55 protein-coding genes (2 of these 55 cut by a window edge) are annotated in these 55,771 nt (G+C 61.8%); 33 read left to right on the forward strand and 22 right to left on the reverse strand.

Going from position 1 to position 55,771, the window contains the following annotated elements; translation table 11 throughout:
• Positions 1-470: the 3' portion of a YbaY family lipoprotein gene (locus tag ACR0IR_RS01935; RefSeq protein ID WP_170364660.1), read on the forward strand. 268 nt of this gene lie to the left of the window's left edge; only the last 470 of its 738 coding nucleotides appear in the window; its start codon lies off the left edge, out of view; its stop codon occupies positions 468-470.
• Between the two features lie 13 nt (positions 471-483).
• Here ACR0IR_RS01935 and ACR0IR_RS01940 read toward each other — a convergent pair whose 3' ends face one another.
• The 4 genes from ACR0IR_RS01940 to ACR0IR_RS01955 all read right to left on the reverse strand — a co-directional run bounded on the left by ACR0IR_RS01940 (position 484) and on the right by ACR0IR_RS01955 (position 5,634).
• Positions 484-2,145 (reverse strand): FAD-binding dehydrogenase, encoded by a 1,662-nt coding sequence (locus ACR0IR_RS01940; protein ID WP_170364658.1) that lies wholly within the window; start codon positions 2,143-2,145, stop codon positions 484-486.
• 11 nt (positions 2,146-2,156) lie between these two features.
• Positions 2,157-3,014, reverse strand: coding sequence for a bile acid:sodium symporter family protein (locus ACR0IR_RS01945; protein WP_170340175.1), 858 nt, complete (start codon positions 3,012-3,014; stop codon positions 2,157-2,159).
• A 72-nt stretch (positions 3,015-3,086) separates the two neighbouring features.
• On the reverse strand, positions 3,087-3,821 hold the full coding sequence (locus ACR0IR_RS01950) for a glutamine amidotransferase (protein ID WP_170364657.1): 735 nt from the start codon (positions 3,819-3,821) through the stop codon (positions 3,087-3,089).
• Between the two features lie 40 nt (positions 3,822-3,861).
• Positions 3,862-5,634, reverse strand: a complete 1,773-nt coding sequence (locus tag ACR0IR_RS01955; protein ID WP_170365637.1) for an SLC13 family permease — start codon at positions 5,632-5,634, stop codon at positions 3,862-3,864.
• A gap of 110 nt (positions 5,635-5,744) precedes the next feature.
• Here ACR0IR_RS01955 and ACR0IR_RS01960 point away from each other — a divergent pair, with 110 nt between their 5' ends.
• Both ACR0IR_RS01960 and ACR0IR_RS01965 read left to right on the forward strand, forming a co-directional pair.
• Positions 5,745-6,485 carry a YebC/PmpR family DNA-binding transcriptional regulator gene (locus tag ACR0IR_RS01960; RefSeq protein WP_170364653.1) on the forward strand — a complete coding sequence of 247 codons (741 nt, stop codon included), beginning with the start codon at positions 5,745-5,747 and terminating at the stop codon, positions 6,483-6,485.
• A 178-nt stretch (positions 6,486-6,663) separates the two neighbouring features.
• Positions 6,664-7,929 (forward strand): permease, encoded by a 1,266-nt coding sequence (locus tag ACR0IR_RS01965; RefSeq protein WP_170364652.1) that lies wholly within the window; start codon positions 6,664-6,666, stop codon positions 7,927-7,929.
• A 21-nt stretch (positions 7,930-7,950) separates the two neighbouring features.
• Here ACR0IR_RS01965 and ACR0IR_RS01970 read toward each other — a convergent pair whose 3' ends face one another.
• A complete protein-coding gene (locus ACR0IR_RS01970; protein WP_170364650.1) occupies positions 7,951-8,835 on the reverse strand; it encodes a LysR family transcriptional regulator ArgP in 885 nt (294 codons plus the stop codon).
• An 84-nt stretch (positions 8,836-8,919) separates the two neighbouring features.
• Between ACR0IR_RS01970 and ACR0IR_RS01975 the strand changes: the two genes are divergently transcribed.
• The 6 genes from ACR0IR_RS01975 (at position 8,920) to ACR0IR_RS02000 (ending at position 14,752) form a co-directional block, all read left to right on the forward strand.
• Positions 8,920-9,519 (forward strand): LysE/ArgO family amino acid transporter, encoded by a 600-nt coding sequence (locus ACR0IR_RS01975; protein ID WP_170364648.1) that lies wholly within the window; start codon positions 8,920-8,922, stop codon positions 9,517-9,519.
• Positions 9,520-9,559: 40 nt separating this feature from the next.
• The gene (locus tag ACR0IR_RS01980; protein ID WP_170364646.1) at positions 9,560-10,468 is read left to right on the forward strand and encodes a DMT family transporter; all 909 of its coding nucleotides are present in this window, start codon (positions 9,560-9,562) and stop codon (positions 10,466-10,468) included.
• Positions 10,469-10,562: 94 nt separating this feature from the next.
• Positions 10,563-11,135, forward strand: coding sequence for a choline-binding transcriptional repressor BetI (betI, locus tag ACR0IR_RS01985; RefSeq protein WP_170364644.1), 573 nt, complete (start codon positions 10,563-10,565; stop codon positions 11,133-11,135).
• Positions 11,132-12,640 carry a choline-sulfatase gene (gene betC, locus ACR0IR_RS01990; RefSeq protein WP_170364642.1) on the forward strand — a complete coding sequence of 503 codons (1,509 nt, stop codon included), beginning with the start codon at positions 11,132-11,134 and terminating at the stop codon, positions 12,638-12,640. The genes betI and betC overlap by 4 nt, the downstream gene beginning before the upstream one ends.
• 86 nt (positions 12,641-12,726) lie before the next feature.
• Entirely contained in the window at positions 12,727-14,385 is a 1,659-nt protein-coding gene (gene betA / locus ACR0IR_RS01995) for a choline dehydrogenase (RefSeq protein WP_170364640.1), read from the forward strand.
• A gap of 127 nt (positions 14,386-14,512) precedes the next feature.
• On the forward strand, positions 14,513-14,752 hold the full coding sequence (locus tag ACR0IR_RS02000; protein ID WP_093964776.1) for an HP1242/YdcH family protein: 240 nt from the start codon (positions 14,513-14,515) through the stop codon (positions 14,750-14,752).
• 46 nt (positions 14,753-14,798) lie between these two features.
• On the opposite strand, the gene ACR0IR_RS02005 is transcribed toward ACR0IR_RS02000, so the two are convergent.
• Both ACR0IR_RS02005 and ACR0IR_RS02010 read right to left on the reverse strand, forming a co-directional pair.
• Positions 14,799-16,199 carry a helix-turn-helix domain-containing protein gene (locus ACR0IR_RS02005; protein ID WP_170364638.1) on the reverse strand — a complete coding sequence of 467 codons (1,401 nt, stop codon included), beginning with the start codon at positions 16,197-16,199 and terminating at the stop codon, positions 14,799-14,801.
• A gap of 65 nt (positions 16,200-16,264) precedes the next feature.
• Positions 16,265-17,470 (reverse strand): multidrug effflux MFS transporter, encoded by a 1,206-nt coding sequence (locus tag ACR0IR_RS02010; protein ID WP_170364637.1) that lies wholly within the window; start codon positions 17,468-17,470, stop codon positions 16,265-16,267.
• Positions 17,471-17,642: 172 nt separating this feature from the next.
• On the opposite strand from ACR0IR_RS02010, the gene ACR0IR_RS02015 reads away from it, so the two are divergent.
• From ACR0IR_RS02015 to ACR0IR_RS02035, 5 genes are all read left to right on the forward strand, one after another.
• Complete coding sequence (locus tag ACR0IR_RS02015) at positions 17,643-19,175, forward strand: acyl-CoA carboxylase subunit beta (RefSeq protein WP_170340194.1); 1,533 nt, start codon at positions 17,643-17,645, stop codon at positions 19,173-19,175.
• 70 nt (positions 19,176-19,245) lie between these two features.
• Positions 19,246-19,731 carry a DUF6497 family protein gene (locus tag ACR0IR_RS02020; protein WP_170364635.1) on the forward strand — a complete coding sequence of 162 codons (486 nt, stop codon included), beginning with the start codon at positions 19,246-19,248 and terminating at the stop codon, positions 19,729-19,731.
• A gap of 127 nt (positions 19,732-19,858) precedes the next feature.
• On the forward strand, positions 19,859-20,212 hold the full coding sequence (locus tag ACR0IR_RS02025) for a hypothetical protein (protein ID WP_170340793.1): 354 nt from the start codon (positions 19,859-19,861) through the stop codon (positions 20,210-20,212).
• Between the two features lie 485 nt (positions 20,213-20,697).
• Entirely contained in the window at positions 20,698-20,901 is a 204-nt protein-coding gene (locus ACR0IR_RS02030) for a hypothetical protein (protein ID WP_093964781.1), read from the forward strand.
• Positions 20,902-21,018: 117 nt separating this feature from the next.
• Positions 21,019-23,064, forward strand: a complete 2,046-nt coding sequence (locus tag ACR0IR_RS02035) for an acetyl-CoA carboxylase biotin carboxylase subunit (RefSeq protein WP_170340795.1) — start codon at positions 21,019-21,021, stop codon at positions 23,062-23,064.
• A gap of 115 nt (positions 23,065-23,179) precedes the next feature.
• Here ACR0IR_RS02035 and ACR0IR_RS02040 read toward each other — a convergent pair whose 3' ends face one another.
• On the reverse strand, positions 23,180-23,626 hold the full coding sequence (locus ACR0IR_RS02040) for a DUF4174 domain-containing protein (RefSeq protein WP_170340796.1): 447 nt from the start codon (positions 23,624-23,626) through the stop codon (positions 23,180-23,182).
• A gap of 144 nt (positions 23,627-23,770) precedes the next feature.
• On the opposite strand from ACR0IR_RS02040, the gene scpA reads away from it, so the two are divergent.
• From scpA to ACR0IR_RS02070, 6 genes are all read left to right on the forward strand, one after another.
• Positions 23,771-25,936 (forward strand): methylmalonyl-CoA mutase, encoded by a 2,166-nt coding sequence (gene scpA, locus ACR0IR_RS02045; protein WP_367647688.1) that lies wholly within the window; start codon positions 23,771-23,773, stop codon positions 25,934-25,936.
• Positions 25,937-26,093: 157 nt separating this feature from the next.
• Complete coding sequence (locus ACR0IR_RS02050) at positions 26,094-26,696, forward strand: VOC family protein (RefSeq protein ID WP_170364631.1); 603 nt, start codon at positions 26,094-26,096, stop codon at positions 26,694-26,696.
• Positions 26,693-27,181 carry a GNAT family N-acetyltransferase gene (locus tag ACR0IR_RS02055; RefSeq protein ID WP_170364628.1) on the forward strand — a complete coding sequence of 163 codons (489 nt, stop codon included), beginning with the start codon at positions 26,693-26,695 and terminating at the stop codon, positions 27,179-27,181. The genes ACR0IR_RS02050 and ACR0IR_RS02055 overlap by 4 nt, the downstream gene beginning before the upstream one ends.
• A 45-nt stretch (positions 27,182-27,226) precedes the next feature.
• On the forward strand, positions 27,227-27,907 hold the full coding sequence (locus tag ACR0IR_RS02060) for a molecular chaperone DjiA (protein WP_170340209.1): 681 nt from the start codon (positions 27,227-27,229) through the stop codon (positions 27,905-27,907).
• 4 nt (positions 27,908-27,911) lie between these two features.
• Positions 27,912-28,925: an endonuclease/exonuclease/phosphatase family protein gene (locus tag ACR0IR_RS02065; RefSeq protein WP_170364626.1), complete on the forward strand. Its 1,014-nt coding sequence runs from the start codon at positions 27,912-27,914 to the stop codon at positions 28,923-28,925.
• A gap of 51 nt (positions 28,926-28,976) precedes the next feature.
• Positions 28,977-29,336: a hypothetical protein gene (locus tag ACR0IR_RS02070; RefSeq protein ID WP_437342614.1), complete on the forward strand. Its 360-nt coding sequence runs from the start codon at positions 28,977-28,979 to the stop codon at positions 29,334-29,336.
• A 9-nt stretch (positions 29,337-29,345) separates the two neighbouring features.
• On the opposite strand, the gene ACR0IR_RS02075 is transcribed toward ACR0IR_RS02070, so the two are convergent.
• From ACR0IR_RS02075 to ACR0IR_RS02095, 5 genes are all read right to left on the reverse strand, one after another.
• Positions 29,346-30,887 (reverse strand): Ppx/GppA family phosphatase, encoded by a 1,542-nt coding sequence (locus ACR0IR_RS02075; RefSeq protein WP_170364623.1) that lies wholly within the window; start codon positions 30,885-30,887, stop codon positions 29,346-29,348.
• 49 nt (positions 30,888-30,936) lie between these two features.
• Positions 30,937-31,626, reverse strand: coding sequence for an HdaA/DnaA family protein (locus ACR0IR_RS02080; RefSeq protein WP_170364620.1), 690 nt, complete (start codon positions 31,624-31,626; stop codon positions 30,937-30,939).
• Entirely contained in the window at positions 31,627-32,700 is a 1,074-nt protein-coding gene (locus ACR0IR_RS02085; RefSeq protein ID WP_170340814.1) for an AI-2E family transporter, read from the reverse strand.
• An 87-nt stretch (positions 32,701-32,787) separates the two neighbouring features.
• Entirely contained in the window at positions 32,788-33,762 is a 975-nt protein-coding gene (locus ACR0IR_RS02090) for an isopenicillin N synthase family dioxygenase (RefSeq protein ID WP_170364618.1), read from the reverse strand.
• Complete coding sequence (locus ACR0IR_RS02095; protein WP_170364617.1) at positions 33,762-35,126, reverse strand: FAD-dependent oxidoreductase; 1,365 nt, start codon at positions 35,124-35,126, stop codon at positions 33,762-33,764. Before ACR0IR_RS02095 ends, ACR0IR_RS02090 begins: the two co-directional genes overlap by 1 nt.
• A 165-nt stretch (positions 35,127-35,291) precedes the next feature.
• Here ACR0IR_RS02095 and proS point away from each other — a divergent pair, with 165 nt between their 5' ends.
• Genes proS through ACR0IR_RS02110 form a run of 3 tightly spaced genes read left to right on the forward strand, consistent with a single transcriptional unit; the run spans position 35,292 to position 38,463 of the window.
• Positions 35,292-36,632, forward strand: coding sequence for a proline--tRNA ligase (proS, locus tag ACR0IR_RS02100; protein WP_170340821.1), 1,341 nt, complete (start codon positions 35,292-35,294; stop codon positions 36,630-36,632).
• The gene (locus ACR0IR_RS02105) at positions 36,616-37,524 is read left to right on the forward strand and encodes a glycosyltransferase family 2 protein (RefSeq protein ID WP_170364615.1); all 909 of its coding nucleotides are present in this window, start codon (positions 36,616-36,618) and stop codon (positions 37,522-37,524) included. Before proS ends, ACR0IR_RS02105 begins: the two co-directional genes overlap by 17 nt.
• Before the next feature lie 24 nt (positions 37,525-37,548).
• Positions 37,549-38,463 carry an O-fucosyltransferase family protein gene (locus ACR0IR_RS02110; RefSeq protein ID WP_170364613.1) on the forward strand — a complete coding sequence of 305 codons (915 nt, stop codon included), beginning with the start codon at positions 37,549-37,551 and terminating at the stop codon, positions 38,461-38,463.
• A 50-nt stretch (positions 38,464-38,513) separates the two neighbouring features.
• Here the strand turns inward: ACR0IR_RS02110 and ACR0IR_RS02115 are convergent, their stop codons facing one another.
• Complete coding sequence (locus tag ACR0IR_RS02115; RefSeq protein ID WP_170364611.1) at positions 38,514-38,879, reverse strand: hypothetical protein; 366 nt, start codon at positions 38,877-38,879, stop codon at positions 38,514-38,516.
• 367 nt (positions 38,880-39,246) lie between these two features.
• Here ACR0IR_RS02115 and ACR0IR_RS02120 point away from each other — a divergent pair, with 367 nt between their 5' ends.
• Together ACR0IR_RS02120 and ACR0IR_RS02125 are read left to right on the forward strand one after the other, a co-directional pair.
• Positions 39,247-40,533 (forward strand): lipoprotein-releasing ABC transporter permease subunit, encoded by a 1,287-nt coding sequence (locus tag ACR0IR_RS02120; RefSeq protein WP_170364609.1) that lies wholly within the window; start codon positions 39,247-39,249, stop codon positions 40,531-40,533.
• Positions 40,526-41,212, forward strand: coding sequence for an ABC transporter ATP-binding protein (locus tag ACR0IR_RS02125; protein WP_170340830.1), 687 nt, complete (start codon positions 40,526-40,528; stop codon positions 41,210-41,212). Before ACR0IR_RS02120 ends, ACR0IR_RS02125 begins: the two co-directional genes overlap by 8 nt.
• On the opposite strand, the gene ACR0IR_RS02130 is transcribed toward ACR0IR_RS02125, so the two are convergent.
• Positions 41,196-41,633, reverse strand: coding sequence for a DMT family transporter (locus ACR0IR_RS02130; RefSeq protein WP_170340233.1), 438 nt, complete (start codon positions 41,631-41,633; stop codon positions 41,196-41,198). The genes ACR0IR_RS02125 and ACR0IR_RS02130 overlap by 17 nt on opposite strands.
• Positions 41,634-41,728: 95 nt before the next feature.
• On the opposite strand from ACR0IR_RS02130, the gene ACR0IR_RS02135 reads away from it, so the two are divergent.
• On the forward strand, positions 41,729-42,133 hold the full coding sequence (locus ACR0IR_RS02135) for a c-type cytochrome (RefSeq protein ID WP_170340833.1): 405 nt from the start codon (positions 41,729-41,731) through the stop codon (positions 42,131-42,133).
• Positions 42,134-42,136: 3 nt separating this feature from the next.
• Here the strand turns inward: ACR0IR_RS02135 and ACR0IR_RS02140 are convergent, their stop codons facing one another.
• Together ACR0IR_RS02140 and ACR0IR_RS02145 are read right to left on the reverse strand one after the other, a co-directional pair.
• Positions 42,137-42,823 carry a hypothetical protein gene (locus tag ACR0IR_RS02140; protein WP_170364602.1) on the reverse strand — a complete coding sequence of 229 codons (687 nt, stop codon included), beginning with the start codon at positions 42,821-42,823 and terminating at the stop codon, positions 42,137-42,139.
• A 40-nt stretch (positions 42,824-42,863) separates the two neighbouring features.
• The gene (locus ACR0IR_RS02145) at positions 42,864-43,526 is read right to left on the reverse strand and encodes a DNA-3-methyladenine glycosylase I (protein ID WP_170340838.1); all 663 of its coding nucleotides are present in this window, start codon (positions 43,524-43,526) and stop codon (positions 42,864-42,866) included.
• 397 nt (positions 43,527-43,923) lie between these two features.
• On the opposite strand from ACR0IR_RS02145, the gene ACR0IR_RS02150 reads away from it, so the two are divergent.
• The 7 genes from ACR0IR_RS02150 (at position 43,924) to ACR0IR_RS02180 (ending at position 51,819) form a co-directional block, all read left to right on the forward strand.
• A complete protein-coding gene (locus tag ACR0IR_RS02150) occupies positions 43,924-44,874 on the forward strand; it encodes an ABC transporter substrate-binding protein (RefSeq protein WP_170340840.1) in 951 nt (316 codons plus the stop codon).
• Positions 44,875-44,883: 9 nt separating this feature from the next.
• Entirely contained in the window at positions 44,884-45,936 is a 1,053-nt protein-coding gene (locus ACR0IR_RS02155; protein ID WP_093964806.1) for a quaternary amine ABC transporter ATP-binding protein, read from the forward strand.
• Positions 45,933-47,999 (forward strand): ABC transporter permease, encoded by a 2,067-nt coding sequence (locus tag ACR0IR_RS02160; protein WP_254441570.1) that lies wholly within the window; start codon positions 45,933-45,935, stop codon positions 47,997-47,999. Before ACR0IR_RS02155 ends, ACR0IR_RS02160 begins: the two co-directional genes overlap by 4 nt.
• Before the next feature lie 105 nt (positions 48,000-48,104).
• Positions 48,105-48,770, forward strand: a complete 666-nt coding sequence (locus tag ACR0IR_RS02165) for an NnrU family protein (RefSeq protein WP_170364600.1) — start codon at positions 48,105-48,107, stop codon at positions 48,768-48,770.
• A gap of 71 nt (positions 48,771-48,841) precedes the next feature.
• Entirely contained in the window at positions 48,842-49,363 is a 522-nt protein-coding gene (locus ACR0IR_RS02170) for a DUF2478 domain-containing protein (protein ID WP_170365197.1), read from the forward strand.
• A 90-nt stretch (positions 49,364-49,453) separates the two neighbouring features.
• On the forward strand, positions 49,454-50,701 hold the full coding sequence (locus ACR0IR_RS02175; protein WP_170364598.1) for a D-arabinono-1,4-lactone oxidase: 1,248 nt from the start codon (positions 49,454-49,456) through the stop codon (positions 50,699-50,701).
• Positions 50,698-51,819 (forward strand): alanine racemase, encoded by a 1,122-nt coding sequence (locus ACR0IR_RS02180; RefSeq protein ID WP_170364596.1) that lies wholly within the window; start codon positions 50,698-50,700, stop codon positions 51,817-51,819. The genes ACR0IR_RS02175 and ACR0IR_RS02180 overlap by 4 nt, the downstream gene beginning before the upstream one ends.
• 6 nt (positions 51,820-51,825) lie before the next feature.
• Here ACR0IR_RS02180 and ACR0IR_RS02185 read toward each other — a convergent pair whose 3' ends face one another.
• From ACR0IR_RS02185 to ACR0IR_RS02205, 5 genes are all read right to left on the reverse strand, one after another.
• Positions 51,826-52,581: an ABC transporter ATP-binding protein gene (locus tag ACR0IR_RS02185; RefSeq protein ID WP_170364595.1), complete on the reverse strand. Its 756-nt coding sequence runs from the start codon at positions 52,579-52,581 to the stop codon at positions 51,826-51,828.
• Positions 52,582-52,590: 9 nt separating this feature from the next.
• A complete protein-coding gene (locus ACR0IR_RS02190; RefSeq protein WP_093964812.1) occupies positions 52,591-53,346 on the reverse strand; it encodes an ABC transporter ATP-binding protein in 756 nt (251 codons plus the stop codon).
• A gap of 12 nt (positions 53,347-53,358) precedes the next feature.
• Positions 53,359-54,564: a branched-chain amino acid ABC transporter permease gene (locus ACR0IR_RS02195; protein ID WP_093964813.1), complete on the reverse strand. Its 1,206-nt coding sequence runs from the start codon at positions 54,562-54,564 to the stop codon at positions 53,359-53,361.
• A gap of 3 nt (positions 54,565-54,567) precedes the next feature.
• On the reverse strand, positions 54,568-55,599 hold the full coding sequence (locus ACR0IR_RS02200; protein WP_170364592.1) for a branched-chain amino acid ABC transporter permease: 1,032 nt from the start codon (positions 55,597-55,599) through the stop codon (positions 54,568-54,570).
• Between the two features lie 104 nt (positions 55,600-55,703).
• Positions 55,704-55,771 carry the end of a substrate-binding protein gene (locus ACR0IR_RS02205; RefSeq protein ID WP_093964815.1) on the reverse strand. Its footprint extends 1,279 nt past the window's final position, so the window shows 68 of its 1,347 coding nt (coding positions 1,280-1,347); its start codon lies off the right edge, out of view — the gene reads right to left on this strand; it ends in the stop codon at positions 55,704-55,706.

Below are 55,771 nucleotides of genomic sequence, written 5' to 3' on the forward strand. Positions count from 1 at the left end.
ATGTGGTGCGAGCCTCGGTGCATCAGGACGGCAAGCTGCTGTTCACCACCGATACCGCTTACCCGGTTCTGACCAACGACGCCGGAAACTCGGTCGATCTGGTCATGGTCAAGGTGCAGGAACGGGGTGCGGCGATGCTTGAGAACACGCAATGGACCGCAACCGAGGTGAACGGCGTTGCGCTGGACACCGAGAAACGCCCGCAGATTACCTTTGCCGAGGGCGGAGCCTTTGGGGGAACAGGCGGTTGCAACCGGTTCAGCGGACAGGCCGAGATAACGGGCAAGTCGATGTCCTTCCCCGACAACATGGCCGCCACCTTGATGGCCTGCCCGCCGCCGCTGGACGAGGTCGAGCGGGAATTCCTGGCTGCTCTGCCAAAGGTTGCAAGCTTTGTTCAGCGCGGGGACACGCTGGTTCTGCTTGATGCGGATGGAGAGCCGGTGCTGCAGTTCCGCCGCGACCAATAGCGCGCAAGGGCCGTCAGGCGACGGCCCTCGACCGCCCGGCATTGCGGCCCGAGAAGATGCATCCGCCCAAGAACGTGCCCTCAAGCGCGTTGTAGCCGTGATAGCCTCCGCCGCCGAACCCCGCGACTTCGCCGGCCGCGAACAGGCCGGGCACCACCTGACCATCGGCCCCGATCATCTGACTGTCCAGATTGGTCTGCAAACCGCCCAGCGTCTTGCGGGTCAGCACATGTAGCTTGACCGCAATCAGCGGACCGTTTTTCGGATCGAGGAACTTGTGCGGTTTGGCGGTGCGGATCAGCTTGTCACCGCGATAGTTCCGCGCCGCCAGTATCGCCATCATCTGAGCATCTTTCGAGAACGGATTGTCCACCTGTGAATCGCGGGCTTCGATCTGGGCGCGCAGATGCGCCTCGTCGATCAGGCCGCCGCCCAGATGGTTCATCCCGTTCACCAATTCGGTCAGCGTGTTGGCGACGACGAAATCCTCGCCCTTTTCCTTGAACGCTTCGACCGGCCCGGTGGCCTTCGACCCCGAAAGGACCCGCTGACGGATGACCTCCTTCCAACTGCCCGAGGTGAAATCGGGGTTCTGTTCCGACCCGGACAGCGCGAATTCCTTCTTGATGACCTTCTGGGTCAGAACGAACCAGCTGTATTCATAGCCGGTTTTCAGGATCTCGCGCAGGGTGCCCAGCGTGTCGAACCCGGGCAGGCAGGGGGGCTGCAGCCGGTTGCCGCGCGCATCGAACCACATGGAGCTGGGGCCGGGCAGGATGCGGATACCATGCGCGGGCCAGATCGGGTTCCAGTTGCGCACGCCTTCGGTGTAGTGCCACATTCGGTCGCCGTTGATCACGTGGCCGCCGGCCTTTTCACTGATCGCGATCATCCGACCATCCACATGGAAGGGCACACCCGCCACCATGTCCTTGGGCGGTTCGCCCAAGCGGTCGCGGGGCCAACTCTGGCGCACCATCTCGAAATTGCCGCCGATCCCGCCCGAGGTGACGATGACCGATGGGGCGTAGACCTCGAACTCGCCCACTTCGTCGCGGTTGGTCTTGCCGCCGCGCTGGGCCGCGTCATCGGCCAGAACCTCACCCGAGACGCCCTTGGCCTCGCCGTTCTGCATGATGATGTGGCTGACCTGATGGCGGAACTTCAACTGGATCAGGCCGGCGCTGACATGCTCGCGGACCCGGCGGATGAAATGCTCCAGCACACCCGGGCCGGTGCCCCAGGTGATATGGAACCGCGGGACCGAGTTGCCGTGACCGTCGGCATAGGACCCGCCGCGTTCCGCCCAGCCGACCACGGGAAACCAGCGCAGGCCCATCTGGTGCAGCCAGGGGCGCATCTCGCCGGCGGCAAATTCGACATAGGCCTCGGCCCATTTGCGGGGCCAGGCGTCCTCGTCCCGGTCGAACTGGGCGCTGCCCATCCAGTCGCGCAGGGCCAGGTCGCGGCTGTCGCGGATACCCATACGGCGCTGCTCGGGCGTGTCGACCATGAACAGGCCGCCAAGGCTCCAGAATGCCTGACCGCCCAGGAAATGCTCGGGTTCCTGGTCCAGCACGATCACCTTCTTGCCGCGGTCACCCAGTTCGGCTGCCGCGGCCAGGCCGGCCAGCCCGCCGCCCACGACGATCGCATCAGCAGTGTTTTCGGTCATGCTCTGTCCTTTCAGCGGTTGCGGTACCAGGCGATGAAGGGGATCGCGACGGCGTACATGGTGATCCCGTAGACGGCCGAGGGCAGGGCCAGCGGGCTGAAGCCGCTTTCGGTTCCGGTGATCAGGGCCGCCAGCGTGATGCCCAGGGTCGAGTTCTGGATGCCGGTTTCGATCGAGATGGTCTTGGCCTCATTCCACGACAGTTTCGCCGCCCGCGCCAGCCCCAATCCGATCAGCAGCAGCGCGAGGTTCAGCGAGATCAGCCCGGCGCCCATGATGCCCAGATTGTCGACGAACAGCTGCCAGTTTCCAGCCAGCGCGGCGATCACGATCAACACGAACAGGATGGTGGCCAGTTTGGAAAGGGGGCCGTCGATCCGGTTGGCAAAAGCGGTTGCAAAGTGGCGCAGGCCAACGCCGATGGCGACGGGCAGGGTGGTGATCAAGAACATCGCCAGCGCAAGACCGCTGATCGACACTTCAGGTGCGTCCTCGCCCATGAAGTGGTCAATCGACCAGGCCGCCAGAACCGGCACCGTGACGATCGACAGCAGGCTGATCACCGCCGTCAGGCTGACCGACAGCGCCACATCGGCCTTCGCCAGTTTCGACAGGATGTTGCTGGTGACGCCGCCCGGGCAAAAGCTGAGCAGCATGAACCCGACCGCAATCGCCGGCGGCAGCGCGAACAGCTTGACCGTGACGAAAGCCGCGACCGGCAGCAGAACGACCTGGCAGACCGCGCCGATCGCAAACGGATAACGCCGACTGATCACGCGCCGGAAATCCGCCGCCTCAAGCCCGATGCCCAAAGACAGCATGATGATGGCCAGCGAAACCGGCAGGCCCACGTTTATCAGAAGATCCAAAACAACCCCTCCCAAAGTCGTTTCGGTCCAACCTAAGCGCGCGGTCCCCGGTCAGGCAACCGCGCCGTTGGGTCACCCGTAGCGCTGGGCGAAACGGCGCAGGATTTCGCCGGGCTGCGTGACCTCGGCCGCGTGGCAGCGTTCGATCAGCGGCTGGGCGTCCTCGGGACGGAAATAGCCGTGGTCCTTGTAGATGTGGATGCGCTGCTCAAAGTCCTTGGCGTCGGCTTCGGGGTGGAACTGCGTGGCATAGACATTCTGGCCCCAGCGGATCATCTGGAACGGGCAGGGGTCTGACGCGACCAGATGCACGCAGCCCGCGGGCAGGGCCTGCACCGCCTCTTTGTGACCGACGAAGGCATCGAAGTCGGGCTCGAGCCCGGCGGTCAGCGGGTCGCGGGCGCCATCCTCGGTCAGGTGGCAGCGCGACGGGCCGACCGGCTCGCCATAGCGGTCCTTGCTGACCGGCGCGCCCAGATGCGCGGCCAGAATGCCCAGGCCATAGCAGCAGCCCATGAAAGGATGATCGTGCGCCGTGATCTGCGGCATCAGCCCCATGATCGCGCCCTCGATCCGGGCATCCATCTGAGATTTGCTGGCCGGGTCGTCGCTGACGCAGCCCGGCCCGCCGCCCACGATCACGCCAGCATAGTCGGTCACGTCAAGACCTTCGGGCAGGGCCTCGCAATCCAGACGGATGCGGTGGGTACGCTCGGGTGTCAGCCAGGACCGGTTCAGGATCGAGGCATATTCGGCGTCCGAGGCATCGGTCTCGGGGCGCAGCTGCAGGATCAGAAAGCGTTTCATGCGCTGCCCTTAGCGCGCGGTCCGGCAGTCACGCAAGCCCTCACAGCGGCCAGAACACGAGGATCGCCGGGACCGAAACCGCCACGATCAGAATTTCCAGGGGCAGGCCCATACGCCAATAGTCGCCAAAACGATAGCCGCCGGGTCCCAGCACCAGCGTATTGTTTTTGTGCCCGATCGGGGTGAGGAACGCCGCCGAGGCGGCCACCGCCACCGTCATCAGGAACGGGTCGGGTGAAACCTCGAGCGTGCGCGCCATCTGGATGCCCACCGGCGCGGCCACGATGGCGGTTGCTGTGTTGTTCAGCACGTCCGACAGCGTCATGGTCACGACCATCAGAACCGTCAGTATGGCCCAGGCCGGCAGGCCGTCGGTCAGTTGGACCAGCGCATTCGCGATCAGTTCCGTCCCGCCCGAGCTTTCCAGCGCGCTGCCCAGCGGGATCATCGAGCCCAGCAGAACCACGACCGGCCATTCGATCTGATTGTAGATCTCGGTAATCGGGATGATCTTGGTCAGCACATAGGCGATCACCACAAGCCCCAGCGCGATCGGCAGGTAGATCAGGCCGATGCTGGCGGCCAGAACGGCGGCGGCGAACAAGCCGATGGCCAGCCACGCCTTGTCATTTGCGGTCACATTCAGGCCGCGTTGGGCCAGAGGCAGGCATCCCAGCCACTCGGTCACGTCCGCGCCCCGGTCGCGGGGGCACAGCAACAGCAGGATGTCGCCCGGCTGCACCTCGGTCTTGCGGACCTGTTGGGTGATGCGCCGGCCCTGGCGGGAAATGCCCATCAGGATCGTGTTCTGCCGCCAGGCCAGCCCCAGCCCCTGTGCCGTACGGCCATTGATGCGGGCGCTTTCGGGCACGACGACTTCGATCACCTCCAACCCGTCGCCGGCAGCTGTCAGTAGCTCTTGCCGGCGGGCATCCGAGAAATCCAGGTTCAGCGCGGCGCGGAACTCGTCCAGCGCCTCAGGGCTGGCCTCGAGCACTAGCGCGTCGCCTTCCTGAAGGATCGCGTTTGCCGCGCGGCCATAGCGGCGCTTGCCGTCCCGGATCAGGCCGATGATGGCGACGTCGGATTTCTCGGCGACCTCGTCCAGCTCGGCGACGCGCTTGCCGATATGGGGTGACTCGGCCGGGATTGTCAGTTCAGCGATATATTCCGCCAGCGTTTCCGAACTCTCGGTCTGTTCGCCCCGGTTGGGGATCAGCCGCCAGCCGATCAGGGCGACAAAGGCCAGACCCGCGATGGCCGCCAGCCCGCCAACCGGGGCGAAATCGAACATGTGGAACGGCTCACCCAAGGTTTCCTGCCGGATCGACGCGATGATGATGTTGGGCGGTGTGCCGATCAACGTGGCCATGCCGCCCAGAATGGTGGCAAAGCTCAGCGGCATCAGCGTCAGCCCAACTGAACGTCCCGCCTTGCGCGCGGTCTGAATGTCGACAGGCATCAGCAGCGCAAGCGCCGCCACGTTGTTCATGAAGGCCGACAGAACCGCTCCGATCCCGCCCATCAGCGCGATATGCGCGCCCAGGCCCCGCGAGGCATCGACCAGCGTGCGGGTGATCAGGAACACCGCACCCGACCGCACCAACCCGGCCGAGACCACAAGCACCAGCGCCACGATGATCGTGGCCGGATGGCCGAACCCTGCAAAGGCTTTGTCAACCGGCACAACGCCCAGGATCACGCCGACCATCAAGGCGGCAAACGCCACAAGGTCATAGCGGAACCGCCCCCAAAGCAGCAGACCGAATACGGTAATAAAGAGTGCAAAGAGAATGATCTGATCTGTCGTCATTGGGCCACCATAAACGCGCTGACTGCACGAGCAAGCGGGTGTCTTGATCCTTTGCCCCTCAAACGTCTATATGTGCGCCGAATACGCAATCACGATTACGAGGACGCAACATGGCAGGCCACTCAAAATGGGCCAACATCCAGCACCGCAAGGGGCGCCAGGACGCCGCGCGGTCCAAGCTGTTTTCCAAGCTGTCGAAAGAGATCACCGTGGCCGCCAAGATGGGCGACCCCGATCCCGACAAGAACCCGCGCTTGCGTCTGGCGGTCAAAGAGGCCAAGTCGAACTCGGTGCCGAAGGACGTGATCGAACGCGCGATCAAGAAATCCCAGGCGGGCGACGGTGAGGATTACGAAGAAATCCGGTACGAAGGCTACGGTCCCAACGGTGTGGCCGTGATCGTCGAGGCGATGACCGACAACCGCAACCGCACTGCGTCGAACGTGCGTTCGACCTTTTCCAAGAATGGCGGAAACCTGGGCGAGACCGGCTCGGTCGGGTTCATGTTCGACCGGAAGGGCGAAGTGATTTATCCCGCGTCGGCGGGCGATGCCGACACGATCTTCGAGGCGGCCATCGAGGCTGGGGCCGAGGATGTGGAGAGCTCGGAAGACGGTCATATCATCTGGTGTGCGGATACCGACCTGAACGAAGTGTCCAGTGCGCTCGAGGCGACTCTGGGTGAATCTGAATCCACCAAGCTGGTGTGGAAACCCACGACCACCACCGAACTGGGCCTTGAGGACATGCAGCGCCTGATGAAGCTGGTCGAAGCGCTTGAGGACGATGACGACGTTCAGCGCGTGACCACCAATTTCGAGGCCACCGACGAGGTGATGGCGCAACTCTAAGCGCCGCACTCGGTTGTATTGGGAACCCGGCCGAACACGGCCGGGTTGCTTTTTTTTGCCTACGTCGCAGTTGGTCCTTGGCGCATGTGGGTCCTGCGCATACCCTTAGGGTTGAACCGCGCAGAAAGGAGCTGGCAGAGACCTTGCGACAGACAGGTTGGGGCCGGCACGACAGGACATGACAGGCAAATCCACGGAATTGGAGCGGCGGAATGTGCCGGTTCTGGCAAGCCAAAGCGTGCTGTCCCAGGTGGCGTGGACGATGGGCAGCCCTTCGATCGTCTTGCCGTTTCTGGCGGTCTCATTGGAAATGCCCATGTTTCTTGCCGGGGCGCTGGTTTCCGTGCGTCAGGCAGGCAACATGATTTCGGACATGTTCTTTGCTGTCCCTGTGTCCGCGAAGCAGCAGAAGAAACGTTCCATTGCCCTGACCGAGGTCGCGATTGGTGCGTGCCTACTGGCAGCCATCGTGGTTGCGGCGATCGGGGGCTCGCCCACGGTGGCTGCGGCTTTCGTCTTGGCCTTCTTTGCAATCGGCATGATCGAAGAGGTCCAGGCGCTAATGTTCACTGACCTTTGGGGGGATCACCTGCGCTCGAAATCCCGGATCTGGATGAGCTATCTTCAACTGGGGGCAGGGGGGCTTGGGGCCATCGGGCTGACATTGACGCTGCATCATCTGACTTCGGACAACCCGCCATTCTCGCGTCACTCGACCGTGATCGCGGTGTCTGCCGGGTTCTTTGTGCTGTCCGGATTGTCCATTCTTGCCCTTGCGGAACTGTCGCGGTCGCAACCCCAGGCGCAAACCGGTCGCCGAGCTGCGGGGCAGTTCCTGTCGGACGCTCGGGCCATGTTCGAATTCGCCTGGTTCCGGCGGTATCTGACCATGCGGCTGCCGCTGGTCGGGGTTTCTCTGTCGGTGCCGTTCTTTGCGTTGATCGCAGCCGAGGCGCATCATGGATCGGCAAAGGGGCTGACGGCGTTGATCATTTCGTCGGCGACCGGCTATCTGGTCGCCGCGCCCTTGTGGCAGCTCGTGAACATGAAGTCACACCGGGCGGTCATGGTGGCCGGGTCGTTGATGGTGGGGGTGACGGGCGTCGTTCTGGTTGCGGTTCACTATTTGCATCTTGACCACGACGTTCATCTGCACGCGATCGCCCTGTTCGTGGCGACCGTCGCGACAACCGGCATCGGCAGTGCGCGCAAGCTTTATTTCATTGACACCGCGCCCAAGGAACAGCGGGTCAAGGCGTCTGCCGCGATCAAGAGCATTTGCAGGCTCGTGGCGATTGTCGGGTCGGCCGGGTTGGCAGCGGTTGCGCATATGAACGAGGTCGCACTGGCCGTCGCTTTCCTCACCTTGTGCAGTTTTTGGTCCGCAATCGCATGCTATCGTCTGGTCACGCCGCAGCCGAAGGATGCGGAACGCGTCACCTGAGCCATCGATCACAGCATGGTGTTACGGGTTTGCCAGCACTTGCGCCGCAACTTTCCGGACCGCTCGCGTCAACGGTGAAAGCGCCGGTGCAAGGATACGCCCGACCTGCCAGGTCAGTGGCACATCCAGCGGGGTGTTGGGCACAAGCTCGCGCAGACGGCCATCCGCGATCGCGCTTTGGACCAGATGCGCGGGGTTCATCCCCCAACCCAAACCTGCGGCAGCAGCGACTACGAACCCGTGAGACGAGGGCAGAAAGTGGGTCGGCGGAGACAGCCGGCTACCCGTTTGCGCATGGATCCAGGCCTTTTGCAGGGCATCCTTCCTGTTGAAGGTCAGGCAGGGTGCCCGCGACAGGCTCTGAGCATTCACTCCGTCAGGGAACCAACGAGCCATGAACTCGGGGCTTGCCGTCGGCAGGTATCTGAGCGTGCCGAGGGCAATGGAATCGCATCCCGGGACGGTTTGCCCGCCCACCGAGATGGCGGCGCTGACATCCCCGCGCCGCAGCCATTCAGCCGAGTGATCCTGATCGTCGATCACAAGGTCAAACAGCATATCATCAACGGCTGCCATCGCGTCTATGAACCAGGTGGAAAGAACATCCGCCGGAACCGCGATCCTGACTCGGGTGGGGCCTGTGCCCTGTTCCAGCGAAAGCTCGCGATTGAGTTGCGCCTCAAGCAGGCCGATGTCTTCGGCATGGCGGGCAAGCCGCAAGCCAGCCGGGGTTCCGGTGCAGGGCGTGCCGCGGTGAATCAACGATACGCCGACCCGATCCTCCAGCGCCTTGATCCGTTGCGAAATCGCAGATGGCGTTACCGCCAGTTCCGCAGCGGCGGCGTCAAAGCTGCCATGCCGCAGAATAGCGGCCAACGCGGCCAGGTGATGTGGGTCCAAGTGCATTAGAAAGACTAATTATGGCTCATTTTCTTTAATTTGATACATGCGTATCTGTCGCGTAGTCAACGGACCTGAACAGGAGGATCCATGTCTACATCCGTCATCGCCGGCTTTGCGCTTGGCTTCAGTTTGATCCTGGCAATCGGCGCTCAGAATGCGTTTGTTCTCAGGCAGGGGCTCCGGCGCGAGCATGTTTTTGTGTTGTGCCTGACATGCGCCGTGTCGGACGCCATTCTGATCGCCGCAGGTGTCGCGGGCTTCGGCAGCCTGGCAACTGCGGCGCCTTGGTTCGAGCCGATGATGCGATACGGCGGCGCGCTGTTCTTGACGTGGTACGGACTGCGCAGTCTGGCGTCAGCCTGGCGCGGCGGCGCCGCGCTTGAGGTCGGAGAGGCGAAGCGTACAAGTCTGCGCGCGGCCTTGCTGACCGTTCTGGCCTTCACCTGGCTCAATCCGCACGTCTATCTGGACACGGTGGTGCTGATCGGTTCGATTTCGGCGCAGTATGAAGACCGGATGGGTTTCGCCATCGGCGCCATGTCCGCCAGTTTCGTTTTCTTCTTCACTCTGGGATATGGGTCCAGGGTGCTGTCTCCCATTTTCGCTCGGCCCAGGGCATGGCAGGTGCTGGATGTGCTGATCGGTATTGTCATGTTGGCGATCGCCTGGAAGCTGGTCGCAATGTAGAGGCTTGTTCGTCGCCGGGTTTCCGTGTTCAACCGGACCCATGACAACGATCGCCACCCAATCCCGCCCGCTTGCCGGAATGTTCTGGATGTTCAGCGCCGGGCTGTCCTTTGTGGCGATGACAGCCTTGGTCAAGTCTCTGGGTACCTCGATGGATCCGATTGAGGCTGCGTTCCTGCGGTATGCTTTGGGGCTGGTCTTTCTGCTGCCAGCCATGCGGGCGATCCTGACCACGCATCTGACCCGCCGGCATATCGCCTTGTTCGGATTACGTGGGGCCGTACATGCGGTCGGGGTCATGTTGTGGTTCTTTGCGATGACCCGTATCCCGCTGGCGGAAGTGACTGCGATGAACTACCTGACGCCGGTCTATGTGACCTTGGGCGCCGCGCTTTTTCTGGGCGAGACGATGGCCTTTCGCCGTATCGCGGCCGTGCTTGTCGCCATCGTGGGCGCTGTAATCATTCTACGACCCGGGTTCCGCGAGATTTCCGCCGGACATCTGGCGATGCTGGGCACCTCGCTGATGTTGGGGGGGTCGTACCTGCTGGCCAAAGCGATGGTGCAGGACGTGCGGCCTTCGGTCGTTGTGGCGCATCTGTCGATCTGGACGACGTTGTTTCTTATCCCTTTTGCGATCGCCGTCTGGACTCCGCCCAGCCTGCGCGACATCGGCGTGCTGTTCATGATCGCCAGTTTTGCAACGGCGGGGCACTATTTCATGACCTTGGCTTTGCAGGCTGCACCCGTCGCGGTGACCCAGCCGGTCACCTTCCTGCAGCTGATCTGGGCCACGCTTCTGGGTGCGCTTGTGTTTCAAGAGGGCATCGATATCTGGGTCGTCGCTGGGGGGACGCTGATCCTCGCAGCGGTCAGTTTCATAACCTGGCGCGAAGCCGTCCTGAACCGCAGTGGCTTGACCCCTCCAAGCCTTGTCCCCAAGCTGTAACCGCCCCGGAGCCCCCAAGGGCAACGTTATTGATTGACGAGTCAATAAAAAGCCCTTAGCGTTTGTTCTATTGAGACTAGGTTTGGGGGCGGTTATGCCAAAACTCGGAATGGAGCCGATCCGGCGCGATGCGATCGTCAGGGCGACGATTGCCGAGTTGGGGTCCAAGAAGTCCCTGGATGTAACCGTCAGTCAGATCGCCAAACGCGCCGGCATGTCCAGCGCCCTCGCGCACCATTACTTCGGGGGGAAAGACCAGATCTTTCTGGCGGCGATGCGGCGCATCCTTGGCGATTTCGGCGCCGAAGCCCGAACCGAACTGAAGGCCGCGGCCCCGGATCAGCGCGCCCAGGCCATCATCCGCGCCTGTTTCGCGCCGTCCTGCTTTACCCCCGACGTGATCGCCGCGTGGATGACCTTTTACGTTCTGGCCCAGACCAACGATGACGCGCTGCGCCTGTGGCAGATCTATCAAGCGCGGATCCGGTCGAACCTGATCCACGCCTTGCGCCCGCTGATGAAGGACCCGGTCGAAGCGGCCGAGAACATGATCGCTCTGATCGACGGTCTGTACATCCGCGCCGCTTTGTCCGCGCCCGAGGAACCGCAACTGGCGGTTACCCACGCCATGCGCGTCCTGACGACCTTGCTCGAGGCCGAAAAATGACACGACCCAACATTCTGATCCTGATGGTGGATCAGCTCAACGGTACCCTCTTTCCCGACGGTCCCGCCGAGTGGCTGCACGCGCCTAACCTCAAGAAACTGGCGGCGCGGTCGACGCGGTTTGCCAATGCCTACACGGCCTCACCGTTGTGTGCGCCGGGGCGGGCCAGCTTCATGTCGGGCCAGTTGCCCTCGCGCACGGGGGTCTATGACAACGCAGCCGAGTTCCGCAGCGACATCCCCACCTATGCCCACCACCTGCGCCGCGCGGGTTATTACACCTGCCTGTCGGGCAAGATGCATTTCGTAGGTCCCGACCAGTTGCACGGGTTCGAAGACCGCCTGACCACCGACATCTATCCGGCCGATTTCGGCTGGACCCCGGATTACCGCAAACCGGGCGAGCGCATCGACTGGTGGTATCACAACATGGGCTCGGTCACTGGGGCCGGCGTGGCCGAGATCACCAACCAGATGGAGTATGATGACGAGGTCGCCTATCACGCCAAGGCCAAGCTGTATGATCTGGCCCGTGGCAAGGATGACCGCCCGTGGTGCGTAACCGTCAGCTTCACCCACCCGCATGACCCCTATGTTGCGCGGCGCAAATTCTGGGACCTGTACGAGGATTGCGAGCACCTGCTGCCCGAGGTCGGCGATCTGGGCTATGAAAACCAAGATCCACATTCCAAGCGCATCTTCGACGCCAATGACTGGCGCAGTTTCGACATCACCGAAGAAGACATCCGCCGCTCGCGCCGTGCCTATTTCGCCAATATCTCGTACCTGGACGACAAGATCGGCGAGATCCTCGACGTGCTGGAAACCACCCGGCAGGAGGCGATCATTCTCTTCGTCTCGGACCACGGCGACATGCTGGGCGAGCGGGGCCTTTGGTTCAAGATGAACTTCTACGAAGGCTCGGCCCGGGTGCCGCTGATGATCTCGGCGCCGGACCTGCCGACGGGCCGCATCGACACCCCGGTTTCGACCATCGACGTGACCCCGACGCTGGGGGCGCTGGCGGGCGTGGACATGGCCGAGATTGCCCCATGGACGGATGGCGAAAGCCTCGTGCCACTGGCCAATGGCACCGAGCGTACGGCGCCGGTGTTGATGGAATACGCGGCCGAGGCGTCTTATGCGCCCTTGGTGTCGATGCGCTATGGCAAGTGGAAATACAACCGCTGCGCGCTGGACCCCGATCAGCTGTTCGACCTCGAGGCCGACCCGCACGAGTTGGAGAACCTGGCCGACAAGCCCGAGCACGCCGGCACGCTGCAGACCTTGCGTGCCAAGTTCGAGGCCCGTTGGGATCTGGACCGGTTCGACGCCGAGGTGCGCGCCAGCCAGGCGCGGCGCTGGGTCGTGTACGAGGCGCTGCGGCAGGGCGGCTATTACCCGTGGGATTATCAGCCGCTGCAGCAAGCGTCCGAGCGCTACATGCGCAACCACATGAATCTGGACAATCTCGAGGAAAGTCAGCGCTTCCCGCGCGGCGAATGACCTCTTTCGCATTTTGAAGTTACGCCCACCGGTGGCAACGCACGGGACATCCCGCGCCACCGGTCGGGACCAATGGAGACACGACCATGGAAGCAGATTTCGTCATCGTCGGCGCCGGATCCGCCGGATGCGCGATGGCCTATCGCCTGAGCGAGGCAGGGGCCTCGGTATTGGTGATCGAGCATGGCGGCACCGATGCCGGGCCGTTCATCCAGATGCCGGCGGCGCTTAGCTATCCGATGAACATGCCGATCTATGACTGGGGCTATCAGTCCGAGCCCGAACCCCACCTGAACAACCGGCGGCTGGCCTGCCCGCGCGGCAAGGTGATCGGGGGGTCGTCCTCGATCAACGGGATGGTCTATGTGCGCGGCCATGCGCGCGACTTTGACACCTGGGCCGATATGGGTGCGGATGGGTGGTCCTTCGCGGATGTTCTGCCCTATTTCAAACGGATGGAAAGCTGGCACGACGGCGGCCATGGCGGTGACCCGAAATGGCGCGGAACCGACGGCCCGCTGCATGTGTCGCGAGGGCCGCGCAAGAACCCACTGTTCAAGGCCTTCGTCGAGGCCGGGCGGCAGGCGGGCTACGAGCTGACCGACGACTACAACGGCGAGAAACAGGAGGGCTTCGGCCCGATGGAGCAGACCGTCTGGAAAGGGCGGCGCTGGTCGGCGGCCAATGCCTATCTGAAGCCTGCGCTGAAACGGCCGAACTGTGACATCGTCCGGGGCCTCGCCACGCGCGTGGTGATCGAGGATGGCCACGCAACAGGGGTCGAACTGATCCGGGGTGGCCGCACGCAGATCGTGCGCGCCCGGCGCGAGGTGGTGCTGGCGGCCTCGTCGATCAACTCGCCCAAGCTGCTGATGCTGTCGGGGATCGGACCGGCCGCGCACCTGGCCGAGCACGGCATCAATGTTGTCGCCGACCGGCCCGGCGTGGGCGCGAACCTGCAGGATCACCTGGAACTGTATATCCAGCAGGCCTCGCTGCAGCCGATCACGCTGTACAAATACTGGAACCTGTTCGGCAAGGGCCTGATCGGGGCGCAGTGGCTGTTCACCAAGACCGGCCTTGGCGCGTCGAACCAGTTTGAAAGCGCGGCGTTCATCCGGTCGAAGCCGGGGGTCGAGTACCCGGATATCCAGTACCACTTCCTGCCCATCGCCGTGCGTTATGACGGCAAGGCCGCAGCCGAGGGGCACGGCTTCCAGGCGCATGTGGGGCCAATGCGCTCGCCCTCGCGCGGGGCGGTGACGCTGCGCTCGGCCAAGCCCGAGGACGCGCCGGTGATCCGCTTCAACTACATGAGCACCGAGCAGGACTGGGAGGATTTCCGCACCTGCATCCGCCTGACCCGCGAGATTTTCGGCCAGGACGCGTTCAAGCCCTATGCGGGCAAGGAGATCCAGCCCGGTGCGGACGTGCAGACCGACGAAGAACTGAACGCTTTCATCGCCGAACATGCCGAGAGCGCCTATCACCCCTGCGGCACCTGCCGCATGGGGCGGGCGGACGACCCGAACGCGGTCGTCGACCCGCAGGGCCGCGTCATCGGGGTGGATGGGCTGCGCGTAGCGGACAGCTCGGTGTTCCCGCAGATCACCAATGGTAACCTGAACGCGCCGTCGATCATGGTGGGTGAAAAAATGTCGGATCATTTGCTGGGCAAAGACCCGCTGCCCCGGTCCAATGACCGGCCATGGATCCACCCCAAATGGGCCGAGGCGCAGCGTTGAATGCAGTGTCGGTAATGGGGATGCGACCGCGAGGGAAACATTCCCCTTCCAATTGATCCGAGTCAAAGTCAGCTTTGGTATTAGGGTCTAGCTGTAGTGCGAAACCAAACTCAAGGAGCGAGCAGGAATGTCCCATACCCCGCATGAACTGGCCGAGGAATTCCCGGACAAAGTTGAACTGATGAGCCAGCTCAAGCAGACCGATGCCCATTTCGCCCGGCTTGCGGACGAATATCACGAACTCAACCGTATGGTGCATCGGGCGGAAACCAATGTTGAACCGATGGAAGACCTGGCCGAGGGCGAACTGCGCAAAAAGCGGGCCGCGCTCAAGGATCAGATCTGGTCGATCCTGAGCAAAGCGTGAACCAAAAAAGGGCGGGAACTGATCCTGCCCTTTTCCGTTTTTCGGCTCAGGTGACTTCGTAGGGCAGCGTGCCGCGCGTGTGGGCGTCGATCTTCAGTCGGCGCTCCAGCGGTGGTACGGACCGTTGGTGGCACGTCTGGCGTTCGCAGATGCGGCAGGAAATCCCGATCGGTTCGTAGGCGCTGGTGTTGTTGATATCCAGATTGTCGGCATAGACCAGTGCTTCGGCGTGCCGGACCTCACACCCGAGGGCGATGGCGTAACGGCGCACTGGCGCACCGAAGGACCCGCCCGATTTCGACACGTCCCGCGCGATCGAGATATACCGAACCCCGTCGGGTGTTTCCGCCAATTGCAGCAGGAAATGACCAGGCGTTTCAAAGGCCCGGTGCACGTTCCAAAGCGGGCAGGCCCCGCCGAACCGCGCAAATTGCAGCCGGGTGGCCGAATGGCGTTTGGTGATCGTGCCCGCCTGATCGACCCGCACAAAGAAGAACGGGATGCCCTTGGCGCCCGGTCGCTGCAGCGTGGACAAGCGGTGGGCAACCTGCTCGATCGACGCGCCGAACCGGTTGCTCAGCAGTTCAAGATCGTGTCGATCTTCCTGCGCTGCTGACAGAAAGGCGGTGTAGGGCATCAGCGACGCGCCGGCGAAATAGTTTGCGAGGCCGATCTTGGCGATCGAGCGGGCTTCCTCGCTTTGAAACTTGGCAAAGTCCAGCGTGGCCTCGAGCAGCTTGTCCTGACTGATCAGGGCGACCTGAAGCAGCAATTGAAAGACCTGGGTCTGCGGCGCAGCGCGCGAGGACAGGCGCAAAGTCTTTGTAGCGTTGTCATAGCTGCGCAGGGCCGGAATGTCTTCGAACATCACCTGAACCCCGCGTTCCTTCAGGCTGTCCAGTGCTGCCTGCCGAATGCCTCCCGGTCCTTCGGCGCGGGCGGCGAACCGTTCAGCGGCCCGATCGACCGCGTCGATGTAGTTGTCGCAGTAGTGAAAGAAATCGCGCACCTCTTCCCACGGGCTGGCCTGAATACGCGCGTCCTCGCGTCCGAGGGCCTCGTCCAGCGAGGCGAGCCTCTCGTGGGTTTGACGGTAGGCTTTGTGCAGCTCGATGAAGGACCGTGCCAATGCGGGGGCATTGGACGCCGTTAGCCGCAGGTCGGCGAGAGGGGGGATGGCATCCGCAAAGACCGGATCGGCCAGCGCCTCGCGCATGTCCGAGACCAGACGCTCGCTGTCGCCAGTGCTCAGCTCGGTTACATCCATGCCGAATTCCTGCGCCAGCGCCAGAACAACCGTGGTCGAGATCGGCCGGTTGTTGTTCTCCATCTGGTTCAGATAGGGCAGGGAAACACCCAGCTTGGCGGCAAATTCCTTTTGCGTCAGCGTCAGACGCGTCCGCATTTCGCGCAGCTTTGCACCTGCGTAGAGTTTCTGAGTGGCCATCGGGTTTTCTTTGCAGTTATTCCGCCTTCGCAGGCTAACTTTGCAAAGTCCCGGGTGCAAGATGGCTAGATGCCGAGTTGACGTTCCCGCCAGATCACGCTGCTGATCGCGACGATGGCCAGAACCGATGTGGCCAACATCAACCACAACAGCGGCATGGCACCGGTTTCATTGGTCAGCATCGCACCGGCCAGGGCGCTGAGAGCTGCGCCGCCGCCCAGCATGATCGCGCCGCTTAGCCCGGATGCGGTCGCAGCCAGGTGTGGTCGCACGGACAGCGATCCGGCGGTGGCATTCGGGATCGACATGCCGTTGCCCAAGCCGACGAATGTCATGAACCCGAAAAAGCTGAGCGCCGAGCCCCAACCCGCCAGAAACAGAACCGCGGACAGCGCGACGCCGATTGCGTTCAGCCAGCAGCCCCAGCGCACCATCCGGTTCACGCCATAGCGTACCGAGTACCGGCCGCTGATGAAGTTCCCGAAGAAGTAACCGACGGCAGGGGCGCCGAAATAGATTCCGACTTCGGCGGCGGTCAGGCCAAAGATCTCGGTGCCGATGAAAGGCGCGCCACCCAGATAGGCGAAGAACGCGCCAGACGACAACGCGGATGACAGCGAGTACCCCCAGAACCGCGGAGAGGTCAGCAGTTCGGGATACTCCCGAAACTGTTGGATCAGGGTTTTGCCGCTCTTGGCCGAGGTTTCTCCGAAGTCATGATAGGTCAGCGCCAGCGCGAAGGCGGCCAGTCCGAAGGGCAGCCAGAAATTGGCCTTCCAGCCAAAGCTTTCCTCCAGAATGCCCCCGATGGCCGGTCCGATCATCGGCACGACGGCCATGCCCATAGTGACGTAACCGATCATGGATGCGGCCTGATCCTGGTCATACATGTCGCGCACCGCTGCGCGGCTGAGGACGATCCCCACGACTATAACGGCCTGCCCCATGCGGAAGGCCAGAAATGTCTCGACGTTGGGGGCGTAGATGCACCCCAGCGTTGCCATCAGAAATAGCAGCAGACCCCACAGCAACACCGGCCGCCGCCCGGCCTTGTCGGCGATCGGACCGATCAGAATCTGCAGAACGGCGTTGATCAGCAGATACAACGCAATCGACAGCTGCATGACCTTGTAGTCGGCCTCAAAATACACCGCCATGAAAGGCAGGCTGGGAAGGAACAGGTTCATGCTGAGCGCCGACAATCCCGACAGCAGGACAAGCGTTAGCAGCTTGGGCGGAGAGCGGTGCGTAGACGTGGAACTGAACTGCATGGTTCACTCATAATTCCGGTATTCTGGAAAGGCCATGCCGATGCACAAACATTAACTGATTTGCAATTCTCAGAAATGTAATTGCCAAAATTTTGCAAATTTGCCGAAAAGGCCTTTGGGTGATGCGGAGCAATCTATATTGTCGCCACAAATTTGACAGGGGAAAATCGTGATGAAGGACATCCTTGCCGAGCTTGAGAACCGCCGTGAGGACGCGCGCCTGGGTGGCGGGCAAAAACGGATCGATGCGCAGCATGCGCGGGGCAAGCTGACGGCGCGCGAGCGGATCGAGCTGCTGGTCGATGAGGGCAGCTTTGAAGAGTTCGACATGTTCGTGACCCATCGCTGCACCGATTTCGGCATGGAAAAACAGAAACCTGCGGGCGACGGTGTTGTGACCGGCTGGGGCACGATCAACGGCCGCATGGTCTATGTGTTCAGCCAGGACTTTACCGTGTTTGGCGGTTCTCTGTCGGAAACGCATGCGCAGAAGATCTGCAAGATCATGGATATGGCCATGCAGAACGGCGCGCCTGTAATTGGCATCAACGACTCGGGTGGTGCGCGAATCCAGGAAGGCGTTGCCTCGCTGGCGGGCTATGCCGAGGTGTTCCAGCGCAACATCATGGCCTCGGGCGTGGTGCCGCAGATCTCGGTGATCATGGGCCCCTGTGCCGGTGGCGCTGTCTACAGCCCGGCGATGACCGACTTCATCTTCATGGTCAAAGACACTTCCTATATGTTCGTGACCGGCCCCGACGTGGTGAAGACCGTCACCAACGAGGTCGTCACCGCCGAGGAACTGGGCGGGGCGTCGACCCATACCAAGAAGTCCAGTGTGGCTGATGGCGCTTTCGAAAACGATGTCGAGGCGCTGGCCGAGGTGCGGCGGCTGGTGGACTTCCTGCCGCTCAACAACCGGGAAAAGCCGCCCGTGCGCCCGTTCTTTGACGAGCCGGGGCGGATCGAAACTTCTCTGGACACGCTGGTCCCGGAAAACCCCAACACCCCCTACGACATGAAGGAACTGATCACCAAGGTAGCCGATGAGGGTGATTTCTACGAAATCCAGGAAGATTTCGCGAAGAATATCATCACTGGCTTCATTCGGCTTGAGGGGCAGACCGTCGGCGTGGTGGCAAACCAGCCGATGGTTCTGGCGGGGTGTCTGGATATTGACAGCAGCCGCAAGGCCGCACGGTTTGTACGGTTCTGCGACTGTTTTGAGATTCCGATCCTGACCCTGGTGGACGTTCCCGGCTTTTTGCCCGGCACCAGCCAGGAATATGGCGGTGTCATCAAACATGGCGCCAAACTGTTGTTTGCCTATGGCGAAGCGACTGTGCCCAAGGTGACCGTGATCACTCGCAAGGCTTACGGCGGTGCCTATGACGTCATGGCGTCAAAGCACCTGCGCGGTGATTTCAACTATGCCTGGCCGACCGCCGAAATCGCGGTGATGGGCGCGAAGGGTGCAACCGAAATCATCCACCGCGCCGATCTGGGAGACCCGGACAAGATCGCGAAGCACACTCAGGACTATGAGGATCGGTTCGCCAACCCGTTTGTCGCCGCCGAACGCGGCTTCATCGACGAGGTGATCATGCCGCACTCGACGCGCCGCCGTGTGTCGCGGGCCTTTGCCAGCCTGCGCAACAAGCAGCTGAAGAACCCTTGGAAGAAACACGACAACATTCCGCTGTAATCCGCCGGGGCGCTTTGCCCCGGTTCGATCCACGAATGTTCCTGATTGACCGCTGACACAAAACCGTTTCATGATCCCAGCCACCAGATACGGAACAGCGCAGGAGATGATCCTGGCGCCTGCGACCCCGGAAGGAGGAGCCTGCCTGTGGCGGGTCCGGGGTCGCGCTCTTGTTCTGGCATTCATGTGTTTTGGATCGCCCGGTTTCGCGCAGGACGGGAACCTGTTGCCGGTTCCATCCGGCCAGCCGGTGACACTTGAGGACGTTCTGGTCGATACCAACCCGGGCGAACTCTGGCTGCGGTTTCGATTTGTCGCGCCCAAGATTGGCGATGAGGTGGGCGGTATCGGCTATGACGTGGCCGCGACCGACATGGAGCATCTGTGTCAGACACTGGCCATTCCTTATGTCGCGCACCATCAACTCAGCCCGGCGCGGGTCGTGATCTCGCTGTCCGACCGCCCGGTGGAATTCGGCAACTCGTCTCCGGATGCGACGCAGTATTTTGAAGCCTACCGGTTGGAGCAATCCGCATGTATCTGGGAGGGACTCTGAACATGATTTCCCGATCTCATGTCGTCGGAGCATTCCGAGAAACTGATGCGGCTTTGGAGATACGCATGACACATTCATCCCTGCGCGGGTGCCCGTCGCGGACCGGTTTTTTGAACGAGGTGCCGGCATGTTGAAGCACCGTGGTTTCCCCGGACGGCTGCCGGGAACCGATTTCCAGTTCACGATCCGCCGGGCAAACCCCAAGGGCGTGACGCCATTGACCCGTCGTGAACGCTATCGGGACCGAAAAGCCGCGGACAAGCGTGCCGATACGGCATTCCTCGAAGCTTTGTGGGAGCATTTCGGAGATCAGCCGTTTGAACGCGGAAATCTGGACGCTGGCCGCCTCAGCTGGCTGTTTGGGCGCGAGGTCGTGCCTGCCGAGGATCCGTTCGATCCGGCCAGCTATGATGCGTTGCTGAAGATCGACTTTGAGACCGCGCGGCAATCCTTCCCCGATATCTTCGGTGGGGAGGCATAGTTCGGCATGAGCCTTCAGCCAAATATCATGGGTTCATCTGCTTGGAGCGCGATCCGGCGGCGACCGGATATGCGGTCCAGTCGGCGCCCAGTGATGGCGGAAGTCTGTGCCGGAACCCGTTGCAAACCGGGCTCTTTCGGCACGAACCTGCGCGCCGTTTCTGGGAATGGGCAATTTCCAGCCGGAATTTCCGGCGTTGCAATTGATCCGTTGGCGGCCGCATTTTTGCTGTGCAAGGTGAACGGGCCGTGCGGCTCGACTTTGCCTGCGCCGCACATGCACCTACTATTCCGTACCCCTTCCTTCCGCGGGCAGGACCGTGTTTCCAACACAGACCTGCCCGCGCTTTTCTTTGCCCGAACTGCGGAGCCAGGGCGGCAAAAACCTGCGCAAAGCCCTGTTTCACCCCGTTTGATATTGAATAACAAAGCCCGATTCAGGCATTTGCTGTTCAATTCGACAAGAAACCAAAAGGGGCAGTATACATGCGAATCTCACGAGTTTTCCTTGCGCTCGCAACCTGCGGCGGGTTGGCAGCCTGCGGTGATTCAACCGGGGAACAGGCGCTGCTCGGCGGCGGTGTCGGGGCTGTCGGGGCTGCGGTTCTCAGCGCGGACCCGATCCTTGGGGCTGCGGTCGGTGCGGCCGGCAACGTGCTGTATTGCAAGACGCAAAACAACTGTAACTGATACCGGTTTTCCGGGGCGCGCGCCGTCCCGGCCATCATTTGACGGAACGCCGTTGCGGGGCATCAGCCCGGCAGCGGCGTTTTCGTTTGTCCAGAACACAAAGACAGAGGACGTTCCATGTTCAACAAGATCCTGATCGCCAACCGAGGCGAGATTGCCTGTCGGGTCATTAAGACCGCTCGGAAAATGGGAATCGGCACTGTCGCCATCTACTCGGATGCCGACAAGCACGCGTTGCATGTGGAAATGGCCGACGAGGCGGTTCACATCGGCCCCCCGCCGGCGAACCAGTCCTACATCGTGATCGACAAGGTGATGGACGCCATCCGCCAGACGGGCGCGCAGGCGGTGCATCCGGGCTATGGCTTCTTGTCGGAAAACGCGAAATTCGCCGAAGCGCTCGAGGCCGAAGGCGTCGTGTTCGTGGGACCCCCGAAAGGGGCGATCGAGGCCATGGGCGACAAGATCACCTCGAAGAAGATCGCGCAGGAGGCCGATGTCAGCACCGTTCCCGGATACATGGGCCTGATCGAGGATGCGGACGAGGCGGTGAAGATCAGCCAGCAGATCGGCTATCCGGTGATGATCAAGGCCAGCGCTGGCGGCGGCGGCAAGGGTATGCGCATCGCCTGGAACGACGAAGAGGCGCGCGAGGGTTTTCAAAGCTCGAAGAACGAGGCGGCGAATTCCTTCGGCGATGACCGGATCTTCATCGAGAAATTCGTGACGCAACCGCGCCACATCGAGATTCAGGTTCTGTGCGACACGCATGGCAACGGCATCTATCTGGGCGAGCGGGAATGCTCGATCCAGCGCCGCAACCAGAAAGTGGTCGAAGAGGCCCCGTCGCCCTTCCTGGACGAGGCGACCCGCCGCGCGATGGGCGAGCAGGCCGTGGCGCTGGCCAAGGCCGTGGGGTACGCCAGCGCGGGCACGGTGGAATTCATCGTGGATGGCGACAAGAATTTCTACTTCCTGGAAATGAACACCCGCCTGCAGGTGGAACACCCGGTGACCGAGCTGATTACCGGTGTCGATCTGGTCGAACAGATGATCCGCGTCGCTGCAGGCGAGCCGCTGTCGATCACCCAGGATGACGTCAAGCTGACCGGCTGGGCGATCGAGAACCGGCTGTATGCCGAGGATCCTTATCGCAACTTCCTGCCCTCGATCGGGCGGCTGACCCGCTATCGTCCGCCGCAAGAGGTGGCCGCGGGGCCGCTGCTGGAAAACGGCAAATGGCAGGGCGATGCGCCCAGTGGCGAGACAGCCGTGCGCAACGATACCGGCGTCTATGAGGGCGGCGAGATCAGCATGTACTATGACCCGATGATCGCCAAGCTGTGCACCTGGGCGCCGACCCGCGAGCAGGCGATCGAGGCGATGCGCGTGGCGCTGGACAGTTTCGAGGTCGAAGGAATCGGCCACAACCTGCCGTTCCTGTCGGCGGTGATGGATCACCCCAAATTCGTCAGTGGTGACATGACCACCGCCTTCATCGCCGAAGAATACCCCGATGGGTTCAACGGTGTCGAACTGCCCGAAGGCGACCTGCGCCGAATCGCGGCCTCGTGCGCGGCGATGCACCGGGTGGCCGAGATCCGCCGCACTCGCGTTTCGGGCCGGATGGACAACCACGAACGCAAGGTCGGCAAGCGTTGGGTGGTCACGCTGCAGGGGCAGGAATACGCAGTGCAGGTGAATGCGGACCGCGACGGTGCCACGGTCAAGTTCGAGGACGGCGCCGCCCTGCGCGTCAGCTCGGACTGGACGCCCGGTGACCAGCTGGCGGTTCTGGACGTGGACGGCAGCCCGCTTGTGCTGAAGGTCGGCAAGATCTCGGGCGGGTTCCGCATCCGCAACCGGGGGGCGGACCTGAAGGTGCATGTGCGCCGGCCGCGCGCAGCCGAACTGGCCAAGCTGATGCCCGAGAAACTGCCGCCAGACACCTCGAAGATGCTGCTGTGCCCGATGCCGGGTCTGATCGTGAAGATCGATGTCGAGGTCGGGCAAGAGGTGCAGGAAGGTCAGGCGCTGTGCACGGTCGAGGCGATGAAGATGGAGAACATCCTGCGCGCCGAGCGCCGGGGTGTGGTCTCCAAGATCAACGCCGGTCCGGGCGACAGCCTCGCCGTCGATGACGTGATCATGGAGTTCGAATAACGCCCATGTGCGCTTGCCCGGAAAATGTGGGTTTCGCCCGTTTTGCCGCCATCTGCACCGTCGGTGCGGATGGGGCGGGCGTGGCAGACCCCTTGCGCCGGGCGGGTTTGGGTCGTCAGCGCCCCTCGCGCCGCTCGCGGACTTCGCGTTCGCGCAGGGGGGTCTTGTCGATGGACCGGCTGATCTCGCGCACGCTCCACGGCGTGGGCTTGCGCAGCTTCACCACACCGTCCTTGTCGACGAAGACCATCGCGAACCCGCGCGGGCGCAGTTGCGTCCGGATCGGGGATCGCGCCGAAGGGTCGGTGTCGGTCAGCACGATGACATCCCGGTCACGCATCATGTCTTCGCCCTCCAGCAACATGTCGATCTGCTGCTGGAACCGGGGATCGGCCGGCGTATCGGCGAACACCACTATGGGGCGGTGTGTCCACAGAAACTCGTTCAGATCGCTGTCTCCGGCTGGCCGGATATACGCGGTTTCATCCGGGGCCGCACCGTCGGCGGCGACGGCAGCCACAGGCAAAAAAGCTGACAAAACAAGGGCAAGCGTGCGGGTCATGTGGTCTCCTGTTCCTTTGAATATAGACCCAGTTGCCGCGAATGCGACCGGCGAAATGCGTGCGACGATCAAAAATTTGAATGATCGGACCTGCCGTGCGCCGGGTCAGCCCTTCCCTATTCATACCCAGCCCCTCGGCGCGCCATTCGGGCCCGCGACGGGAACAGACAAGAGGATTACGCTATGACCGATACGAAGGATTGGCGCGCCCTGGCCGAAAAAGAGTTGCGTGGGCGCCCTGTCGAAGACCTCACCAAGACGACGCTGGAGGGGATCGAGGTCAAGCCGCTGTATACGCAGGACGACATCGAGAACCTGCCGCATATCGGGTCGCTGCCAGGCTTCGGGCCGTTCACACGCGGTGTGAAGGCAACCATGTATGCGGGCCGCCCGTGGACCATCCGCCAATATGCAGGTTTTTCCACGGCCGAAGAATCGAATGCCTTTTACCGCCGCAACCTCGCGGCCGGTCAGCAGGGCGTTTCGGTCGCCTTCGATTTGGCCACGCACCGCGGCTATGACAGCGACCACCCGCGCGTGGTGGGCGATGTGGGCAAGGCCGGTGTTGCCATCGACAGCGTCGAGGACATGAAGATCCTGTTCGACGGCATTCCGCTGGATCAGGTCTCGGTCTCGATGACGATGAACGGCGCGGTGATCCCGATCCTGGCCAATTTCATCGTCACCGGCGAAGAGCAGGGCCATGACAAGTCGGTCCTGGCGGGCACCATTCAGAACGACATTCTGAAAGAGTTCATGGTCCGCAACACCTATATCTACCCGCCCGAGCCCTCGATGCGGATCATCTCGGACATTATCGAATACACCTCGAACGAGATGCCCAAGTTCAACTCGATCTCGATCTCGGGCTACCACATGCAGGAGGCCGGGGCGAACCTAGTGCAGGAACTGGCCTATACTCTGGCCGACGGGCGCGAATATGTGCGCGCAGCCATCAACGCGGGAATGGACGTGGACAAGTTCGCTGGCCGTCTGTCCTTCTTCTTTGCCATCGGCATGAACTTTTTCATGGAGATCGCCAAGCTGCGCGCCGCGCGTACGCTGTGGCACCGGGTGATGACCGAATTCGGGGCCAAGTCGGACCGCTCGAAGATGCTGCGCACCCATTGCCAGACCTCTGGCGTTTCGCTGCAGGAGCAGGACCCCTACAACAACGTGATCCGCACCGCATATGAGGCGATGAGCGCGGTGTTGGGTGGCACGCAGTCGCTGCATACCAACGCGCTGGACGAAGCGATCGCTTTGCCCACCGATTTCTCGGCCCGTATTGCGCGGAATACACAGTTGGTGTTGCAGGAAGAAACCGGCGTTACCGATGTGGTCGATCCATTGGCCGGCTCCTACTATGTGGAAAGCCTGACCAATGAACTGGTCGAAAAAGCCTGGGCCCTGATGGAAGAGGTCGAGGAAATGGGCGGCATGACCAAGGCGGTTGCCAGCGGCATGCCCAAGCTGCGGATCGAGGAAAGCGCCGCGCGCCGTCAGGCCATGATCGACCGTGGCGAAGAAGTAATCGTCGGCGTCAACAAATACCGCAAGGAAAAGGAAGACCCGATCGAGATCCTTGAGGTCGACAACCAGGCCGTTCGCGAGGCGCAGATCGCCCGGCTGGAACGCATCCGCGCGACCCGGGACGAGGCCGCCTGTCAGGCCGCGCTGGACGAACTGACCCGGCGCGCGAAAGAGGGGGGCAACCTGCTGGAAGCCGCCGTCGAGGCCGCGCGTGCCCGCGCAACCGTAGGAGAGATCAGCATGGCAATGGAAAAAGAATTCGGCCGTCATCGGGCCGAAGTGAAAACGCTGGCTGGTGTCTATGGCGCAGCTTACGAAGGTGACGAGGGCTTTGCCGCCATCCAGAAATCGATTGAGGAATTTGCCGAGGAAGAGGGCCGCCGCCCGCGTCTTCTGGTGGTCAAGATGGGCCAGGATGGTCACGACCGCGGGGCAAAGGTGATCGCCACCGCGTTCGCCGATATCGGTTTCGACGTGGACGTCGGTCCGCTGTTCCAGACCCCGGCCGAGGCCGCTCAGGACGCGATCGACAATGATGTGCATGTGGTTGGCATTTCCAGCCAGGCGGCGGGTCACAAGACGCTGGCGCCGCAACTGGTGGAAGAGCTGAAAAAGGCCGGCGCCGAAGATATCATCGTGATTTGCGGTGGCGTCATCCCCCAGCAGGACTATCAGTTCCTGTATGATCACGGGGTCAAGGCGATCTTCGGGCCGGGGACCAACATCCCTGAGGCGGCACAAGACATTCTGCGCCTGATACGCGAGGCGCGCGCCTGAACTGTGACTTTGGGGGGCTTTCTGCCCCCTTTTTCGCGATGCCTGCGGCCTCGGGCATTCACCCGCTGGGATGTTTGGTGTCAGACGAAGTGCCCAAGTCAGGCTTTTCATGGTATCCGATGGCATGAGGTCGGTTTTGGACGCTGGAGGCGCAATTATGGAGCTTGATCATCTGGCGGTGGCCGCGTCGACTTTGGACGAGGCGGTCGCGCATGTAGAGCAGGCCTTGGGTGTTCCGATGTTGCCCGGTGGCAAACATGGAAAATTCGGCACCTACAACAAGCTTCTTGGGCTGGACGAGGGCCTGTATCTTGAAGCGATCGCGATTGACCCGGACGCTGCCGATCCTGGGCGGCCACGTTGGTTTGATCTTGATCGTTTCTCGGGGCCGCCGAGGCTCAGCAACTGGGTCTGTCAGGTTTCGGATCTGCAGGCCTATGTCGATGGATTCTCAATCGACATTGGCGATATCCATGACCTTGATCGTGGTGCCTTGCGGTGGATGATGGCGGTGCCTGGATCGGGGCGTTTGCCGTTCGACAACCTGTTTCCCGCCTTGATTCAATGGCAAGGTGACCTGCATCCGGCTGGCATGCTGCGGGCCAGTGGCTGCCACCTGCGGCGGCTGGTGGTCTTTCACCCGGACGCGCTGGATTTGGCGCAATTGCTCGGTCCGCTAGACAGGGTAGTTTTCGATTCCGGGCCTGCCGCTTTGCGGGCTGAATTTGAAACGCCGCACGGACCGCGGGTGCTGGAATGATCATTCGCCCGGCTTTGCCCCGGGATGCGGCTGAAATTGCAGAGATCACCAATTCGATCATCCGCGAGACGCTGATCACGTTTACCACAACCGAGCGAAGCCCCGAAGAAATCGCGCGGGATATCGACGAGCGAGGGCTGGCGTTCCAAGTTGCCGAACTTGACGGCCGTGTCGTGGGATTTGCGACTTATGGCCGTTTTCGCTCGGGTCCCGGATATGCGCACAGCCGGGAACACACCATCCTGCTGGCTCCTGAAGGTCGGGGGCGGGGCGCGGGTCGCGCGCTGATCCGAACCTTGGAGGAGGTGGCGCGATCGCAAGGCGTGCATGTTCTGGTCGCTGGAATCTCGGCTGAGAACCCGGGTGCGATTTCCTTTCATGCGGCGGTCGGTTTTGAGACGGTCGGCCGAATGCCGGAAGTTGGTCATAAATGGGGGCGTTGGCTGGATCTTGTGCTGATGCAGAAAATTCTGGCCCCGGAATGAATGGTCGCACCTGACAGTCCGTACTCGGCGCGCTAGTGTGCGCTCATGTCGATCTGGTCCCGCATATCCGAGGCGCTGAGCGCGCTTGCCAAAGGTGAAAGCCTGACGGCCGTTTTTGAGAAGCTACGCACGCCGCCCGAACGTTCGGTGGCCTTCGCGATTGCTGTGATCGCCTTGGGCGCAAAGATGGCCAAGGCGGACGGGCAGGTGACCCGCGACGAGGTGACCGCGTTTCGCGAGGTGTTTCGCATTCCGCCGGAGGAAGAGGCCGGCGCGGCGCGCGTGTTCAACATGGCCCGGACGGATGTGGCCGGGTATCAGGAATACGCACGCAAGATCGCGCGCATGTTCGCCGAAGACAGCACTACCCTGTGCGACCTCATGGAGGGGCTGTTTCACATCGCCATGGCGGACGGGTTCTATCACCCTAACGAAAACGAGTTTCTGGAGGATGTGGCGCGGATTTTCGGCCAGACCGATGCACAGTTCAAAGCCCTGCGTGCGCGCTTCGTTCCAGATGCGCCCAAGGATCCCTACACCGTTCTGGGCGTGACCCCTGACACACCGCTCCCCGAGATCCGAAAAATCTGGCGCAGGCTTGTGCGTGACACACATCCCGATGCGATGATGGCCCGTGGTGTTCCCGAAGAAGCAATTCGCCTTGCCGAGAAAAAGATGATCGACATCAACCGCGCCTGGGATGAAATCAACGGCGCGCGGGTCTGAGACGATGCGTCTGGCGACCTACAATATCGAATGGTTCGCCAATTTGTTCGACCGTAATGATGAACTGGTTGTCGATGACAGCTGGTCGGGCCGGCACAATGTCACCAAGGCACAGCAGATCGAGGCCATTGCGACGGTGCTGACGGCCGTCGACGCCGACGCCATGCTGATCGTCGAGGCGCCGAATACGGGCAAATCGCAAAACACGGTGCGCGCCTTGCAGCATTTCGCCGAGACGTTCGATCTGCGTACATCCAATGCGATCATGGGTTTCGCCAACGATACGCATCAAGAACTGGCCCTCTTGTATGATCCCGAGGCCCTGACCGCCCGGCACGACCCGAAAGGAGTGCAAGATGGCGGCCACGATCCCGACGATCTCCCACGCTTTGACCGCGAGTTTCGGATCGATCTGGACATTGACGCGACCGAGGATCTGGTGCGGTTTTCAAAACCACCCATGGAACTGGCGGTCCGAACCCGGGCCGGGTTCGAGTTCCGGTTGATCGGTGCACATCTGAAGTCCAAGGCACCGCACGGTGCCCAATCGCGCGACGAAGCCTTGCGCATCTCTATCGCCAACCGCCGCAAGCAGTTGGCGCAGGCTGTGTGGCTGTCGCGTCGGGTGCGCGCGCACATAGCCGCTGCTGAACCGGTGATCTTGCTGGGCGATTTGAATGACGGGCCGGGATTGGATGAATTCGAACATCTTTTCGGGCGGTCATCGGTGGAAATCCTTCTGGAAACCGGCCTGTACGATCCGCATCCCGCACAGGCGCTTCGACCTCGGCCGGGCTGGATCCCATCGACCGCGCGCTTTGCCCGCCCGAAGGAAGGCCAATATCTTGAGGCTTTGTTGGACTACATCATGATCAGCGAGGATCTGAGGGTCCGCAATCCGGTCTGGCGCATCTGGCACCCGTTCCGGGACGAACACTGCTGGACGGTGCCAGAGTTGCGCGATGCCTTGGTCACGGCCTCAGATCATTTTCCGGTGACGTTGGACATCGACATCTGACCCTTTCAACAACTGTTCCCGCCCCTTATATTTCAGGTCATGAAACGATTGATGCTGATAGGTGCCACGGCCCTTTTTGCCGCGCCGGCCGCGGCCCAGGACGAAGGCGGTAAGTCCCTGATGGAGCAGGGGGCCGAGCTGTTCTTCGAGGGCCTGCGAAAGGAAATGGAGCCCGCGCTTGAGGATCTTCTGGGGCTTGCCGAGCAATTCGGCCCGGCCATGCAGTCCTTTATCGAGGAGATGGGCCCGGCCCTTGCCGAGATCGGTGGCAAGGTCAAGGATTGGAGCGCCTATGAGGCGCCCGAAATGCTGCAAAATGGCGACATTATCATCCGAAGGAAACCGGACGTTCCCGACCAACCCGATGAGGTTACTCCCGAAGAGGACGACGAAGGCGCAACCGATATCTGATCGTCCGGATCAGCCCTGCATTTTGACGATCGGGCGCGATTTCAGCGCGTTCGCCAGTGACTCGAATCTTGCCTCGGCCACTTCGTTGAACAAGGGGCTGAGCGACTTGGGCAGATAAAACTCCAGTTCGCGCTTCTTGGGGTAGAACCGCAGCTTGCCAGTTGCCGCGTCGTTCTGCATCCAGAGCATTGCGCCGAAACGCATGGCCTTTCCCAGAATCTCGGCCTGCTTCTGGTCGCGCTCGTCCAGCAGTTCGTACAGAGGGGCGAACCGGTTGCCCTCTCGCTTGTTCCGGTAACGATGCTGCAGGGCAAGTCCGATGAAGACACGTTCCGAGTGTTTCAGGCCGCCCAGGTTGGCGCGAGTCACATTGTCGAAGCAGACCTCGGCCCGATAATCGGGGTGGGCGCGCCAGCTGACATCGTGCAACAGGCAGGCCGCCTTGATCAGCCGAACTCGGGCCGGAGGGGCGGACCGGAACAGCGGCATCACGAAATCATAAAGATGCGGCCCGAAACCGGGCAGCCGAGCGTCCTTTTGCTCCGAGAACCGGCAGGCCTCGATCAAAGGGTCGCAATCCCGCAGAATCTGCGGCATCTGCTCATACAGCAGGCCCTCGCGGATACCATAGCTGGAAATTGCGATGTCTTTGGGTTTGAAGGTGCGGATCAGCCGCGACAGCACGTCCATGGCATACGGAATCAGGGCCATCCGCGAGCTTGAGACCCCGGCCTGAGAGCGCAGGTGTTCGTGGTCGCCCTTTTCGATGAACTTGATCGTTTCCCGCACCTGCTTGGTGGTCATGCGGTATTCGTGCAGCACGTTCAGCGGATATCCGCGGCGCAGCATGTCCAACCTTGCAAAGGCTCGCCAGCTTCCGCCGACCAGGAACAGTCGGTCGCGCTGCGGCCCCATCTGGTCACGAAGCGCCTCGAGTGTTTCCTTGATGTGGGCCTTGCGGGCGCGGCGTCCGCCTTTGATATCCCGGAGTTTGAGCGGCCCCAGCGACGAGGACACGCACCGTCCCACCGATCCGCCGCCGATCTCTGCCAGCTCCATGGACGAACCGCCGATGTCGCAGATCAGGCCGTAGGCGCCCGGCCAGCCCAGTAGGACGCCCTGTGCCGACAATCGGGCCTCTTCCTCGCCGTCGATGACCGAGATATGCAGCCCTGTCTCGGCCAGAACCTCCTGACAGAACTCCGGACCGTCTTCCGCCTCGCGCACGGCGGCGGTGGCCACAACGTGCAGTCCGGGCAGGCCAAGATCGCGGGACAGGTGTTCAAAGCGCCGCAGCGCCGCCAGCGCACGTACGCGACCGCGCGGGTTCAGCCTGCCGGTTTCCGACAGCCCGGCGCCAAGCTCGCACATGACTTTTTCGTTGTAGAAATAAGCGGGTGACCGGGCCGCGCCGTCAAAGATAACCATCCGGACCGAGTTCGATCCGACATCGACCACGCCAACGCGCGAGAGATCGCGGATTCCCGGATGGTCGAACAGCGGTCTTCCGAATGGTCCCCAGTCCGGGATCCTTGCAGCGCTCTGTTCCATGATCTCCCCAACGTTGCCTCGCGCAGGATGCGAAATCGGACCCCACGGGTCAATCACCGGAAACCGCCGTGTCGATTTCGTTGTTCAGTACGCGCACGGCCAAGGTCCGTGTGATCTCGCGCTTTTCTGCCAAAGCGACCTGATCCAGTTGCGCCACCACGTCGGCTGCGGTTTCAAACCGGCGATCCATGTGCTTGACGAGGTAGGCGATGACGTCCGGCCCCGGGTTCAGCTGTCGGTCGACGAACAGTTTCGCCAGAACCGCGCACAGCAAGGCATCATCGGGCGGATCAAGCGCCACATGATGGGCACCTTCCACCCGGCTTTGCAGGTCGGCCAGCGGCAGTTCCCAGTATTTGGGGGCAAGGCGCCCGGTCATCAGCAGGGCATGCCCCTCGGCCAGAACCAGATTGTGGAGGTGAAACAGGGTTTTCTGCTGGTCTATATCCCCGGCGATCATCGGGATGTCCTCGACCGCCACGGGACTTTGCGCAAGTGCGGGAACATCTTCGTGTTTCAGATCCGCGGCCTGCACGATACGCCCGCCTGTCTCGGCGGCCCAGACATGCGCAAGATGGGTTTTGCCCGATCCGGCCGGGCCGCTCAGGACCAGCTTGTTGCCCGGCCAAGAATTGGCCGAGATCATTGCGACGGCCAGCGCATTCGCGGGAGATACGAAAAAATCCTCGCGCCCCAGCGCCGTCATCGCCGGAAGATCAAAGCTCAGCTGTTTGGCCATTCACTCGCTTTCCGGATCCAGCTCGTCACGCCCCGTGTACAGGCGGCTTGTCAGATATTGCGAAGTTCCGAAACGTGCAAGCACGCCCAAGGCCGCAGCGACTGGAACGGCGATCAGCATGCCGACAAACCCGAATAGCGCGCCAAAAACGGACAAGGCCAGAAGCAACCAGACCGGGTGCAGCCCGACCGAGTCACCAACCAGTTTGGGCGTCAGGAAATTGCCTTCGACGACTTGGCCGATGGCGAATATCCCTGCCACCAGACCGATCGAGGCCCAGTCACCCCAGAATTGGAATAGCGCCAAGCCAATGGCCAGCGTACCGCCGATCAATGCGCCCAGATAGGGAATGAAGGTGACCAACCCGGCGATGAAACCGACCACCAGGCCGAATTGTAGGCCGACGATCATCAAGGCAACGGCGTAGTAGGTGCCCAGGATAAGGCAAACCGTACCCATGCCGCGCACGAACGAGGCAAGAACAGCGTCAATATCGGCCGCCAGTTTGCGGATCGTCGGCGCATGGTCCCGGGGCAGCAGATCGTTGATCCGGGCGATCATCCGGTCCCAGTCCAGCAAAAGGTAGACGGCCACGACGGGAACAATCACCAGAAGGACCACGATGTTCACCGCTGACCCGACCGAGGCCATGACCGTTTCGAGGATGTCGCCTGTTTTGCCCTTCAGCGTATCGCCCATTGATAGAAGGAACTGGTGGGTGTTCGATTCCCGGTCCAGCAGCGACGGGAATTGCCGCTCGACGAAGGCTCGCAATTCCTGGAACAGGCTGGGCAGTACGTCCACCAGATCGATCAGCTGAGTGATCAGGGCCGGAACCACCATCAGGATCATCAAAGCAAAGGCAAGAATGCTGAAGACGGTAATGATCGCCGTCGCAGCTGCACGGGAAAGCCCCATGTTCTCCAGCCGGTCGGCTACGGGATCCAGGAAATAGGCCACTGCGCCGCCGATCACGAATGGCAGCAGAACGTCGCCCAGAAGCCACAACAGCAATATGAATATCGCAGCGGCGATGCCCCAATATCTGAATTGATCCCGAACCGGCAACGCCATCGCGGCCTCCTGACTGCGTCGTTGCCCCTGTTCTTGGCTGATGAAGGCCCGCGATGCAAGCGGTTCATGGATCAGTATTTTTGTGTCTCAGTCGTGCAGAGTGCCCAGTTCCGGCGTGTCTTCGCCGGCGGTCTCGTCGGACCAGTTGGTACGCCAGATCTCGGCGGACCAGTGACCGCAATGCACGGACGGGCGGTCAAATCCCGGCAGCGGCGGCGGCAGCGGAGAAACCACCACGTCGTGCCGCGGTACCGCGAAATAGGGAAAGGAGTAGCGCTCCTTTCCCGATTGGTTGACCACGCGGTGCGGGGTCGATTTCAGGCGCCCGCCGGACCAGAGCTCGAGCATGTCCCCGATGTTGACGACAAACCCACCGGTTGGGCAGTCGGGAGTGATCCAGCCGCCGCCCCGCGTCTGGACCTCCAGCCCACCCACCGGGTCGGGGGCGATGATGGTCAACGCGTCAGTGTCCTTGTGGGGGTGGATGCCATAGCCGCCCTCTTCCGGGGCCTGCGGCGGGTAGTGCAGCAAAGTCATGTTGGTCAACGGGTCGCGGAACGCATTCCGCAGGCTGCCCGCAGGCAGTTCCAGCCCGGCCTCCAACGCGCCCAGCAAGCTGTCGGCCACCTGATCCAATAGCGCCCAATATTCAAGGATGATGCCCTGCGCATCCGGTACCTCTGCGGGCCAGAGGTTGGGTCCGTACAGCGCGCAATCCCGGCGGATGGGCGCATCCTCGGCCACTTCGTGGTGCAGCTTGTAGCCCTCATACTTGTCCGCATGTCCCGACCCGTCATTGGGCGTGAAGAACCCCATCGGGATATATCCGCGATAGTTCTCGCGGGTGATCGCCTGCTGCCATTTGCTGGCTTCTTCCACGTCGAAGATTGCACGAACGCAAGCCCGGACCCTTTCGACCAGCTCTGGCGGGATGCCGGTACCGGTGATCGAAAGGAAACCTATCCCGGTGCACGCATCCATAACCTGCTGGACGGTTTTTCCGTAGTCAGGGTGGGCCTCCTTCAACAAAGGCGCAATGTCGATCGTCGGGATGCGTTCCATCAGTGGATCCTCACGCCTTGTCTGGCCAATTCGGAATGAACCGGGGTCAGGTTCAATTCGGACAGCTCCTGATTGCTTTTCAATGCGATGGCGGCCGCGATGCCGGCCCCTTGGCCCATCACCGCGCAGCAGGCCATGTTGCGTGTCGCCGCGTGGGCGACGCGGTCGGCCCCGTGAGACCGGCCAGCCACCAGCAGCCCGCGCACCCCCTTGGGCAGCATCGAGCGGTAGGGCACCTGCATGTAGCGCCCGGTGGTGGGCAGGATCAGGATGCCGTAACCGTCGATGAACTCGGGGTAGATGCCGATCGTGTCCTCGAATCGGCCCTGATGGCGCACGTCGTCCTCGGTCATGTTGTAGACCGCGTCGATCTTGCGGGTGTCACGGATTCCGATGGTCATGCCGAAGTTGCGCAGCCGTGCGTTTTCGCATCCGGGCATGAACCGGCGCAGAGCGTCAATCGCCAGCATGGTCTGGCGGCGGCCCTCGACCTCGCCCCTGGTCAGGCTGTCCGGGTCCGTCCCGTCGATCCCGGCCAGGTGGATCAGGTTCATATAGGTCAGCTCGCCCGTGTCATGCATTGCACCCCAGGTGCCCGCGATGGTGTTCAGATGCGCCGGAATGAGGCCTTGGTCGATAGCCTGCTGGAACGGCTTGTAGACGAAGGGCGAAAACATGTCGTCCTCTTTGCCGCTGGTCTCGATGTTCCATTCACCGCCGCCGCCCCAGTCTTTGTAGGTCTGCGGGTCGGCCTTTATGCCCTCCATGAAGGCGCGCTTGTCGACCCCGGCCAGGTGGAACATGACCGAGGCCGCCATCATCTGTTCCGGCTCGGTCTTGCGGGTCGGGGCGCCGGTACGGTGGGCCACGTCGGCATCGCCGGTGGCGTCGATCACGATGCGGGCAAGGATAGCCTCGCGCCCCGCCTTCGACTCGGTGATCACACCAGTGATCCGGTCGCCGTCCATGATCGGGGCCACGAACTGGCGATGCAGCATTGGGCGGACACCGGCCTCTTCCACCAACCGGTCGGCCACCAGCTTGAAACCCTCGCTGTCCAACTCGTAGCTCAGCGATTGGCTTTCCGGGACTGCCGCACCCATTTCTTTGGCGCGTTGCTCGAACTCCCATCCGATGCCGCCAGCCTCGATGGTCTTGTCGTGCCGGTACCAGGCAAAGCCCTCGACACCGACGGCAGTGATATTGCCGCCCATGCAGCCGAAACGGTCCAGCAGAGCGACCTCGGCTCCGGCGCGCGCGGCCGCAAGCGCCGCGGCCAGCCCTGCCGGGCCAGAGCCCACCACCAGTACGTCAGTCTTGTGCACCACGGGGATGTCTCGGGCGGGTTCGCGGATGGTCTGCATTGGGGCCTCGTCTTCAGAAGTCTTCCCACTGTTTCGAGACCTGATTGGCGGGTCAATCAAAATTCCGACTGACCTGAGGTCGCAAATCCGCCATTGCCCGATTGCCCCCGGCGGGGCTTTCGCATAATCACGTGGCCGTGGAATTCTCACCTGCAAGGTAAAAACATGCGCCTCAGCCGTTACTTTCTGCCCGTACTCAAGGAAAACCCATCCGAGGCCCAGATCGTCAGCCACCGGCTGATGCTGCGCGCCGGGATGATCAAGCAGGCTGCCGCCGGGATCTATTCGTGGCTGCCGCTGGGTTTCAAGGTGCTGCGCAAGCTGGAAAACATCGTGCACGAGGAGCAGATCCGCGCCGGGCACATTCCGATCCAGATGCCGATCCTGCAATCCGCCGATCTGTGGCGCGAATCCGGGCGATATGATGATTACGGTCAGGAAATGCTGCGTATGCAGGACCGCCATGGCCGCGATATGCTCTATACCCCCACCGCCGAGGAACTGGTCACCGACATTTTCCGCGGCCATGTCAGCAGCTACAAAGACCTGCCGCTGACCCTGTACCAGATCCAGTGGAAGTTCCGCGACGAGATCCGCCCCCGTTTCGGCGTGATGCGCGGCCGCGAATTCTACATGAAGGACGGCTACAATTTCGACCTGACGAAAGAGGACGCGCTGCACGCCTACAACCGCCACCTGGTCAGCTATCTGCGCACCTATGAACGTATGGGTCTGCAAGCGATCCCGATGCGCGCGGACAGCGGCCCGATCGGCGGTGACGACACGCATGAATTCCTGGTGTTGGCCGATACCGGCGAATCCGAGGTGTTCTATGACAGCGCGGTTACTGATATCCGTCTGGGCGAGCGCGACATCGACTATGACGACAAGGCCCAGTGCCAGGCGATCATGGAGGAGTTCACCTCGCTCTACGCCCGAACGGATGAGACCCACGACGAGGCCCTGTTCCAACAGGTACCCGAGGAACGCCGCCGCAGCGCACGTGGCATCGAGGTGGGGCAGATCTTCTATTTCGGCACCAAGTATTCCGAGCCGATGGGCGCCACGGTGCAAGGCCCCGACGGCAAGCAGGTTCCGGTGCACATGGGCAGCCACGGCATCGGCGTCAGCCGCCTGATCGGTGCGATTATCGAGGCCAGCCACGACGACAAGGGCATCATCTGGCCCGAGGGCGTGACCCCGTTCCACTGCGGCATCGTCAACCTGAAGCAAGGCGATGACGAGGCCGACGCGGCCTGCGACAAGATCTACAAGGCGCTGACCGCGCTGGGGCTCGAGCCGCTCTATGACGACCGCAACGAGCGGGCAGGGGGCAAGTTTGCCACGATGGACCTGATCGGCCTGCCCTGGCGTATCACCGTCGGCCCGCGCGGGTTGAAGAACGGGGTGGTCGAACTGACCAGCCGCCGCACCGGCGAAAGCGAAGAGCTGAGCCCCGAGGCCGCCGTAACCCGCATTGCCGAGATCTATGAGCGCTCCGTCTGAAACCGGTGACGCGCCGCTGATCTCGGTGATCACGGCAACTTGGAACCTGCTGTCCCAAGGGCGTCAGGACACATTTCGCCGCGTTATCGAATGCATGGCGCGGCAGAATTGCGACCGTTCCGAGCACATCATTCAGGACGGAGCATCGACGGACGGGACGGTCGAATTCATTCAGGATTTGATCGCAGACGCGCCGCGCACGCGGCTGATCAGTGAACCGGACCAAGGCCTGTACGACGCGATGAATCGCGGCGTCAAAGCCGCACGCGGCGAATACGTGCTGTTCCTCAATTCCGACGACTCGTTGGCAGCGGATGATGTTCTGAACCGGGCGGCAGACGTTCTGGTGAGAAGAGGACCGGACTTTGCCTACGGCTCGACAGTCGAGCGCGGCTCAGACGGCCAGATCAAAAAAGACCGCCGTCCCGATCCGAATTCAGTTCTTCAGCGGATGCCTTTTTCACACAACTCTGTCTTCATCCGAAGCGACTTGTTTAATAGGCTCCGCGGGCATGATCTGGGTTTCGCGGTCGCATCGGATTATGATCTGGTGCTTCGTATGTTTGCCGGCGGCGCTAAGGGGATTGATCTAGAAATGCCGATCTCGGAGTATTCATCGCGCGGGGCGTCAGCAGACGATGCGCGCGTTGCGCGAGATTACGCTATGGCGTGGTACACTTTCATAAATGGTTTTGAATCACTGTCGAGGAACTACACAGTCGCGGATTGCCTGAGTTGGTACTATCAGGGAAACATGCCCCTCAGCTTATGCCGGACATTACAAGCAATCGACGAATTCCCCGAAGCCCTCAGGCCGGCTCTTGGACAAAGCCTTAGGAAGGCGCGCCGTCGGGCATGGCAATTCTGGCGAAAAAGCAAGGCGTCGAAATAAAGAGAGTCCTCTGGGTAAGGTGGTGTGAAATTGATCACTAACGCGGAAATCGGTGGCAACGGGCGATTTGGGAATCAGATTTTCCAATACATGTTCCTGTCTTTCCATGCCGCCAAATATGGTCTGGAGTTTGCAAATCCGCCTTGGGACGGAGACGCCATTTTCAAGATTCAGCCGGGCCGCAACAGTCTGCCCGAACAGGATCGGAAGTTGGTTGAGGATATTAAAGACCCGCAGCATTGCCCCATTCGGAATGCGACTGGCCCGTTGGATGGCGTAGATGTGTCTGGATATTTTCAGTATCCAACGAGTTTCTACTCCCCGCAACGGGATCGATTGTGTGGAGAGTTTTCGTTCAAACCTCCCTATTCAGATTTTGTAAAACGACTACAGGGCTGGTTTTCGGAATTGCCAGGAACCGTTGTCGCGGTACATATGCGGCGGGGCGATTACGGGACTGGAATTTTCTTTCGTGCGCCTTCCGAATGGTACACGGCTTGGCTTGCTACTCTGCAGAAAAGGGTCGGCGAACTTACGGTTTATGTTGCCAGTGACGAACTAGATGAAGTGTTGGGAGGTTTTGATGCCTTCAGAACGGTTTCTGCAAAAGATGCCCCACACCCGCTTCCGTCTCCGGAATTTGTTACAGATTTCATGGCTTTGTGCGTTGCTCCGCATGTGGCCATATCCAACTCGTCCATGTCCTTCGCCGCGACCATGTTTAACGCGGTCGCAACATCGTTCTACCGGCCCTCTCTCAAAGAAAGGAGGTTGATAGAGTATGATCCTTGGAACGCAGAAGTATTACTGACTGATGTCATAGCCGAAGATGCGGGTGAAGAGTTCATGAGCGAACGCGCAAAGTCGCGCAGCAAATACAAGATAAGAAAGTTCTTTCGCAGAAATGCGTGGCAACACCAAAGGACAAACCGAACCTGAGGGCAGGACAATGGTCGGATTGCGTTACTCGACTTGTCGGCCTCGTATGTCTAGCTTTCCCGCAGCTTGGGATCAGGGCTGGAGATGATCAAGTCGCCATCCGCGTTATCACCGCGGGCGATCACCATCGGGCGACCCATTCGCCGCACCAGTTCGCGCAGTTCAAATCCCAGAAATTTCAGCCCGCACACCCGGCCACCTGTCGCCTGATCGATCAGGCACAGACGTCCATCCCGAAACGCAAGGCTGTATCCCTTTTCCCGAAGGATGCCAGACAATGCGCCCCAGTCTAAGGCGTTTGTGAAAAGCGGTCTGATGGATGCCCGTAGCAACGCTGCGCTTTCGCTATCAAGCTCAGTTGATTTGTTTTTGATCCCGGCTTTACCAGGACTAAATAGTTCCTTCTGAAAACTCATGAGCGACCCCGCTCTAATACTGGTTAACGTGTCCCCCCCCCGAACCGATAGTGTGACAAAGTTTCACGAAATAAGCAAAACTTGAAACTATATTTCTCCACTTTAGTTGCAAAACGAACTCAGTTGGAGTTCATATTCTTGATTTGTTGATATATTGGAAACAAACTCACGCGTATTGTGAGGAATTTGGTCTTCACGTCTGTTCCTGTGTATTGCACGCCTGACGAGTTTTTTTGATTGGGTGCGTGCTTTATCGCACTCCATTTTGGCGCTTTTGGCTTGAAGCTGTTTCATCAATTGGGGTAGGTGATTTGACCGAAAATGCGTTCGGGACAAGGGTCACCCGATCTTATTTGCCGGAGCAGGAATGGCCAGAACACCCCCTCCCTTTGCCGCCTTCGAATGGAAGATCGCCTGGCGCTATCTGCGCGCCCGGCGCACCGAAGGCGGTGTAAGCGTGATGACGTGGATCTCGTTGATCGGGATCACGCTGGCCGTGTTCGCGCTGATCGCCACGCTGGCGGTCCGGTCAGGGTTCCGGTCCGAATTCGTGGGCACCATTCTTGGGGCCAACGCTCATGTAACAGTCTACTCGGCCGGCGAACTGGACGCGCAAGGGCAGGTTGATCGCACCATAGTTGATTTCGACGCCATGGCCGAGCGCATCGCGCGGGTGCCGGGCGTTCAACGCGCCGCGCCGCTGGTCAAGGGGCAGGTCCTGATCACCAACCGCGACCGCAGCAGCGGGGTCGAGGTGTTCGGTATCCGCCCCGACGACCTCTACAGCCTGCCCGGTATTGCCGAAAGCGACCAGGCCTACGGCGACCTGTCCCGGTTCGAGGAGGGGATCGCCATCGGCTCGGGCGTGGCCCGCGCCATCGGTGCAACGGTGGGGGATCGGGTCAAGCTGACCTCGCCCAACGGGGTCAAGACCGCCTTCGGCACCTCGCCCCGCGTGAATGCCTATGAAGTCGTCTACGTGTTTTCGGCCGGGCGCTATGACATCGACCGCACCCGCGTCTACATGCCGTTTTCCGAGGCGCAGAGCTTTTTCAACCGCGAGGGCGTCGCCGACGAGATCGAAGTGATGGTCGATCGCCCCGAGGACCTGAACCCCATCCTGATCCCTATCCTTGAGGCGGCGGGAGAACGCTCGCAGATCTGGACATGGCAGGATGCCTCAGGCGGTTTTCTGCGCGCGCTCGAGGTCGAGGACAACGTGATGTTCATCATCCTGTCGATCCTCGTGCTGATCGCGGCGATGAACATCGTGTCAGGCCTGATCATGCTGGTCAAAAACAAGGGCCGCGACATCGGCATCCTGCGCACTATCGGGCTGAGCGAGGGTTCGGTGCTGCGGGTGTTCTTCATCTGTGGCGCCTTCACCGGGATCATAGGCACCGCGATGGGCGTCATCCTGGGCTGCCTGTTCGCGCTCTATATCGATCCGATCTTCTCTTTCGTGAACTACGTGATGGGCGGCGGCGTCTGGGATCCGGCGATCCGCGGCATCTATGCCTTGCCGGCCGAGCTGCACCTGTCGGACGTGCTCAAGGCGGTTGGGCTGTCGCTGGGTCTGTCCTTCTTCGTCACCTATTTCCCGGCCCGCCGTGCGGCACGGCTGAACCCGGTCGAGGCGCTGCGATATGAATGATGTCACCTTGCGTCTGACCGGCCTGACCAAGACCTATCTGAAAGGCACGCCCGCCGAGGTGCAGGTGCTGCGCGGCGCCGATCTGGAGCTGCGCGCGGGCGAGGCGGTAGCTCTTGTGGCGCCCTCGGGGGCGGGCAAGTCGACCCTTCTGCATATCGCCGGTCTGCTGGATACACCGGATTCCGGGACGGTCGAAATCGGCGGTCAGGACGCGACCGGCAAGGGCGACCGCACCCGCACCGCGATGCGTCGGCGGGATGTGGGTTTTGTCTATCAGTTTCATCACCTGCTGCCGGAATTCACCGCGCTGGAAAATGTCGTGCTTCCGCAATTGGCCAACGGGGTGTCCGACAGGGCGGCCAAGGCCCGCGCGATGGATCTGCTGGGACGTGTCGGCGTCGCCGAACGTGCCGACCACCGCCCGGCAGCTTTGTCGGGGGGCGAGCAGCAGCGGGTGGCCTTCTGCCGGGCCCTAGCCAATGAACCGCGTGTACTGCTGGCGGACGAGCCAACAGGGAATCTGGACCCGGGTACCTCGGATCAGGTCTTTGCCGCGCTGATGGATCTGGTGCGCGAGTCCGGCCTGTCGGCGTTGATTGCCACGCACAACCTTGACCTGGCGGCGCGGATGGACCGGATGCTGCGGCTGGATGGGGGTGTGCTCAGGCCAGCTGAGTGATCGCGACGCCTACGGCCATCACCGCGATCCCGCCGGCGCGCATCAGGGTCAGCGGTGTGACCTGCGCGCCGAAAAGGCCGAAATGGTCGATGGCCGCGGTGCTGATCAACTGCCCCAACAGCACGAAGAACACCGCGTTGCCGACGCCGAAATGCGGTGCGACGTGGGTAATGGATAGCACGTAGAAGGCAATCAGAACCCCACCCAACAGCAGATGTTTCGGGGTCTGCGCAACCTTTGCCAAAGCTTGTGTTCCGGGGAACAGCAGCATCACCAGCGCCGAAGATCCAAACGCCACGGCAAACAGGATGACCGCAGCGGTGGTGGGCGAGCCGATCAGTTTTCCGAGCGCCGCATTCAGCGCGGCGAGAATCGGAACTCCGATCCCGGCGGCGAGCATGATGGCTGCATAATGTGTCATGGCCCGGACCCCTTAGCCGATTTCGTTGATCTGGATCATTGCGGGTCGTGACGGTTCGGGCAACCCTGCTTTTGGCGTTAGAACGGAGGAACGCAATGAAACTGTTGACGTTTACGGCATTGGCCATGGCGGGTGCGATTGCCGCCACAGGTGCTGCAGCCCAGGATGCCGAAGCTGGGGAGCAGCTTTACCTGCACCACTGCGCCACCTGTCATGGACTGGATGCGACTGGACATGGACCAATGGCCGGCGTGCTGTTGATCCAACCGACCAATCTGAAGACGCTTGGGGACGCGGGCGGAAAATTTCCGACCGCGCGTGTGGTGCAGCGGATAGACGGCCGTGATCCTCTGGTCAGCCATGGCAGTCCGATGCCGGTCTACGGGCCATATTTCGAAGGACAGGACACCGCCATCAAGACAGATGCCGGCCAGCCGATCCTGACAAGCAAGCCGATTGCCGATCTGGTCGCGTATCTAAAGACCTTGCAAGGCATGTGAACCTCAGCGGCAGATGCCTTCCACCTTGGCACCGCTCCAAGGGATAACCACGTCGCTTTCTCGCCGGGCACCCGGCAGTTTTTCCGGGTCGAAATGCTTGGCCAGCATGTCATGCAAACGCTGGGTCCGCGGGGCGTCCGGATCCAATGCGCGGCAGCAGACATATTCCTCGACGATGGCGCCCTGCTGTTCAAACCCGTAGTCCAGAAAATCGGCCGAGTTATCCAGATCGAACAGGTAAGGATCCTTGCGGCCACCATGTTCGGCAGCCGCCCGCAACGGGTGATAGCCGGTGGTTTTCCTGTTCTGCCATTGCCAGACATGGGTTAGTTCATGGGCAAAGATCATGGCGGCCACAAGGTTCATCTGGTCGGGGTACCGCGCCATGTAGTCGTCAAGATACCAGTCCTTGGTGAAGTATACCCGGTTGAACAGCGCGATCGCTGCCGGTTTTCCGGTTACGATCTCGTCCTTGACCGGCGGCAGGATACGCTCGCGGCAAGCCAGCCTCGGTCTGGCTTTTCGTTCGTAGGTGATGGAGGCGACCGGCGCGCCCTCGACCAGCCGAACCCGGTCAAGATCCAGCGTTTCACCTTGAACCTTGCTTGCAAAGGCGCGCTCGTTCTCGGTCAGAGGACGACCGCAGGACAACAGAGCAAGAAAGAGCAGGATCGAAACCAACCGGACCATGACCAAACCCTAGCCCGCTGTGGTTCGGTCGCAAGCGATTCTAGAGGCTCATCGCAAGCACCCGGCTGATTTCGGTCAACGACCTGCCGGATTGATGCATCCAGATGTTGAAGGCGTCCTGCACCGCAGCCATCGCTTTCTTGGAGGTGGCTGGCTTGTCTATGACGCCTTCGGCGATCAAACGGGCGGTTACGTCGCGTGACAGGATAAAGCTGTCTCTTCCGGCAAAGCGCATCGCATACTGGGCTGAAGCCCCGCCCAACCGAGAACCACGTATTGCGAGCATGTCCAAAAGTCCGACATAGTCGGTCGATGGCCAGCCGCCCAACACTTTGCCGGCACCGCCTTCCGTGCGGAGTTCCAGAAGAAACGCTGCGTTGTCGCGCACGGTGGCGATCTTGGTGCCGTTGCGCACGATGCGCGTGTCCTGCAACAGCGCGTCGAATTTCTCATCATCCATGAAGGCGCAGCGCCCGACGTCGAACCCGTCAAAGGCCGCCTCGAAACCGTCCCACTTGGCCTCGATGACCTTCCAATTGAACCCAGCCTGAAAGATGCATTTTGTGATTGTCGAAAGCCACCGATCCTCTGGCAGGGTGGCCAATTCCTCTGCGGATTTGGGCTTGGACAGTTTGTCTTCAAGCGCGTGTTGTCCGCCGTGCCGGTCGGCCGCCAGCCCATAGATCTCATCGAAATGGTGCATCGCAAAGCTCCCTTCGCGCCAAATGTTGCCAATTTGTTCCACTAAATGCAAGGGCGGCGGCCGAGTATGGTCTGCCATTTGGGCAAAACAGTCGGAAAATCAGGAATTTGCCCCATCGCCACAAGAATTACTCGACAAACGACCCCAATTGGGTTTGTGATTGACTCGTCAATCAATGTCCGGTCCGCGAAACCTCGGGCAAGCCGCCCCACGACACGAGGGCGCAAGGGGAATGAAATGCGGTACCAAGGCCGTTTATTGGGAATGACGCGAACTGTTCGCTTTCCTTTTCCGGCCAAATTTGTGCATGTTGCGACATGGTATTGTCGTTAGACAAGTCAGCCGGCGGGCACGTTTCCGCCGGGGTGGGCAAAACAAAGAAACAGGGAGAAAATCCATGAAAAAACTGAATGTAAGCCTTCTGGCGATCATGGTCGCTGGCGCCGCGCACGCGGCTGACATGGGCGCGGTGGACGAGCCGATCAAACTGGCGATCAACGAGTGGACGGGCCAACACGTCACCACTCATGTCGCTGCAGAGATGCTCAAGGCCGCCGGTTACCAGGTCGAATTCGTCACCGCGGGCATGTTGAACCAGTTCCAGGCGCTGGCCGACGGAGACATCGACGCCACGCTCGAGATCTGGTCGTCGAACGTGTCGGACGAATACGCCAAGAAAATCGAAGAGGGCACCGTGGTCGAAATCGGCGACCTTGGCCTCGATGCGAAGGAAGGCATCGCATATCCGGCCCATGTCGCCGACCTTTGCCCGGGCCTGCCCGCGTGGGAAGCGCTGAAGGACTGCGCACAGAATTTTGCGACGGCCGAGACCCTGCCGATGGGACGTCTGGTCGACTATCCGGCTGACTGGGGTACGCCCGGGGCAGACCGCATGGTCGGGCTTGAACTGCCGTTCAAGGCTATTCCTGCCGGGTCCGAGGGCGCGCTGATTGCCGAACTACGCGCTTCGACCGAACGCAAATCGCCTCTGCTGATCACCTTCTGGCAACCGCATTGGGCCATGTCGGCCTATGATGTGAAATTCGTTGAGTTGCCGCCGGGTGAAGACGCTTGCTTCAACGATCCGGCCTGGGGGCCAAACCCCAATGCCGTCAATGACTGCGATTTCTCGCCCTCGCGCATCTTCAAAGCCGGGTGGAGCGGTCTGGCGGACAAGTGGCCTGCCGCGTATGAAATCCTGAACAACTATCAACTGGCGGTCGAAGACCAGCAGCCGATGATGGGGGCGATCGATGTCGACGGCGGCAAGGTCGAAGAGGTTGTCGCGGCCTGGATGGCGGACAACGAAGACAAGTGGCGTCCGGTCGTGGACGCGGCAACGAAGTGAGCCACCTAAGTGACTGACGCGAATACGCCAGCCATTGCCTGCCAGTCTCTCTGGCAGGTTTTTGGCCAAGGCGCAGAAAAAGCCCTGACCGACGCGTTGTCTCGGTCAGGGAACGACGCCGACAAGGCCGCTGCCGATTTGCGCGAACAGGGGTTCATCCCGGCTGTTCAGGATGCAAATTTCGAAGTCCGCGATGGTGAATTGTTCGTCATCATGGGTCTGTCGGGGTCCGGCAAGTCGACCCTGATCCGCTGCATCTCGCAACTGTTGCCCGGAACGGGTGGCGAGATCCGCATCGACGGCGACAATGTGATGGGTGCCCCGAAGAAGCAGCTGACCGAACTGCGCCGCAAGAAACTGGGCATGGTGTTCCAGCATTTCGGACTGTTCCCGCACATGACGGTGGCCGAGAACGTCGCCTATCCGCTACGCGTGCAGGGTGTGGGCCGCAAAGAACGTCTGGCCCGCGCGCAGGAAGTCATTTCGCTGGTGGGGCTTGAGGGCCGCGAGGACAGCTTTCCCCGGCAACTTTCGGGCGGTCAGCGTCAGCGCGTGGGCATCGCACGGTCTTTGGCAGTGAACCCCGACATCTGGTTCTTGGACGAGCCGTTCTCGGCCTTGGACCCGTTGATCCGGCGGCAGCTGCAGGACGAATTCCTGCGCATTCAGGCGACGTTGAAGAAATCCATCGTCTTCATCACGCATGATATTCAAGAAGCGCTAAAGCTGGCGGACCGCATCGCAATCATGCGGGACGGCAAGATTGTGCAGATCGGCACGCCGACGGATATCGTTCTGCGCCCCGTCGACGACTATGTGCGCGAGTTCTCAAAGGACGTGGCAAAGGGTCAGCACGCCAAAGTCGCCTCGGTCATGCAAGCAGGCGAGGCCGAGCGCGGTCCCGATGACCCGGGCCTGACAACAAAGATGACATTGGACGCGGCGCTGGCGCGCTGTATGGCATTGTACGAGCCCGTGCCGGTGCATGACGAAACCGGCGCGATCGTCGGCACCGTGCACCCATCGGATCTGGCCGCGGCCTTGCAGGTGGATGACGCATGACCGTCGTCGCTGATGTTCCAAGGCCCACTTGGATGCACCTGACAGCCGGAGCGCAGGCGGCCCTGATAACGCTGATCGTGGGCGCGCTGTGTCTGGCGCTTGAGCCGCACGCGCCCTGGCTCGTCAAATGGCCTGCGTCATGGGAGGTGCCGGCCACACAGTGGGTGGGAACCTTCCTCGACTGGTTTCTGAACGCGATCAAACCGGCGGCCCGGCTGTTTTCCGACCTGATGGCCCATCCGATGGACTGGGCCAACTTCGTGTTGGGCAATACGCCCTGGCCGATCCTGATCGGGCTGGTGACGGCACTCGGTTGGTATCTGGGCGGACTGCCCATGGCGGCGCTGGGCTTTCTGGGCCTCAGCTTCGTGCTGGCCTCGGGTTATTGGGCCGAGAGCATGAACACCTTGGCTCTGGTGGCCGTTTCGGTCCCGGTTGCGCTGATCGTCGGCGGAGCGATCGGCATTCTGGCCAACGAGGTGCCGCGGGTGAAATCGGCCGTTCAGGCAGTATTGGACATCATGCAGACGGTGCCGACCTTTGCCTATCTGACCCCGCTGTTGCTGCTGTTCGGGTTTGGCCCTGTGGTGGGGCTGATTGCCTCGGCCATCTATGCGGCGCCGCCGATGGCGCGCAACGTGATGCTGGGCTTGGAGCGGGTGGAGCCCGAGATCAAGGAAGCCGCCATCATGTCGGGCGGCACCCGGTTCCAGCAGCTGTTCCAGGTGGAAATCCCGGCGGCGGCGACACAGATCATGGTGGGTGTGAACCAGTGCCTGATGGCGGCCCTGTCGATGGTGATCATCGCCGCGGTCATCGGCGGGTTCAACGACATCGGCTGGGAGGTCCTGCTGACCATGCGCAAGGCGCAGTTCGGTGAATCGCTGCTGGCCGGCATGGTGATCGTGGTCTTTGCCGTGGTGATCGACCGCATGAGCGGCACGCTCGCCACTGAACGCGCACGCCATGACAACCGCGTCGTCTGGGCGGTTCTCGGCTTTGCGGTCCTGTTCACGCTGCTGTTCTGGGCGCGGCTGCCCAATCCGTCCGAACTGACGCTGCTGGATCCGGTCGCGGAGGCGGTGGACAGCGGCCTGACAGCCTTTACCCAGAATAACGGCCCGTGGCTGGATTCGCTCAAGAACAACTCGATGTTCTATGTCCTGCTGCCGCTGCGGATCGGTCTGGATCAGGCGGTTCTGCCCTTTACCTGGGGGTTCCAGTGGACCCCAGCCATGAGCTATGGCCTGTTCGCCGCCGGTGCGGTGATCGCCCTGCTGATGGCATGGCGTGGGCATCTGACCGGTGGTCTGGTCACGCTGATCCTGATCGGCATGCTCGAGACCGGCATCGCGAACCTGCCATGGCCCTTCGTGCTGACCGGCGCGGCGGCGTTGGGCTGGGTTGCGGGCGGTTGGCGTTTGGCGGCGCTGTCGGTGGCGCTGCTGAGCACGATCCTGATATCGGGCCTGTGGGAGAGGGCGCTGCTGTCGCTTTATCTCAGCGGTGCGGCGGTGTTTTTCTGCGCCGTCGTCGGCGGGCTGATCGGCCTCGCCAGCGCGGTCTGGTCGCCGGTCTGGAAGATCGTGCGTCCGATCTGCGACATGCTGCAGACGATCCCCCTGTTCGTGTTCCTGATCCCGGTGCTGATGGTGTTCCAGATCGGCGAGTTCTCGGCCTTTCTGGCGATCTGCGCCTATGCGATCGTGCCGATGATCCGCTACACCCGTCACGGGCTGGTCAACACCCCGGACGAGATGATGGAGGCCGCGATCTCGAGCGGCGCGACCGAGTGGCAGATCATGCGCGACGTGCGTGCGCCCTATGCTGCGCCCACGATCCTGCTGGGGCTGAACCAGACGATCCTCTATGCCTTTGCGATGCTGGTGATCGCGGCGCTGATCGGCACGACCGGTCTGGGCCAGTCGATTTATCTGGCGCTGGGGCAGGCGGATGTGGGGCTGGGCATTTCGGCCGGGGCGGCGATGGCCATCCTGGCGCTGATCGCCGATCGCATGGTTCAGGGATTTGCCGAAGAACGCCGCAAGGCGCTGGGCCTGTAACGTTGGATCGGGGGCGGCGCAGCTGCCCCCGACTCCACTTGATTTTGGACAAGGACCGGGGCCGTTTCCCCCGGTATTCCGGGCGCAAAACAGGCGGAGATGACCATGGCCGGTTGGGGCGCTTTTGTTGCTGCACTTCTGATCTTTCTGCTGAGCCACGCCATTCCGGTGCGTCCGGCCGTGCGCGGGCGGTTGATCGGGTTAATGGGGCGCGGGCCCTATTTCGCAGTCTATTCGGCGCTGTCGCTGGCGGTTCTGGCTTGGTTGATCGTGGCCGCGGCCAACGCGCCCTATGTCGAGGTCATCCCGCCGCTGGCGATCCTGCGCTGGGTGCCGCTGCTGGTGATGCCCGTCGTCTGCTGGCTGGCGGTGGCCGGGCTTGCGGCGACCAACCCGTTTTCCTTCGGCGGGCTGGGACGCCGCCCGTTCAACCCGCAACAACCCGGCATCCTGCGCACCACCCGCCACCCGATCCTGCTGGCGATGATGCTGTGGGCGCTGGCGCATCTGCTGGCCAATGGTAGCCTGGCGCATGTGGTTCTGTTCGGCCTGTTCGCGGGTTTCGCTTGGATGGGCATGGCCCTGATCGACAGGCGCAAGGCGCGCGAGATGGGGGCCGATTGGCCGCGCTTGTCGCGCAACACGGCACGCCTGTCGCTGCGATCGCCAAGCCCCTCGCCGAGGCCTTGGGTCTGGTTGGTGGCTGGGCTGGCCTATGCCGCGCTGTTGCACCTGCACGCGCCGGTGATCGGAGTGTCTCCGCTGCCTTGATGCGGGTGCTGGAAGGGGCGCCCCATGCGTGCTAATTGAAACGACAGGATGAAACCCAGAAAGGTCTGCCGATGCACCTGGCCTACGTCACCACCACCGATCGCGGCGCGACCGACCGCCTGCTGAGCGCGGTAGCCGAACGCCTGCTGGCCAAGAGTGCCCGTCTGGCCGGCGTGGTTCAGACCAACACCGAATGCGCCGACAGCAGCAAATGCGACATGGACCTGCGCGTGCTGCCGGATGGCGAAACCATCCGCATCTCGCAATCGCTGGGCAGCCAGTCGCGCGGATGCCGGTTGGACCCGGCCGCGTTGGAGCAGGCGGTGGGATATGTGACGGCGTCTTTGGCCGACCGTCCGCAACTGCTGATCGTCAACAAGTTCGGCAAGCACGAGGCCGAAGGCCGCGGGTTCCGCCCCGTCATCGGCGAGGCGCTGGCGCTGGATATCCCGGTGCTGGTCGGGGTCAACGGCCTGAACCGTGACAAGTTCGTGGATTTCACCGATGGTGCGGCGCAGTCGCTTGAACCCGATCTGGACGCCATCGAGGCCTGGTTCGACAGCGTCGCCAACCTGCGGCCTGCCGCCGAATAACAGCTTTCCCGACGTAACGTCCTGAAAACCGGGCTTGTTCGGTTTCGCCCTGGCTGCAATCCTCTGCCCCGGATGGGAGGAGGATCAGCCATGTGGCAAAACTGGGCAGGCAACCAGACCAGCCAAATACGGCCCAAGCGGCCGACCACGACCGAAGAGTTGCAGCAGCTGATCGCCTCGGCCGAGACCCTGCGCCCGGTTGGGGCGGGGCATTCCTTCACGCCGCTGGTTCCGGGCGCGCAACACATCATTGACCTGACAGCCTTGGACCTGCCTGCCGTGACACAGATCGAAGGCGGGCGGGCCTGGGTCAACGCCAATGCCCGGCTGCGCGATCTGTCGCCGGCCCTGGCCCGGCATGGCATGGCCTTCCGCAATCTGGGTGATATCAACGTGCAGACTCTGGCCGGCGCGGCGGCCACCGCGACCCATGGCACCGGGCGCACCCTGCCGTGCCTGTCCGCCGAGATCACTGCAGCCCGGCTTATCGGCGCGGATGGGCAGACCCTGACCACCGACGACATTCCGCTGAACATGGTGCAGGTCTCGCTGGGCCTTTTGGGCATCGTGACCGAGGCACAGATCAACGTCGTGCCGAAATACAACCTGCGCCGCCGGGTGCGTCTGTCAGGCCTGCAGGACACACTCGAGCGAATGCACCAGCATTGGGACGAGAACCGGAATTTCGAGTGCTTCTACATCCCCTTCACCGGTAAGACCGTAGAAATCCGGCATGACATAACCGACGCGACCGAGACCCGCGCGCCGCGCGATCTGGACATGATCGCCGTCAAGGTTCTGAAGCTGGCGCGCAATGCGGGCCGGCTCAGCCCCGGCTTGCGGCGCGCCCTGCTGCGTCTGCTGACGCTGGCCCAGTCCGACGAGGACTATGTCGGCGAAAGCTGGCGCGTTTTGTGCAGCGAGCGGCACATCCGGTTCAAGGAAATGGAATACCACCTGCCGCCGGAAAACGCCCGGGACGTGCTGTCCGAACTGATCCGACGGTTGGAGCGTGACCATGCCGACATCTATTTCCCGATCGAGGTGCGGCAGACCGCAGGCGACGACGGCTGCCTGTCACCGTTCCGGGGTGGCCCGCGGGTATCGGTCGCCATCCACACCGATGCGAAGGAAGGCCATCTCCGCTATTTCGAGGCGATGGAGCCGCTGTTCCTGCAGGCCGGCGGTCGCCCCCATTGGGGCAAGTTGCACAGCCTGACCTATTCCGATCTGTCGCGCCTCTATCCCGATTTCGATGCATTCTGCACATTGCGTGAACGGCTGGACCCAAAGGGCAAGTTCCTGACGCCCGCGCTGGCCCGGATGTTTCGCCCATGACTGCAGAGTATCTTGAACATCTCGCTCAAGCGCTGCGCGATCATGGTGTCGATCGGCCGGTTGCCGTCGTCGATCTGGACCGGGTCGATGGGAATTGCGACGTCGCCCGCGCAGGGTTGGGCCACGGCTTGCAGGCCCGGCTGGTGGCCAAATCGCTGCCGTGCCTGCCTCTGCTGGACCATATCCGCGTCCGAATTCCGACAACGGGCCTGATGAGCTTTTCCGAACCCATGCTGTCCGCGCTGCTAGCCGCCGAGCCGGACACCGATCACCTGCTGGGCAAGCCGCTGCCGGTTACGGCCGCCCGGCGGATTCTTGAGACGCATCCTGACGCTGCCCGGCGGGTGCAGTGGCTGATCGACACGCCACAGCGGCTGGACGCGTATCTGTCGCTTGCCGCTGACACGGGCCAAACCCTGCGCCTGTCGCTCGAGATCGACGTGGGCCTGCATCGCGGCGGGTTGACCCCCGATCAGGTCGCAGGCGTCGCGTCGCGGATTGCGGATCATGCCCATGCCACCCTGTCGGGCGTGATGGGGTACGAGGTCCATCTGGCCAAACTGCCTGCGCCGCTCCGACGCCGCGCGCGGCGCGCCAGTGCGAACGCCTATGAGCAGGCGGTCGCTGCGCTGGGGCAGGGGGCGCAGGGGCTGTGCCTGAACACCGGTGGCAGCCTGACCTTTCAGAACCCGGCCACACGAACCCCGGCGACCGAGGTCGCCTTTGGGTCGGTTTTGGTGAAACCTTCGGATTTCGACCATGCATCGACCGGGGCGTTTCTGCCTGCCCTGTTCCTGGCCACACCGATCCTCAAGGTCATGCCGTGCAACCCGGTGCCGGGGATCGACCTGCACGGACTGTACCGGACCAACCTCGCCATTTCCGGTGGGCACTATCTGGCCAACCCCGTCTGGCCCGACGGGTTCGGCTATTCCGGCGTGTTCGGGCGATCAAGCAATCAAGAGGTCTGGGTGGGTCCCAAAACAACCAGGGCGCAGCCCGGCGATATCGCCTTGCTGCGCCCCAGTCAGAGTGAAGCGGTTGTGAACCAGTTCGGCACGGTTCTGGCCCTGCGGCAGGGGCGGGTCGAGGCCGAATGGGCCTGCCTGCCCAACTGACGCGGGTCAGATCGCCAGATATTCCTCGCGCAGCTGAGTGTTCTCCAGCACCTCGTCCGCAGCGCCGTCGAACACGATGCAGCCGGTGTCCAGAATGATTGCGCGGTCGGCCAGTTGCAGCGCGCGCACCGCGTTCTGTTCGACGATGATTGTGGTCATGCCCTGCTGCTTGATGTGGATCAGCGTTTTTTCGATCTCGTCGACGATCACCGGGGCCAGCCCCTCGTAGGGTTCGTCCAGCAGCAGCACCTTGATGTCCCGGGCCAGCGCACGGGCGATCGACAGCATCTGCTGTTCGCCGCCCGAAAGGGTCACGCCCTCCTGCTTGCGCCGTTCGCCCAGACGAGGGAACAGCTCGTAGATCCGTTCCAGCGACCAGCCGATCGGGGGGGCGATCTGGGCCAGTTGCAGGTTCTCCTCGACCGTCAGGCCGGGGATGATCCGCCGATCCTCGGGGACAAGACCCAATCCGGCGGCGGCGGCCTCGTAGCTGGTCATGTTGTGCAGCGGCTTGTGGTCCAGCCAGATTTCGCCGTGGCGCACCTCGGGCTCGCCCACCCGCGCGATCGAGCGCAGGGTCGAAGTCTTGCCCGCCCCGTTCCGCCCCAGCAGAGCCAGGATCTCGCCTTCGTGGACGTTGAAGCTGACGCCTTGGACGATGTAGCTTTCGCCATAATACGAATGCATGTCCCACACCGACAGAAACGCGGGCGCGGTGCTGGCCATGTTGGCGTTTTTCGAAAAGTCAGGTTTCTCGTTCATAGCTTTTCCTCACGCCGCCTCGCCCAGATAGGCCTCTCGGACCTTGGGGTTTCCGCGGATGTTTTCGGGGGTGTCTTCGACCAGCGGCGTGCCCTGCGCCAGAACGGTGATCCGCTCGGCCAGGCTGAACACCACATGCATGTCGTGCTCGATGATCGCGATGGTGATGTCGCGTTCATCCTTGATCTGTTTCAGCAGGTCGATGGTGTTGTTGGTGTCGGCCCGTGCCATGCCGGCCGTAGGCTCGTCCAGCAGCAGCAGGCGCGGCTTCTGGCTGAGACACATGCCGATTTCGAGCCGCCGCTTGTCGCCGCGCGACAGCGAGGCTGAATGCATGTGCCGCTTGTCGGCCATATTCATCTCTTCCAGCATGGCCTCGGCCTGTTCGACTACCTCTTTTTCGTTGGCGATGGTCTCGTAGGCGTGCATGCGGAATGCCCCGTCGCGCATCGCGAAGATCGGGATCAGCATGTTTTCCATCACGGTCAGTTCGCCAAAGATCTCGGGCGTTTGGAACACCCGGCTGATGCCCATCTGGTTGATCTGGTACGGCTCGCGCCCCAGCACAGACTGGTTGTCGAACAAGACCGAACCAGTATCCGGGATCAGCTTGCCCACCAGGCAGTTCAGCAGGGTGGACTTGCCCGCACCGTTGGGGCCGATGATCGCATGGACCGAGTTTTCCTCGACGCTCAGGTTCACGTCCGTCAGGGCCTTGAGGCCGCCGAAGCGCTTGCTGACATCTTTTACTTTCAGAATTGCCATTGACGCGTTTCCTTATTCTGCCGGCTCGGTTTTGCCCTCGCGGGTGTCATCCCCGCCAACGCTTTTGCGGCGGATCCAGTTCAGCAACCGCTGACCGCCCTCGACCAGCCCGCCGGGCAGGTAGATAACCACCAGCATGAACAGGATGCCCAGGGTCAGGTGCCAGCCCTTGCCGATGAACGGGTGGATGATGAACACCACCGCGTCCTCAAGCCCGTCAGGCAGGAACGCGAACCAGCTGTGCAGCACGTTGTCGTTGATCTTCGAGAAGATGTTCTCGAAATATTTGATGAAGCCCGCGCCCAGAACCGGTCCGATCAGGGTGCCGGTGCCGCCCAGGATGGTCATCAGAACGACCTCGCCCGAGGCGGTCCACTGCATCCGTTCAGCGCCGGCCAGCGGGTCCATCGCGGCCATCAGTCCACCGGCCAGGCCGGCATACATGCCCGAGATCACGAAGGCTGCCAGCGTATAGGGTTTGGAGTTCAACCCGGTATAGTTCATCCGCTGCTGGTTCGACTTCACCGCCCGCAGCATCATGCCGAAGGGCGAGCGGAAAATGCGGATCGCCAGGTAGAACACCACCATCATGATCACTGCGCACAGATAGTAGCCCGCGTTGAAGTCAAAGCTCCACGCGCCCACATCCATCGTGTAGGTCGCGCGCATCGGCAGTCCGAACAGATGCGGCAGATCGGGCGCATTGGCCCCCTGCAGGATCTGCGGGTCGTCGGCATAGACCTGCAGGCCGGTTTCCCCGTTGGTCAGGTTGAACTTGGGGTTCGACAGCACCGAATAGGCCAGCGCAAAGCTCATCTGCGCGAAGGCCAGCGTCAGGATCGAGAAGTAGATCCCCGACCGGCGCAGGCTGACATAGCCGATCAGCACCGAGAACAGCCCTGCGACCACGACGCTCAGCGCGATGGCCGGGATGACGTTGTAGCTGAGCAGTTTGAACATCCAGACGGCCGAGTAGGAGCCCACCCCAAGAAAGGCCGCGTGGCCGAAGGACAGGTAACCGGTCAGGCCGAACAGAATGTTGAACCCGATGGCAAAGATGCCGAAGATCACGAACCGCTGCATCAGGTCCGGATAGCCCGCATTGAACTGCGCCATGGCGCTGTCAGTGGGGAAGGGGTTCAGGATAAAGGGGGCCAGCAGCGTCAGGATTGCAACGACGATCAGCAGGCTTGTGTCTTTTTTGTTCAGTCCCAGCATGGGTTATTCCTCCATCACGCCTTTGCGGCCCATCAGACCCCGCGGACGGGTCAGAAGAACGATGATGGCGACAAGGTAGATGATGATCTGGTTGATGCCCGGGATCGTGGTGGTCGCCCAGGTGGTCGAGGCAAAGCTTTCAAGGATGCCCAGAAGGAACCCGGCCAGAACCGCTCCGGGCAGCGAGCCCATGCCGCCGACCACGACGACCACGAAGCTGAGCACAAGGAAATCCATTCCCATGTGATAGTTGGGCGGGTTCAGCGGCCCATACATCACGCCCGCAAGCCCAGCTACCGCGGCTGCGATGCCGAACATGATGGTGAACCGCCGGTCGATGTTGATGCCCAGAAGGCCCACGGTCTCCCGGTCCGCCATTCCGGCGCGCACGACCATGCCGAAGGTGGTGAACTGCAGGAACGAGAACACGCCGCCGATGATCAGGACCGCGAACAGGAAATAGACCAGGCGCCAGATCGGGTAGATGATGGCATTCGGGTCAAAGCCAAGCGCCACGCCCAGATCGACGGACCCGCTCAGTGCCGCAGGCGGCGGGGTCTGGATCGGGTTGGCGCCGAAGAAGTACTTGATGATCTCTTGCAGAACGATGGCCAGGCCGAAGGTCACAAGGATCTGATCTGCATGGGGACGCTTGTAGAAATGCTTGATCAGGCCGCGTTCCATCACGTAGCCGACCATCAGCATGATCGGGATGGCAAACAGGATGGCCAGTGGCACGGACCAGTCGATGATGGTCGCGCCCAGCTCGGGGCCGAACCAGCTTTCGACATAGGGGGTCTTCACCTTCAGCGGGTTGCCCAGAAAGTCGGTCTGGGTCTCGTCGACCACCTCGTAGCTGAGGTTGAAGATCTTCTGAAGCGTGACGGCACAGAAGGCGCCGATCATGAACAGGGCCCCGTGGGCGAAGTTCACCACGCCGAGCGTGCCGAAGATCAGCGTCAGCCCCAGCGCAATCAGCGCATAGGCCGAGCCCTTGTCCAGCCCGTTCAGAATTTGCAGTAGGATTGCGTCCATTGTCCTTACCTTTGACTGGTCCCGGCAGCTCTCCCCGGTCGTCTGACCGGAGAGAGCCGTTTTGAGGACTCAGGGGTTTTCTTGCGAAAAACCGAGTGTCGGGGTTACGCGCCCGGGTTGCACTTGCCCAGTTCGCCGCCGGCGAACATCGGGTGATCCGGATCGTATTCGA

This window comes from Ruegeria sp. CF2, assembly GCF_056537385.1.

Coding starts and splice junctions, on each gene's coding strand:
- ACR0IR_RS02030 (WP_093964781.1), top strand. CDS start 20,698: ATGCGAATCTCACGAGTTTTCCTTGCGCTCGCAACCTGCGGCGGGTTG.
- ACR0IR_RS02070 (WP_437342614.1), top strand. CDS start 28,977: ATGCTGATAGGTGCCACGGCCCTTTTTGCCGCGCCGGCCGCGGCCCAG.
- ACR0IR_RS02020 (WP_170364635.1), top strand. CDS start 19,246: ATGATCCCAGCCACCAGATACGGAACAGCGCAGGAGATGATCCTGGCG.
- ACR0IR_RS01980 (WP_170364646.1), top strand. CDS start 9,560: ATGACAACGATCGCCACCCAATCCCGCCCGCTTGCCGGAATGTTCTGG.
- ACR0IR_RS02000 (WP_093964776.1), top strand. CDS start 14,513: ATGTCCCATACCCCGCATGAACTGGCCGAGGAATTCCCGGACAAAGTT.
- ACR0IR_RS02125 (WP_170340830.1), top strand. CDS start 40,526: ATGAATGATGTCACCTTGCGTCTGACCGGCCTGACCAAGACCTATCTG.
- ACR0IR_RS02010 (WP_170364637.1), bottom strand. CDS start 17,470: ATGCAGTTCAGTTCCACGTCTACGCACCGCTCTCCGCCCAAGCTGCTA.
- ACR0IR_RS02015 (WP_170340194.1), top strand. CDS start 17,643: ATGAAGGACATCCTTGCCGAGCTTGAGAACCGCCGTGAGGACGCGCGC.
- ACR0IR_RS02060 (WP_170340209.1), top strand. CDS start 27,227: ATGTCGATCTGGTCCCGCATATCCGAGGCGCTGAGCGCGCTTGCCAAA.
- ACR0IR_RS02120 (WP_170364609.1), top strand. CDS start 39,247: ATGGCCAGAACACCCCCTCCCTTTGCCGCCTTCGAATGGAAGATCGCC.
- ACR0IR_RS02190 (WP_093964812.1), bottom strand. CDS start 53,346: ATGGCAATTCTGAAAGTAAAAGATGTCAGCAAGCGCTTCGGCGGCCTC.
- ACR0IR_RS02035 (WP_170340795.1), top strand. CDS start 21,019: ATGTTCAACAAGATCCTGATCGCCAACCGAGGCGAGATTGCCTGTCGG.
- ACR0IR_RS02095 (WP_170364617.1), bottom strand. CDS start 35,126: ATGCAGACCATCCGCGAACCCGCCCGAGACATCCCCGTGGTGCACAAG.
- ACR0IR_RS02165 (WP_170364600.1), top strand. CDS start 48,105: ATGGCCGGTTGGGGCGCTTTTGTTGCTGCACTTCTGATCTTTCTGCTG.
- ACR0IR_RS01960 (WP_170364653.1), top strand. CDS start 5,745: ATGGCAGGCCACTCAAAATGGGCCAACATCCAGCACCGCAAGGGGCGC.
- ACR0IR_RS01975 (WP_170364648.1), top strand. CDS start 8,920: ATGTCTACATCCGTCATCGCCGGCTTTGCGCTTGGCTTCAGTTTGATC.
- ACR0IR_RS02085 (WP_170340814.1), bottom strand. CDS start 32,700: ATGGCGTTGCCGGTTCGGGATCAATTCAGATATTGGGGCATCGCCGCT.
- ACR0IR_RS02130 (WP_170340233.1), bottom strand. CDS start 41,633: ATGACACATTATGCAGCCATCATGCTCGCCGCCGGGATCGGAGTTCCG.
- betC (WP_170364642.1), top strand. CDS start 11,132: ATGACACGACCCAACATTCTGATCCTGATGGTGGATCAGCTCAACGGT.
- ACR0IR_RS02160 (WP_254441570.1), top strand. CDS start 45,933: ATGACCGTCGTCGCTGATGTTCCAAGGCCCACTTGGATGCACCTGACA.
- ACR0IR_RS02115 (WP_170364611.1), bottom strand. CDS start 38,879: ATGAGTTTTCAGAAGGAACTATTTAGTCCTGGTAAAGCCGGGATCAAA.
- ACR0IR_RS02090 (WP_170364618.1), bottom strand. CDS start 33,762: ATGGAACGCATCCCGACGATCGACATTGCGCCTTTGTTGAAGGAGGCC.
- betA (WP_170364640.1), top strand. CDS start 12,727: ATGGAAGCAGATTTCGTCATCGTCGGCGCCGGATCCGCCGGATGCGCG.
- ACR0IR_RS02135 (WP_170340833.1), top strand. CDS start 41,729: ATGAAACTGTTGACGTTTACGGCATTGGCCATGGCGGGTGCGATTGCC.
- ACR0IR_RS02175 (WP_170364598.1), top strand. CDS start 49,454: ATGTGGCAAAACTGGGCAGGCAACCAGACCAGCCAAATACGGCCCAAG.
- ACR0IR_RS01965 (WP_170364652.1), top strand. CDS start 6,664: ATGACAGGCAAATCCACGGAATTGGAGCGGCGGAATGTGCCGGTTCTG.
- ACR0IR_RS01940 (WP_170364658.1), bottom strand. CDS start 2,145: ATGACCGAAAACACTGCTGATGCGATCGTCGTGGGCGGCGGGCTGGCC.
- ACR0IR_RS02055 (WP_170364628.1), top strand. CDS start 26,693: ATGATCATTCGCCCGGCTTTGCCCCGGGATGCGGCTGAAATTGCAGAG.
- ACR0IR_RS02105 (WP_170364615.1), top strand. CDS start 36,616: ATGAGCGCTCCGTCTGAAACCGGTGACGCGCCGCTGATCTCGGTGATC.
- ACR0IR_RS02150 (WP_170340840.1), top strand. CDS start 43,924: ATGAAAAAACTGAATGTAAGCCTTCTGGCGATCATGGTCGCTGGCGCC.
- betI (WP_170364644.1), top strand. CDS start 10,563: ATGCCAAAACTCGGAATGGAGCCGATCCGGCGCGATGCGATCGTCAGG.
- ACR0IR_RS01955 (WP_170365637.1), bottom strand. CDS start 5,634: ATGACGACAGATCAGATCATTCTCTTTGCACTCTTTATTACCGTATTC.
- ACR0IR_RS02200 (WP_170364592.1), bottom strand. CDS start 55,599: ATGGACGCAATCCTACTGCAAATTCTGAACGGGCTGGACAAGGGCTCG.
- ACR0IR_RS02040 (WP_170340796.1), bottom strand. CDS start 23,626: ATGACCCGCACGCTTGCCCTTGTTTTGTCAGCTTTTTTGCCTGTGGCT.
- ACR0IR_RS02195 (WP_093964813.1), bottom strand. CDS start 54,564: ATGCTGGGACTGAACAAAAAAGACACAAGCCTGCTGATCGTCGTTGCA.
- ACR0IR_RS02065 (WP_170364626.1), top strand. CDS start 27,912: ATGCGTCTGGCGACCTACAATATCGAATGGTTCGCCAATTTGTTCGAC.
- proS (WP_170340821.1), top strand. CDS start 35,292: ATGCGCCTCAGCCGTTACTTTCTGCCCGTACTCAAGGAAAACCCATCC.
- ACR0IR_RS02005 (WP_170364638.1), bottom strand. CDS start 16,199: ATGGCCACTCAGAAACTCTACGCAGGTGCAAAGCTGCGCGAAATGCGG.
- ACR0IR_RS02075 (WP_170364623.1), bottom strand. CDS start 30,887: ATGGAACAGAGCGCTGCAAGGATCCCGGACTGGGGACCATTCGGAAGA.
- ACR0IR_RS02185 (WP_170364595.1), bottom strand. CDS start 52,581: ATGAACGAGAAACCTGACTTTTCGAAAAACGCCAACATGGCCAGCACC.
- ACR0IR_RS02170 (WP_170365197.1), top strand. CDS start 48,842: ATGCACCTGGCCTACGTCACCACCACCGATCGCGGCGCGACCGACCGC.
- ACR0IR_RS02180 (WP_170364596.1), top strand. CDS start 50,698: ATGACTGCAGAGTATCTTGAACATCTCGCTCAAGCGCTGCGCGATCAT.
- ACR0IR_RS01950 (WP_170364657.1), bottom strand. CDS start 3,821: ATGAAACGCTTTCTGATCCTGCAGCTGCGCCCCGAGACCGATGCCTCG.
- ACR0IR_RS02050 (WP_170364631.1), top strand. CDS start 26,094: ATGGAGCTTGATCATCTGGCGGTGGCCGCGTCGACTTTGGACGAGGCG.
- ACR0IR_RS02025 (WP_170340793.1), top strand. CDS start 19,859: ATGTTGAAGCACCGTGGTTTCCCCGGACGGCTGCCGGGAACCGATTTC.
- ACR0IR_RS01970 (WP_170364650.1), bottom strand. CDS start 8,835: ATGCACTTGGACCCACATCACCTGGCCGCGTTGGCCGCTATTCTGCGG.
- ACR0IR_RS02140 (WP_170364602.1), bottom strand. CDS start 42,823: ATGGTCCGGTTGGTTTCGATCCTGCTCTTTCTTGCTCTGTTGTCCTGC.
- ACR0IR_RS02145 (WP_170340838.1), bottom strand. CDS start 43,526: ATGCACCATTTCGATGAGATCTATGGGCTGGCGGCCGACCGGCACGGC.
- ACR0IR_RS02080 (WP_170364620.1), bottom strand. CDS start 31,626: ATGGCCAAACAGCTGAGCTTTGATCTTCCGGCGATGACGGCGCTGGGG.